Source organism: Enterococcus sp. DIV1767 (assembly GCF_050542585.1).
GTDB classification, from domain to species: Bacteria; Bacillota; Bacilli; order Lactobacillales; family Enterococcaceae; genus Enterococcus_D; species Enterococcus_D innesii.
In genome coordinates, this window is sequence record NZ_CP172936.1 from 1553546 (window position 1) to 1611216 (window position 57671).

Annotated in this window: 52 protein-coding genes, 3 rRNA genes, 1 pseudogene and 1 riboswitch (2 of these 57 running past the window's edge); of the genes and pseudogenes, 48 read left to right on the forward strand and 8 right to left on the reverse strand. The window is 41.0% G+C overall.

Features of this window, described 5'->3' with window-relative positions; genetic code table 11:
• On the forward strand, window positions 1-1980 hold the 3' portion of the coding sequence (locus IGI78_RS07460) for a DNA internalization-related competence protein ComEC/Rec2 (RefSeq protein ID WP_140966293.1). Its footprint begins 264 nt before the window's first position; the window shows 1980 of its 2244 coding nt (coding positions 265-2244); its start codon lies beyond the left edge, outside the window; the stop codon is at window positions 1978-1980.
• Window positions 1981-2011: 31 nt separating this feature from the next.
• Entirely contained in the window at window positions 2012-3031 is a 1020-nt protein-coding gene (gene holA, locus IGI78_RS07465; protein WP_288362188.1) for a DNA polymerase III subunit delta, read from the forward strand.
• 52 nt (window positions 3032-3083) lie between these two features.
• Here the strand turns inward: holA and rpsT are convergent, their stop codons facing one another.
• Entirely contained in the window at window positions 3084-3338 is a 255-nt protein-coding gene (rpsT, locus tag IGI78_RS07470) for a 30S ribosomal protein S20 (RefSeq protein ID WP_005230162.1), read from the reverse strand.
• Window positions 3339-3575: 237 nt separating this feature from the next.
• On the opposite strand from rpsT, the gene IGI78_RS07475 reads away from it, so the two are divergent.
• Together IGI78_RS07475 and IGI78_RS07480 are read left to right on the forward strand one after the other, a co-directional pair.
• On the forward strand, window positions 3576-4631 hold the full coding sequence (locus IGI78_RS07475) for an inorganic phosphate transporter (RefSeq protein ID WP_081118972.1): 1056 nt from the start codon (window positions 3576-3578) through the stop codon (window positions 4629-4631).
• 12 nt (window positions 4632-4643) lie between these two features.
• Window positions 4644-5267: a DUF47 domain-containing protein gene (locus IGI78_RS07480; protein WP_077453729.1), complete on the forward strand. Its 624-nt coding sequence runs from the start codon at window positions 4644-4646 to the stop codon at window positions 5265-5267.
• Between the two features lie 75 nt (window positions 5268-5342).
• Here IGI78_RS07480 and IGI78_RS07485 read toward each other — a convergent pair whose 3' ends face one another.
• The 3 genes from IGI78_RS07485 to IGI78_RS07495 all read right to left on the reverse strand — a co-directional run bounded on the left by IGI78_RS07485 (window position 5343) and on the right by IGI78_RS07495 (window position 7684).
• On the reverse strand, window positions 5343-6176 hold the full coding sequence (locus IGI78_RS07485) for an undecaprenyl-diphosphate phosphatase (RefSeq protein ID WP_005236259.1): 834 nt from the start codon (window positions 6174-6176) through the stop codon (window positions 5343-5345).
• A 149-nt stretch (window positions 6177-6325) separates the two neighbouring features.
• Window positions 6326-7030, reverse strand: coding sequence for a histidine phosphatase family protein (locus IGI78_RS07490; RefSeq protein ID WP_077453728.1), 705 nt, complete (start codon window positions 7028-7030; stop codon window positions 6326-6328).
• 33 nt (window positions 7031-7063) lie between these two features.
• Window positions 7064-7684, reverse strand: coding sequence for an MBL fold metallo-hydrolase (locus tag IGI78_RS07495; protein ID WP_140966566.1), 621 nt, complete (start codon window positions 7682-7684; stop codon window positions 7064-7066).
• A 98-nt stretch (window positions 7685-7782) separates the two neighbouring features.
• On the opposite strand from IGI78_RS07495, the gene IGI78_RS07500 reads away from it, so the two are divergent.
• The 3 genes from IGI78_RS07500 to IGI78_RS07510 all read left to right on the forward strand — a co-directional run bounded on the left by IGI78_RS07500 (window position 7783) and on the right by IGI78_RS07510 (window position 11753).
• Entirely contained in the window at window positions 7783-8196 is a 414-nt protein-coding gene (locus IGI78_RS07500) for a GNAT family N-acetyltransferase (RefSeq protein WP_140966567.1), read from the forward strand.
• Between the two features lie 279 nt (window positions 8197-8475).
• The gene (locus IGI78_RS07505; protein ID WP_077453725.1) at window positions 8476-9012 is read left to right on the forward strand and encodes a hypothetical protein; all 537 of its coding nucleotides are present in this window, start codon (window positions 8476-8478) and stop codon (window positions 9010-9012) included.
• A 254-nt stretch (window positions 9013-9266) separates the two neighbouring features.
• Window positions 9267-11753, forward strand: coding sequence for an ATP-dependent DNA helicase (locus tag IGI78_RS07510; protein ID WP_140966568.1), 2487 nt, complete (start codon window positions 9267-9269; stop codon window positions 11751-11753).
• Between the two features lie 91 nt (window positions 11754-11844).
• Here IGI78_RS07510 and IGI78_RS07515 read toward each other — a convergent pair whose 3' ends face one another.
• Window positions 11845-12336, reverse strand: a complete 492-nt coding sequence (locus tag IGI78_RS07515) for a YajQ family cyclic di-GMP-binding protein (RefSeq protein ID WP_005230187.1) — start codon at window positions 12334-12336, stop codon at window positions 11845-11847.
• Window positions 12337-12489: 153 nt separating this feature from the next.
• Here IGI78_RS07515 and IGI78_RS07520 point away from each other — a divergent pair, with 153 nt between their 5' ends.
• From IGI78_RS07520 to IGI78_RS07615, 20 genes and pseudogenes are all read left to right on the forward strand, one after another.
• The gene (locus IGI78_RS07520) at window positions 12490-13425 is read left to right on the forward strand and encodes a YitT family protein (RefSeq protein ID WP_005230189.1); all 936 of its coding nucleotides are present in this window, start codon (window positions 12490-12492) and stop codon (window positions 13423-13425) included.
• Between the two features lie 74 nt (window positions 13426-13499).
• On the forward strand, window positions 13500-13829 hold the full coding sequence (locus IGI78_RS07525; RefSeq protein ID WP_005231940.1) for a metal-sulfur cluster assembly factor: 330 nt from the start codon (window positions 13500-13502) through the stop codon (window positions 13827-13829).
• Window positions 13830-14585: 756 nt separating this feature from the next.
• The gene (locus IGI78_RS07530) at window positions 14586-14903 is read left to right on the forward strand and encodes a DUF2500 domain-containing protein (protein WP_015509816.1); all 318 of its coding nucleotides are present in this window, start codon (window positions 14586-14588) and stop codon (window positions 14901-14903) included.
• 538 nt (window positions 14904-15441) lie between these two features.
• A complete protein-coding gene (locus IGI78_RS07535; protein ID WP_223273137.1) occupies window positions 15442-16515 on the forward strand; it encodes an alcohol dehydrogenase catalytic domain-containing protein in 1074 nt (357 codons plus the stop codon).
• A gap of 24 nt (window positions 16516-16539) precedes the next feature.
• Window positions 16540-16842: a PTS sugar transporter subunit IIB gene (locus IGI78_RS07540; RefSeq protein WP_005236235.1), complete on the forward strand. Its 303-nt coding sequence runs from the start codon at window positions 16540-16542 to the stop codon at window positions 16840-16842.
• 2 nt (window positions 16843-16844) lie between these two features.
• Window positions 16845-18101, forward strand: coding sequence for a PTS transporter subunit IIC (locus IGI78_RS07545; protein ID WP_195265900.1), 1257 nt, complete (start codon window positions 16845-16847; stop codon window positions 18099-18101).
• Window positions 18102-18163: 62 nt separating this feature from the next.
• Window positions 18164-18604: a PTS sugar transporter subunit IIA gene (locus IGI78_RS07550; protein WP_008381342.1), complete on the forward strand. Its 441-nt coding sequence runs from the start codon at window positions 18164-18166 to the stop codon at window positions 18602-18604.
• A 335-nt stretch (window positions 18605-18939) separates the two neighbouring features.
• A complete protein-coding gene (locus tag IGI78_RS07555; protein ID WP_428272611.1) occupies window positions 18940-20538 on the forward strand; it encodes a PTS sugar transporter subunit IIA in 1599 nt (532 codons plus the stop codon).
• A complete protein-coding gene (locus IGI78_RS07560; protein ID WP_086292453.1) occupies window positions 20504-21163 on the forward strand; it encodes a class II aldolase/adducin family protein in 660 nt (219 codons plus the stop codon). Before IGI78_RS07555 ends, IGI78_RS07560 begins: the two co-directional genes overlap by 35 nt.
• Window positions 21164-21180: 17 nt before the next feature.
• Window positions 21181-22220 (forward strand): annotated as a pseudogene (locus tag IGI78_RS07565) (galactitol-1-phosphate 5-dehydrogenase).
• Window positions 22221-22426: 206 nt separating this feature from the next.
• Entirely contained in the window at window positions 22427-23365 is a 939-nt protein-coding gene (locus tag IGI78_RS07570; protein WP_086292451.1) for a dihydroorotate oxidase, read from the forward strand.
• Window positions 23366-23421: 56 nt separating this feature from the next.
• The gene (locus IGI78_RS07575; RefSeq protein WP_077453722.1) at window positions 23422-23943 is read left to right on the forward strand and encodes a GNAT family N-acetyltransferase; all 522 of its coding nucleotides are present in this window, start codon (window positions 23422-23424) and stop codon (window positions 23941-23943) included.
• Between the two features lie 138 nt (window positions 23944-24081).
• Complete coding sequence (locus tag IGI78_RS07580; protein ID WP_005236216.1) at window positions 24082-24267, forward strand: hypothetical protein; 186 nt, start codon at window positions 24082-24084, stop codon at window positions 24265-24267.
• Between the two features lie 542 nt (window positions 24268-24809).
• Window positions 24810-26368, forward strand: a 16S ribosomal RNA gene (locus tag IGI78_RS07585).
• A gap of 227 nt (window positions 26369-26595) precedes the next feature.
• Window positions 26596-29510 (forward strand): 23S ribosomal RNA (locus tag IGI78_RS07590).
• A 79-nt stretch (window positions 29511-29589) separates the two neighbouring features.
• Window positions 29590-29705: ribosomal RNA gene (gene rrf, locus IGI78_RS07595) — 5S ribosomal RNA — on the forward strand.
• The 16S, 23S and 5S rRNA genes sit together here, the layout of an rRNA operon.
• A 139-nt stretch (window positions 29706-29844) precedes the next feature.
• Window positions 29845-30756 carry a hypothetical protein gene (locus IGI78_RS07600; protein WP_081118738.1) on the forward strand — a complete coding sequence of 304 codons (912 nt, stop codon included), beginning with the start codon at window positions 29845-29847 and terminating at the stop codon, window positions 30754-30756.
• Window positions 30728-31789 (forward strand): hypothetical protein, encoded by a 1062-nt coding sequence (locus tag IGI78_RS07605; protein WP_086292449.1) that lies wholly within the window; start codon window positions 30728-30730, stop codon window positions 31787-31789. Before IGI78_RS07600 ends, IGI78_RS07605 begins: the two co-directional genes overlap by 29 nt.
• A 71-nt stretch (window positions 31790-31860) precedes the next feature.
• A complete protein-coding gene (locus IGI78_RS07610; RefSeq protein WP_081118736.1) occupies window positions 31861-32868 on the forward strand; it encodes a zinc-binding alcohol dehydrogenase family protein in 1008 nt (335 codons plus the stop codon).
• Window positions 32869-33585 carry a class I SAM-dependent methyltransferase gene (locus IGI78_RS07615; RefSeq protein WP_140965559.1) on the forward strand — a complete coding sequence of 239 codons (717 nt, stop codon included), beginning with the start codon at window positions 32869-32871 and terminating at the stop codon, window positions 33583-33585.
• A 130-nt stretch (window positions 33586-33715) separates the two neighbouring features.
• Here IGI78_RS07615 and IGI78_RS07620 read toward each other — a convergent pair whose 3' ends face one another.
• Entirely contained in the window at window positions 33716-34819 is a 1104-nt protein-coding gene (locus tag IGI78_RS07620) for an SLC13 family permease (protein WP_140965561.1), read from the reverse strand.
• A gap of 162 nt (window positions 34820-34981) precedes the next feature.
• On the opposite strand from IGI78_RS07620, the gene IGI78_RS07625 reads away from it, so the two are divergent.
• The 20 genes from IGI78_RS07625 (at window position 34982) to dat (ending at window position 56453) form a co-directional block, all read left to right on the forward strand.
• Window positions 34982-36451, forward strand: a complete 1470-nt coding sequence (locus IGI78_RS07625; protein ID WP_195265169.1) for a helix-turn-helix domain-containing protein — start codon at window positions 34982-34984, stop codon at window positions 36449-36451.
• A complete protein-coding gene (locus tag IGI78_RS07630; protein WP_140965565.1) occupies window positions 36448-37812 on the forward strand; it encodes an FAD-dependent oxidoreductase in 1365 nt (454 codons plus the stop codon). Before IGI78_RS07625 ends, IGI78_RS07630 begins: the two co-directional genes overlap by 4 nt.
• Window positions 37813-38455: 643 nt before the next feature.
• Window positions 38456-39406 carry an ABC transporter permease gene (locus IGI78_RS07635; RefSeq protein ID WP_077453473.1) on the forward strand — a complete coding sequence of 317 codons (951 nt, stop codon included), beginning with the start codon at window positions 38456-38458 and terminating at the stop codon, window positions 39404-39406.
• The gene (locus IGI78_RS07640) at window positions 39403-40347 is read left to right on the forward strand and encodes an iron chelate uptake ABC transporter family permease subunit (RefSeq protein WP_140965567.1); all 945 of its coding nucleotides are present in this window, start codon (window positions 39403-39405) and stop codon (window positions 40345-40347) included. Before IGI78_RS07635 ends, IGI78_RS07640 begins: the two co-directional genes overlap by 4 nt.
• Entirely contained in the window at window positions 40344-41102 is a 759-nt protein-coding gene (locus tag IGI78_RS07645) for an ABC transporter ATP-binding protein (protein WP_430618566.1), read from the forward strand. The genes IGI78_RS07640 and IGI78_RS07645 overlap by 4 nt, the downstream gene beginning before the upstream one ends.
• 24 nt (window positions 41103-41126) lie before the next feature.
• On the forward strand, window positions 41127-42098 hold the full coding sequence (locus IGI78_RS07650; RefSeq protein ID WP_081118729.1) for a siderophore ABC transporter substrate-binding protein: 972 nt from the start codon (window positions 41127-41129) through the stop codon (window positions 42096-42098).
• Window positions 42099-42280: 182 nt separating this feature from the next.
• Window positions 42281-42613, forward strand: a complete 333-nt coding sequence (locus IGI78_RS07655; RefSeq protein WP_077453470.1) for a PadR family transcriptional regulator — start codon at window positions 42281-42283, stop codon at window positions 42611-42613.
• On the forward strand, window positions 42610-43566 hold the full coding sequence (locus tag IGI78_RS07660; protein WP_077453469.1) for a permease prefix domain 1-containing protein: 957 nt from the start codon (window positions 42610-42612) through the stop codon (window positions 43564-43566). The genes IGI78_RS07655 and IGI78_RS07660 overlap by 4 nt, the downstream gene beginning before the upstream one ends.
• Window positions 43567-43719: 153 nt before the next feature.
• Window positions 43720-43923: a hypothetical protein gene (locus IGI78_RS07665; RefSeq protein WP_034871989.1), complete on the forward strand. Its 204-nt coding sequence runs from the start codon at window positions 43720-43722 to the stop codon at window positions 43921-43923.
• 308 nt (window positions 43924-44231) lie between these two features.
• Window positions 44232-44795 carry an alkyl hydroperoxide reductase subunit C gene (gene ahpC, locus IGI78_RS07670; RefSeq protein ID WP_005226227.1) on the forward strand — a complete coding sequence of 188 codons (564 nt, stop codon included), beginning with the start codon at window positions 44232-44234 and terminating at the stop codon, window positions 44793-44795.
• A 9-nt stretch (window positions 44796-44804) separates the two neighbouring features.
• Window positions 44805-46334, forward strand: a complete 1530-nt coding sequence (ahpF, locus tag IGI78_RS07675) for an alkyl hydroperoxide reductase subunit F (RefSeq protein ID WP_086292445.1) — start codon at window positions 44805-44807, stop codon at window positions 46332-46334.
• Between the two features lie 356 nt (window positions 46335-46690).
• Entirely contained in the window at window positions 46691-48586 is a 1896-nt protein-coding gene (locus IGI78_RS07680) for an endonuclease MutS2 (protein WP_140965569.1), read from the forward strand.
• Window positions 48587-48875: 289 nt separating this feature from the next.
• Window positions 48876-49051: riboswitch (M-box (ykoK) riboswitch) on the forward strand.
• Window positions 49052-49176: 125 nt separating this feature from the next.
• The gene (locus IGI78_RS07685; RefSeq protein ID WP_430618567.1) at window positions 49177-50331 is read left to right on the forward strand and encodes an FtsW/RodA/SpoVE family cell cycle protein; all 1155 of its coding nucleotides are present in this window, start codon (window positions 49177-49179) and stop codon (window positions 50329-50331) included.
• Window positions 50309-51502: an FtsW/RodA/SpoVE family cell cycle protein gene (locus tag IGI78_RS07690; protein WP_140965571.1), complete on the forward strand. Its 1194-nt coding sequence runs from the start codon at window positions 50309-50311 to the stop codon at window positions 51500-51502. The genes IGI78_RS07685 and IGI78_RS07690 overlap by 23 nt, the downstream gene beginning before the upstream one ends.
• The gene (locus IGI78_RS07695) at window positions 51499-52152 is read left to right on the forward strand and encodes a phosphatase PAP2 family protein (RefSeq protein ID WP_142963029.1); all 654 of its coding nucleotides are present in this window, start codon (window positions 51499-51501) and stop codon (window positions 52150-52152) included. The genes IGI78_RS07690 and IGI78_RS07695 overlap by 4 nt, the downstream gene beginning before the upstream one ends.
• Before the next feature lies 1 nt (window position 52153).
• The gene (locus IGI78_RS07700) at window positions 52154-53077 is read left to right on the forward strand and encodes an LCP family protein (RefSeq protein WP_140965575.1); all 924 of its coding nucleotides are present in this window, start codon (window positions 52154-52156) and stop codon (window positions 53075-53077) included.
• A 205-nt stretch (window positions 53078-53282) separates the two neighbouring features.
• Window positions 53283-53699: a GNAT family N-acetyltransferase gene (locus IGI78_RS07705; RefSeq protein WP_140965576.1), complete on the forward strand. Its 417-nt coding sequence runs from the start codon at window positions 53283-53285 to the stop codon at window positions 53697-53699.
• A 78-nt stretch (window positions 53700-53777) separates the two neighbouring features.
• Entirely contained in the window at window positions 53778-54206 is a 429-nt protein-coding gene (locus tag IGI78_RS07710; RefSeq protein ID WP_189372261.1) for a hypothetical protein, read from the forward strand.
• A gap of 162 nt (window positions 54207-54368) precedes the next feature.
• Window positions 54369-55466: an AI-2E family transporter gene (locus tag IGI78_RS07715; RefSeq protein WP_195265167.1), complete on the forward strand. Its 1098-nt coding sequence runs from the start codon at window positions 54369-54371 to the stop codon at window positions 55464-55466.
• A gap of 132 nt (window positions 55467-55598) precedes the next feature.
• Complete coding sequence (dat, locus tag IGI78_RS07720) at window positions 55599-56453, forward strand: D-amino-acid transaminase (RefSeq protein WP_140965578.1); 855 nt, start codon at window positions 55599-55601, stop codon at window positions 56451-56453.
• A gap of 98 nt (window positions 56454-56551) precedes the next feature.
• Here the strand turns inward: dat and IGI78_RS07725 are convergent, their stop codons facing one another.
• Window positions 56552-56725 (reverse strand): hypothetical protein, encoded by a 174-nt coding sequence (locus IGI78_RS07725; protein ID WP_005236169.1) that lies wholly within the window; start codon window positions 56723-56725, stop codon window positions 56552-56554.
• Window positions 56725-57390 (reverse strand): NAD(P)H-dependent oxidoreductase, encoded by a 666-nt coding sequence (locus tag IGI78_RS07730; RefSeq protein WP_140965579.1) that lies wholly within the window; start codon window positions 57388-57390, stop codon window positions 56725-56727. The genes IGI78_RS07725 and IGI78_RS07730 overlap by 1 nt, the downstream gene beginning before the upstream one ends.
• Window positions 57391-57554: 164 nt before the next feature.
• On the opposite strand from IGI78_RS07730, the gene IGI78_RS07735 reads away from it, so the two are divergent.
• A protein-coding gene (locus tag IGI78_RS07735; RefSeq protein WP_077453460.1) for a hypothetical protein crosses the window boundary here: on the forward strand, window positions 57555-57671 show its 5' portion. Its footprint extends 66 nt past the window's final position; the window shows 117 of its 183 coding nt (coding positions 1-117); it begins with the start codon at window positions 57555-57557; its stop codon lies beyond the right edge, outside the window.

Sequence of the window (57671 nt, forward strand, 5' to 3'; positions counted from 1 at the left end):
GACACGATCAAAATCAATGGTGATCTGCTTACGTTTGAAGCAAAATCCTCCGCAGGTAAAGTGATTGGCCATTACACGATTTCTTCAGAGACTGAAAAACAGCAATGGCAGGATCGATCCGATTGGGGAAGAAAGCTGCTGGTGAAAGGATTTTTTTCTCTTCCTGAAAGACCACGAAACCGCCACGGGTTTGACTATTCTGCCTATCTGTCCAGTCGATCAATTATTGGCTCAGTCCATATCGAGCAAATTGTAGGAATGGAAGCAGCAGACTCAGGCTTTTCGCTTGCAAAAGTTCGAGCGGATGTTATTTCTTCTGTTCAACGAATTTTTCCTGAACGATCCGCTACCTATATCAATGCATTGCTCTTTGGTTTTAAAGATCACGCGTTTCAAGAGGTGCGACAAATTTACAGTGCAAGTGGCTTGTTGCATTTTTTTACGATTTCAGGAATGCATATCGTCTTATTTTTCAAATGGTTTCGCGAGATCTTATGCCGATTGGGTTTCACGCAAAAAGAAATGTTGTTACCTTTGGTGGTCTTTTTCTTAGGGGCGATCGGTCTGTGTGGGGGTGGCATTAGTGTATGGCGCGCCGTCTTGGCATTGGCTGTTAATCAAGTGAACGCCCTTTTTCCTCAACGCCTATCGGGGAGTGATCGCTATGGGATTGTCCTGACAGCACTTTTATTCGTTGACCCCAAAGTATTGCTTCAAACATCGGGGCAACTAAGCCTTTTGATGACATTTTTGCTACTGATGCAACGACCAGTTGGATGGTCATGGTTTTGGTGTTGCCAATTCTTACCTGTACTTGCAGCACCCATCATTGTCGCAGTTTTTTATGAATTTCCGCTCTTTGGCGGCTTATTGACGTTTTTCTTTCTGCCGTTTTTTCAAGTAATTTTGCTACCAGCGTGTCTTTTATTGTTTATGGTCAGTACACTTTTCCCACCCATCAGGGGGCTGATTGTCGTTTTCGAAGGACTTTTGCTGCTTATGGAAATAATTATAGGCGCTGTTGGGGGCATTTCCCTGACAATTGGTGCTATACCTGTGGGATTGGCTGGCATCTGTTGTCTGCTTGGCCTGTTTTTTTATCAAAAGAAACGGTGGTTGCTGGTGATCTGTTTCTCACTCGTTATACCAACGGTCTACCAAAAAAACAGCGTTGTACCGACGATTAGCTATGTCGATGTTGGGCAAGGAGACAGCATCGTTTTGCAGGCAGAAAAGAATCGCGAAGTTTATGTGATCGATACTGGAGGTTCTTTGTCTTTTCCGAAAGAAAACTGGCAAGAGCGTAAACGACAAGCTGCCGCGGAATCTACATTGATTCCTTTTTTGAAGGGGGAGGGAGTCAGGAAGATTACTGGTTTGTTTCTAACTCATGGGGACACGGACCATATGGGGGACGCACTAGCATTAATGAAGGCGATCCCCGTTGAAACGTTATATCTTGTACCAGGAAGTGAACAAGATCACCGGATTGCCAAGCTATTAAAAGAGCTCCCTAAGCAGACAAGCGTTGTTTGGACGACGGTTGGCCAAGTGGTGGGTGATTTCCTTCAGTTGCAAGTATTGGCACCAGAATCAGGTGCAGGACAAAACGAAGATTCGATGGTGATTAAAACCAAGGTAGGGGATAAAACATTTTTGTTTACTGGTGATCTCGAACAAGCTGGGGAAAAAAAGTTGATTTATGATTATCCGAATCTTAAAGCTGATGTTTTGAAACTAGGGCATCATGGCAGTCGAACCTCTACGGCACCTGAGTTTGTTACGGCAATCGATCCCCAATTCGGGATCGTTTCAAGTGGACGGAAAAATCGGTACGGGCATCCTCATGAAGAGGTGCTGGAAACGTTGGCAAATCAGACCGTTTTGCGAACCGATCAGCAAGGCATGATCCAATTTATTTGGTCTGAAAAACAACAATCATTTTTGATAAAAACGCTGCTAGACTATCCGATTGACTAATGGTAGGATAAGAATGAAAGCGGGGGGAACGATGGAATTACAAAAAGCGTTGCATGCAATTCGAACCAAGGAGTTGCAATCGATTTATCTGGTCATCGGCAGTGAAATGTTTTTACAAGAGCAAGTTCGCACGGCATTTTTGGAGCGTTTTTCCGTTGGGAAAGATGATCTGAATTTTGCTTCCTTTGACATGGAGAAAGATCCCCTTGATATGGTGATCCAAGAAGCCCAATCGTTGCCTTTTTTTGGCGATCAGCGCTTACTTTTCGTCGAGCGGCCATTTTTCTTAACGGCTGAAAAAAAGAGCAATGCACCTGAGCATGACCTAGATGATTTCTTGAATTATATCAAAGACCCATTGGAATCATCGGTAATGGTGATTTTTGCAGATGTCGATAAATTAGATGAACGGAAAAAAATTACTAAGCAGCTGAAGAAAGCCGCAGTTGTGATTGATGTCGCACCTATGAAAGAAGCCGACGTGCGTCAGTATCTCCAACAGTCGTTGGCCAATGACGGCATCGAGATGAGCCGAGAGGCGTTTGATTTGTTTTTACGGTTAACGGATCTGCAACTTTCAAAAGCGATGCAGGAGTTACAGAAACTACGGTTGTATGCTGGAAATGGCAATAAAATCACGAAGGAGATCGTCTTGCAGTTGATCCCTAAGACGTTGGAACACAATGTCTTTGAATTAACCAGCGATGTCTTAAAGGGGAACGTATCGGATGCGTTGCGCTTGTATGACGATCTATTATTGCAAGGGGAAGAGACGATCAAGATCAATGCTATCTTGATCAGCCAAGTCCGTCTGCTGTTACAGGCGGCGATTTTGATGAAAATTGGCTACCAGCAAGCCAATATCGCAGAAACGTTGGGGATTCATCCGTACCGAGTGAAGTTAGCGATGCAGCAAGCTCGTGGGTTTGGAGAAAAGCAATTAGCAGCACTATATAGTGAATTGATCGAAAATGATTACTTAGTAAAAAGTGGTCAGATGGACAAAGAGTATTTGTTCCAGCTATTTGTTTTAAAACATGGCAAACAGTAAGTCAAAAAGAAAGGCGCAGCAATCATCGATTGCTGCGCCTTTCTTAATTTGCTTATTTTGCAATTTTTTTACTTAAACGAGATTTGTCGCGACTAGCTTTGTTCTTGTGGATCAATCCTTTAGTCTCAGCCATATCGATTGCTTTAACAGCATCTTTATATAACGCATCTACGTTATCAGCACCAGCTTCAACAGCTTGATCAAATTTTTTGATTGCTGTACGCATTGTGCTTACTTGAGATGAATTCTTAGCATTAGCCGCTTCGCTTGTGCGAACACGTTTGATTGCAGATTCAATGTTTGGCATGTATTTCACCTCCGAAAAAAAAGTTCAATTACGTTTAGAAAACGTATAAATCAACACTAGTCATTATACCTAATGCCAAGAGTGATTGCAATAAAAGTTGTAAAGAAATTTTACTTAACACAAAAAAATGATTTTTCGGTCACGCTATTTTTTACTTTATGGAATTTAAAAATACTTCTTTACACATTTTTTACAGAATAGTTATAAAAAGTTTACACAGAAAGAGCTTTCTATGCTATGATTACTTCGGAATTTTTAAATGGGGGAATCTATGTGAATATCGCTTTGTTTCTAACGATTGTCTTGTCATTAGGGGTGATTTTCGTCAACGGCTGGACGGATGCGCCTAATGCTATTGCAACCGCGGTCTCAACAAGAGTCTTACGTCCAAATATCGCCATTGGCATGGCGGTCGTCATGAATTTCTTAGGTGTACTGGTGATGACGTATTTTAATGCGCAAGTAGCAGAAACGATCAGCAACATTGTGACATTTGACTCAGGTGGAAGCTTTCGAGTCTCGCAGATTGCTTTAGCCGCTGCCTTATTCTCGATTGTCGTCTGGACGGTCGCTGCTTGGTACTTTGGGATCCCAACCAGTGAATCTCACGCATTGATCGCGGGATTGACAGGAGCTGCCATGGCTCTGGGTGGTTTACATGCAGTCAACGGTGAAGAATGGCTGAAAGTCTTGATCGGACTCGTTGTGTCTACGTTAATGGGGTTTATTGGTGGATTTTTGATCACAAAACTGATCGTTTGGCTCTTTCGTGATACGCAACGGCGAAAAGCCAACAAAATTTTTACGGTTGGGCAAGCCATTGCGGCTGGTGCCAATGCCTTCTTGCATGGTGCCCAAGATGGCCAAAAATTCATGGGTGTGTTCATGTTAGGCCTTTTTTACAACAATCTTGCTGAAAAGACTGGTAATGGCTTTGCGATCCCACTGTGGGTGATGGTTCTTTGCTCATTGACCATGGGGATCGGTACATCGGTCGGTGGGATGAAGATCATCAAATCAGTGGGAATGGATATGGTAAAGCTGGAAAAATACCAAGGCTTTTCTGCAGATGTTACTGCAGCAATCTGTTTGTTCTTGTCTTCTGTATTTGGTATCCCAGTTTCAACAACGCACACGAAAACGACCGCTATCATGGGCGTTGGAGCGTCTCGGCGTTTTTCTAGCGTTGATTGGCGCATTGTAAAAGAAATGATCTATGCTTGGATTTTAACCTTTCCTGGCTGTGGATTGATTGCGTTTCTAATGGTCAAATTTTTATTGCTAATTTTGTAAGGAGAGAAAGAAATGGCACGAAAAAAAGGATTCGATTATTTTGCAGCAATGGAGCAGTTGGCAACAAATGGTCATCTAGCTGCGAAACGTTTTTCGCTGTTGATCAATGATTACTCTGAAACAGCGTTAAGTGAAGCAGCAGCCGAGATTCATGGATTAGAAAAAGAAGGGGATAAAGTGATCGCTGAGCTAACGAATGAGTTGTACGACTCATTTATCACACCGATCGATCGCGAAGACATCTTGGTCATCTCTGAGCGCTTAGATGATATTTTGGATGGCATTATGGGACTGACTTATTTATTTGAGAATTTGGTCATTACAAAGATCCGCCCCGAGACGAACTTATTTGCTGAAATGATCGTTCAAGCGACACAAGGCGTTGAAACGGCCTTAAAAGAATTTCCTAAGTTCAAAAATTCAAAAACGTTGCGTCAAATGATCAATGATGTGAATACGATTGAATCAGAAGCAGATCTTTTGTATTCAAAAATGAAGAAAGCGTTGTTTACAGACGAAACGGATGTGCTGGAAATCATTAAATGGAAAGATATTTATGATCGTTTTGAATCCATCATCAACGACACCGAAAGTGCGGTTGATATTATTGACGGTATGGTAATCAAAAACACGTGATGGAATAAGAATTCTATTTAACGAAAAAAGAGCAACTATTGCAGCATTGAAATGCCCAATAGTTGCTCTTTTTGCTTATAATTGGATCAGCCAATAGCCAATCAAAATAATTCCTAAAACGATACGGTACCATCCGAAAACGGTAAAGTCATTCCGTTTGATGTAATTCATCAAGAAGCGGATCGCAATGATCGAAACGATGAATGATACGATGGTTCCTGTCAGTAAGATGACGGTTCCTTGAAAGTCAAAGGCATTGCCATCTTTCAAAAATTTGAAAATTTTTAATGCGCTGGCACCAAACATGGTTGGAATACCTAAGAAAAATGAAAATTCAGCAGCCACATAGCGAGAAGCGCCAATCATGATAGCACCTAAAATGGTGGCACCAGAACGAGATGTTCCTGGGATCAATGCCAATACTTGGAACATGCCGACGATCAAAGCCGCTTTGTAGGTGAATTTGTTCAAATCGGTGCATTTTGGTGCTTTATTTTTGTTTCGTTTTTCAACTACAATAAAGCCGATCCCATAAACGATCAAAACGATCGAAACCGAAAAGAAATTGTAGAAATGCGCATCTAACCAATCATCTAACGGCAATCCGATAATAACTGATGGTAAGACCGCAACAATAACTTTAAACCATAACGTCCACGTATCTTTTTTCTCTATCTCATTTTTTTGCGGCGAAAAAGGGTTTAGTTTATGGAAATATAAGTAGACGACTGCTAAAATCGCGCCCAATTGAATGACAACATTGAACATCGTCATAAATTCGGGGGTAACATTCAAACCGATAAATTCGTCGGCAAGAATCAAGTGACCGGTGCTGCTAATTGGCAGCCATTCCGTGATCCCTTCGATGATCCCAAATAAAATCGCTTTTATAAAATTTGTAAAAAACATTGGTCCAGTCCTTTCTATGACAAAATACAACTCTTAGTATACCGTTTCCTGATTCGAATACCAATCTTTTTCCTAAAAAAAGAGGGCAGTTTTTAAATCAAAAACTGCTCCTTTATTAAAGAAATTGATTTGTTGTTCAACGTTCTTCTTTAGGATAAAAGCTCTTGAGAGAGCGCCAAGCCTTTTTTGATGTATTCTGTGTTACCAACTTCGGCGATCGTAAAGCTGCCATCTTCGTAGATCAGTCGAGTGACCGAACCATTTTCAATATCCATACGAACATTGTTCTCATCATTGATCAAATGCAAAAGAAAAGCGATCGTTAAGCCATGAGAAACAACTAACGCATTCCCGCCGCCTTTTTTCTCAACGCGATAGGCGATATCTTCAAAACCGGTTTTCACACGTTCGGTCAAAACGTCGAAGGTTTCTGCCCAGTTGGCTGTATCGGCGTGGTAAATCGCATTGGCGATCGCCTCAAACGAGACATGATTGGCAATCATCTCATCGTAATCAGGAAAATCAAGGATTCTTGGTAGAACGCCCCACATCTCTGCATCGTAGGCCCCTTCAAGGGAGCCAAAGCACCATTCACGAATCCGTTTGTCGATATGGTAAGGGATTTCCGGTCCGCGGACATGTTCACCTAAGATCAAACGCATAGTCTCAATCGCTCGGCCGCTGTCACTGGATACTGCTTCCACAAAATCCACATCCCGTAATCCAAGTCCTAAATAGTGGATGCCTTGTTCACCGGTTCGAGTTAATGGTGTGTCACACCAGCCTTGCACCCGCTGCAATGTGTTGAACATTGTTTTCCCGTGACGCACGACATACAATTCCGTTTTTGCCATAACTAGTTATTCCTCCTTTGATTCGTCATATGTTTAAGCGTTAAAAAACGGATTGGTCCGTTTCTCAATCTCGATTGTCGTTGGTTCCCCGTGGCCAGGATAGACCGCCATTTGATTCGGTAATACAAAGAGTTGCGTTTGGATGCTGGTCAGCAATTGTTCAAAATTTCCGGTTGGCAGGTCTGTCCGCCCAATGCTGCCTTTGAATAAGGCGTCTCCGGAAACGACAAACTTGTCAAAAATAAAACTGACGCTGCCGATAGAATGACCCGGCGTTGCAACCACTTTAAAGAACATTCCAGCTATCTCATACTCTTTCAGTTCAAGCTCAATTTCTGCTGGACGTGCGGTGATGAGACCTAATTCAGGATGGCGTCCAGAAAGATTTTTCATAGGATCACTCAGCCACTCTTGCTCGAGCGGACTCACGTAAACGGGGATCTGATAATAATCCCGCAAATGGTCAACTGCGCCAATATGGTCATAATGAGTGTGGGTCAATAAAATCGCTGCTGGTTTTGCGCCGGTTTTTTCGATCTCAGCGATCAATCTCGCTGCTTCTGCTCCAGGATCAACAATCAACAAAAAATCTTCTTTCCAAATAAGGTAACAATTTTCTTGAACGGGCCCTGTCACTAAACCAATGATTTTCATGCTAAAACCTCCTAGGATCACAAATGCTTGTGTCTAACTATAAGTATAGCTTAAAGTATTAGAGGAAACAAAGAAAGGTTTTTAGGAGTGAAAAATTAATGATAAAAACGATAAATGTAGAAGACAATCGTCAGGCAGTCTGTCAATGGCTCAATCATTCATCTAAAAAAACGGAGGCAGTGAGTGCCTTTTCCGATCAAGAACAGCTCTCTTTGGCTTTTTTTGACAATCAGGATCAACTCGGTGGATTGATTGGGAAACGTACAGGCAATACGATCCATATTCAATTATTGGCAGTCAATCCAGACCATCAAAATCAAGGAATAGGGAAACAATTGATTCAAGCCCTCTTTGATTATGGGAAAAAAGTAGGATGTCGCTCTGTGACAGTCACCACCCAAGACTACCAAGCGCCGCATTTCTATCAAGCAGCAGGCTTCGAAACATTTGGTGTGCTTTCTGATACACCAGTGCTTGGCACAGATAAACTTTATTTTGTGAAGATGCTGTGACAGATCCTTCTGAGGCAAGTGGTCAGATAAAAAATAGTTTAATGAGAGAAAAGCTTAGAATTATTGTGGGAATTCGAAAATTTTTCTAAGAAACCGCACTAGCAAAAAACTGCTGTTATACTAATTAAAATAAGAAAGCGTGTGATTCGTTTGAAACTGGTTTAGTTTTTGACGGAACTATGAACATTCTTCGTGACCAACTACGAGGAAAATGTCTCATCTCTATCTTGCGTTAGTTTTGATTGGTATACATCAACTTTTTTGTAAGAAGGTGTTTTTATGAAAAAATCGCTGCAATTTTTGTTGACTCTATGCTTCGCCGCATTCGTTTTAGCGAGCTGTGGTCAGGAGGAGTTAGCCATCGACGATTCAAAAGAAGTTTCTGAAACCGTTACTTCCGCCTCGAAAGCGGTTGAAAATGGCGGCCTTGATTTAATGCTGATCCAAGATGAGAGTGTCATCTTTCCGCAAAGCCAAGGGGTTTATGATTTTCATGAAAATGAATTGACAATCGTTAAGCAGTATTTGCCGATGGCGGATTTAGAGGATAGTTCTGCCAGTGCCAGTGATGTTACCCTGTATGAAGGCCAAATCGAAAGTGATTTTCAGCGACATTTTTCCCATTCAGAGGTTCAGCTGTCGAATGATCCCTATCAAATCTATGAGATCACCTACCAAGATGCATCCTACACGGTTGAAGGGAAGCATTTGACGATCAAAGCAGATGGACGGACCTTTGAGTTCACCTTAGATTTAGACAATCAACAAGCTTATGACCAAAATGGTGTCAGTTATGATATTCAGGTGGATCAATAATTTTCCTTAAAAAATATTCCTGCTTTACTTGCTTAGGTGAGTAGAGTAGGTTTTTTTATAAACTTTCGACAAACCCATTTCTGGAAGTGGGAATGGTGTTGATTATTTGATGAGTAGGCATTTTGCCACAAGTGTTTTTTTTAGGGATAAAACCTGTTTGGAGAAAATACCATTCGCAGAGGACGAAAAGCTGTTTCTGTTCGCTTTTCCAAAAGCAAACTATCCGCTATAATGGCAAACAAGAAGGTGAACACGTGTATAAAGGAAAAGTTGCGGTTAGAAAAATCGTAGAATTTATTTTGCGCCGAGGCGATATTGATAGCCGCAAAGTCAGTAATCATACCGCGCAAGAAGGCGCCCGGATCCATCGCCAACTACAAAAAGAGGCCGGGGATGGGTATCAAAAAGAAGTCTTCTTCAAACGAGAAAGCCAAATTGAGAAAGATGCCATCACTGTCGAAGGACGTGCCGATGGTCTCTTTTTTGATGCTTCCGTTGATTCTTGGGTGATTGATGAGATCAAAACTTCAGAACCAGCTTTCGAAGATATTCCTGATGATCAAATCGACTTGTTTTTTGCCCAGGGAATGGTTTATGCTTATTTGTTTTTACTACAAGAAAATGAACAAGCAGCGCTTAGTGAGAGTGAAGATCAGGAGAAAAAAGAAGCCGTTTCTGCTGATCAAGAAGAAGCGAAGAAGCCAATCGATCGGATTGCCGTACAATTGACTTATTATCAAACGACTGAAAAGCAGATTACTCGTACGAGAAGAACGTTTCAGTTTTCAGAACTGGCAGTTTTTTATAAAGACTTACTTCAGGAGTATCATAAGTGGCTAGTCTTTCAAGAGAATTGGCGTCGTGTCCGAAATACATCTTTGCAGCTGCTATCTTTTCCTTTTGAAACCTTTCGCAAAGGGCAGCGAGAGTTAGCAGCAGCGGCGTATAAAACACTAAAAAATGGCAAGCGACTTTTTGCGGAAGCGCCCACTGGAACTGGAAAAACCATGTCAACATTGTTTCCCGCATTAAAAGTTCTCGGGGAAGAAGGGGCTGATCGGGTCTTCTATCTGACGGCGAAGACGATCACCAGACAAGTGGCTGAAGATGCATTGAGCAAGTTAGCAGACAACGGTAGTGAAACTAAGAGTGTCACGATCACTGCCAAAGACAAAATTTGCTTTTTGGATGAACGAAATTGTACGCCTGAGCATTGTCCTTATGCACAAGGCTATTACAATCGAATCAACGAAGCTTTGTGGGATCTGTTGCATCACGAAAACCAAATAACCCGAGAAGTGATCGAGACTTATGGAATGAAACATACGGTTTGTCCCTTCGAGCTTTCACTAGATGTCAGTGTCTTTTGCGATGTCATTATAGGTGATTATAATTATTTGTTTGATCCAACCGTTTATTTACGTAGATTTTTTGAAGAGCCAGAAGAAGAGTATCTCTTTTTAGTAGATGAAGCCCATAACTTAGTTAACCGTTCAAAAGAAATGTATTCCGCAACAATCTCGCGACAGCCATTTAAGGAATTAAAGAAGAAGCTGCCGAAAGATCAACAGAAATTAAAACGAGCACTAAACAAAGTTGATAAAGAATTTGTGACTATAGCCCAATTAGCAAAAGAGGAAGGATGGGAGTACCATCATCAAGCGGCTCCTCATGATACAATGGTCAACCAGCTTTACAAATTAGCTGAATTGATGAAGGAATGGTTGCCGGCAAATCCTGAGCATGAATTGCAAGAAGAAGTGTTGCAAGTGTATTTTGAAGCTAACCATTATTTGAAGATCAGTGAATTTTATGATGATCACTACGAAACGACGGTGGAGATCGACCGCTATGATATCAAACTAAGGCAATTTTGCATCGAACCAGCGCCGTTTCTCGAATCTGTGTTAGATAAGGGCAAGGCCAGTCTTTTGTTTTCTGCAAGTTTTACCCCCTTGTCTTATTATCAGGAGGTCCTAGGTGGTGGTGATGAAGCATTGCGCTATCGCTTGCCAAGTCCTTTTGATCCGAAAAATCAAGGAATTTTTATTGCGGACTATATCCAAACGACGTATCGCCAACGTGAAGCCAGCATTCCTGCAATCGTTGATGCGATCCAGCAAATGACCGCGGCGAAAGTGGGAAACTATATGGTCTTTTTCCCCTCTTATCGTTACTTGGATGATGTGGCGGCAGCATTTTCTCAACAGGCGCCAGAGGTGGAGGTCTTGATTCAGGGGACAGCTATGAATGAAGCTGAACGTGAAGCATTTCTTGCAAAGTTTCAATCCGTGAATCAGCAAGAATCATCCGTGCTAGAAACAATTCAAGATAAACAAGAGAGTCAACCAAAAACATTGGTGGCATTTTGTGTCCTTGGAGGAATTTTTTCTGAAGGGATCGACCTAAAAGGCGATCGCTTGATCGGTGCCGCAGTAGTAGGTGTCGGACTGCCGCAAATCAATCACGAACAAGAATTGATTCGGGAATATTACGATGAAAAAAAGGCAGCTGGCTTTGCGTATGCCTATCAGCTGCCCGGGATGAATAAAGTCCTGCAAGCAGCCGGTCGAGTGATCCGGGATGTCAGCGATCGCGGCGTGGTGTTATTGCTGGATCAGCGCTTTCGGACACCGCGTTACCAAGAACTTTTCCCACTGCATTGGCAGCATGCCTTGCAGATTCGTCGACCGCAAGAGTTATCAAAAGCATTGACTCATTTTTGGCAAGAAAAAAACTAGAAGCAGAGCTTTCAGGAGCGGTTGCGCAAAATCAGTAGATAAAGCTGATTTCGCCTAACCCTCACGTTAGACTCTGTTCTAGTTTTTTTGATTAGCGATAATTTGTAAACTGTAAGTCGATCGTCAAAGGCAGTTTACGCAACAATTGGATCACCTCTTGCAGATCGTCACGACTTTTGCCTGTTACCCGAATTTGATTGTCTTGAATTTGGGTTTTAACTTTTAGCTTGGCGTTTTTGATCGCTGTCGTTATTTTTTTGGCGTTTTCTTTATCGATCCCATTGATCAATTCTGCTGTTTGACGAGCTTTTGCCCCCAAGGCATGCTCCGTTTCGCCAAATTGTATATTTTTCGTTGGTACATTCCGTTTGATCAGCTTCGCAAAGAGCACATCTTTGATTTGCTCCAGCTTAAATTCGTCATCCCCAACAATCGTCAATTTGCCCTCAGTCATCTTGATTTCTACCGTGGAGCCTTTAAAATCAAATCGGTTTTTCAATTCTTTTTCCGCCTGTTGAATGGCGTTTTTCACTTCTTCTGTGTTGATCTCAGATACGACATCAAAACTTGCTTCTTTTGCCAAAATCAATCACTCCTCTCATCTCTTACTTATGATTTTAACATGGAGGCGAACGATGCGGGAATGAAAAGTAAATTTTTGCAAATAATTGTTTCATTTTTTCACACAAACTGCTATTCTTTGGAAGGAGATTTTTAGTGAAGGAGCTAGATCATTGTGAGTAAGTTATTAACGAAGCACGAACAATCAGAACGATTGAAAAAAATAGGGGTTATTTTGCTGTCAGGTATCACCGCAGCCATTGCTTTAAATTTCTTTTTGATTCCCGCAAACGTTCTTTCTGCTGGGATGAACGGGGTCGCCCAATTGATCGTGGCACTTGCCTTGGAACATTTTGGCGTTCACCTTAGTACAGGGCTGTTTATTTTCCTCTTAAACTTGCCTATTTTTGTTCTCGGGTTCATCAAACTCGGGAAATCATCGACACTATTGAGCTTTATCAATGTCGTTGTCGTTTCTGTCTTAACGATGATCCTTCCGCAAGGAGCGATCACTGACAATATTTTGGTTAACGCTTTGCTCGGTGGCGTACTGTTAGGCGTCGGCGTTGCGTTTTCACTGAAAATGGGTTTTACCACCGGCGGAATGGATATCCTTTCGTTGATATTATCAAAAACGACTGGAAAAACGGTCGGTAAATATATGTTTATTTTAAACGGCATCATTGTAATGGTCTCAGGTTTCGTCTTTTCTTGGGAAAGTGCCTTGTACACGATCATTTCGATTTTCGCGATGAGCTACGTGGTGGACATGCTGCACACAAGTCATCAAAAGGTAACGGCGATGATTATTACGACCAATGCGGAAGCTGTTGGGAAAAATATTTCTAAGCATGTGTTTCGCGGCATGACTTTGTTCCCCTCAGTCGGAGGGTATTCAGGCGTACCTGGCAATATGATCATGATGGTCGTGACGCGCTACGAGATCTACGATTTAGAACAAGCCGTTTTAGAAGCTGACGGCAATGCGTTTATTAATTTTGTGCCGACCCAATCGATTACAGGCCGTTTTGCGACAGATGATGAACAACGGACCTTTAAAACGACAGGAGTCTTCCCAGAACTGAAAATACACAAGAAAAGCCGTCCATAATCAAGGATCGTCCATTTACAAATCTTGCAAAAGAAGGTATTATTTGAAACAAGAATTAAAGGAGGTCTTCAACCGTGGCATATACTGAAGTAGAAGCAGAAGCAATCAAAGAGCGTGTCTTGGCTGCCTTGGAAACCGTGATTGACCCTGAGTTGGGGATTGATATAGTGAATCTAGGCTTAGTTTATGAAGTCGAATTTGATGCAGAAACAGGCAATACCGTAATCAAAATGACCTTAACAACAATGGGCTGTCCCTTAGCCGACGTATTGACTGAATCGATACACGAAGCATTAAGCGATATTCCAGAAGTCAAAAATCCAGAGGTAAAATTAGTTTGGTATCCCGCATGGACGACTGATAAAATGAGTCGTTATGCACGGATTGCTTTGGGGATTCGTTAAGGATTTTCAATCATACAATGGTGTTTCATATTTGTTAACTAGTTGGAATAAGCTGTTTTCTTAGGTGGTGGACAGTTGGCAAAATGAGGATATAAACACAGAACTCTTTTATTAACTTTGAAAAAGTTGGTAGAAGAGTTTTTTTATAGAATACTTTCTTAAATAAACAGTTACTTGGTGAAAAAGTTATGCTTTTTTACTAAAAGCATTAAAGAAAATCATATATTTTTAACCTGAAAGTTCAAAGTATTTTCCATTCATATGACAACTCAAAGTGAGTTAGTATTTAACTTTGCCGAAATAGTAATACTTTCTATAAACCTTCGATCATTTTGACAAAAAGAGAGCACAGATTAAATTCTTATTCATCCACATTGATAACCTTAAGGTGCATCCCAGAAAACATGTCTAAATAAACGTTACTGAATTTAGTCAGAGGCTTTGGGATACGATGAATTTTCCTTAAGGAGTCAATGTAGAATGAAGAAGGATGATTCTAGGAATGCTTTTTCAAAGGTCATGTGATTTTATCCTATCAACTGACTCTTGGTTAACAAATATACAAATGTGTTCTATGCAACCATACATATAGGAAAACGATAGCCAAACTACAGTTTCGGTCAATCATTTAGCAAGTAACATATTTTTATTAGAGGTTCGAGATTAATTAATTGAATTAATGTATAATTATATTTAAGTTGTAAAAATGATTTGCTTGATTTCCTTGATCATAAAAAACAAAAAGGAGTGTATTTTGTGGATTTTCTGTTTACTTTATTTGCTTTTATTTTCGTCGCAGTTATCTTATATCATATTGTCGAATTCTTAAAGGATCAATCTACGCCAGAAGTGGCAGTACTTGCCACGCTAGTAGACAAACGAATGACTAGTAGCACGAATATTGCTGCAAACGGCTTTACGAATCAATCCATTACCTATTATCTTTTATTTGAAATCGCAAGTGGCGAAAGATTAGAATTTAAAGTAGGGTATGGAAAATACAAATTATACGTCATCGGAGATACTGGAGTGTTGAGGTATCAAAGAAAAAGGTTTAATTCACTTGATAGGTAAAAAATTTGTATGTATATAGTATGTGTTTATTCGTTTTCAATTTAAAAAAAAGTTGAAAAGTCAATTAAAAAACTCCTATTCAAGTGTCTTATCATTTGAAATGATTTGAATTGTACGCTTTCGATGGAAAACGCAAGTATCATCGAGTAACACTTGAGAATTTCTCCTTACTGAGGTCGCATATTGAAACCAAGACCGAGGAAAGTTTCCTACGAGGATCGGCTCAATTTAGTTCATTCATCCGTTCGAATGGAAGAAGTGATGAGCTACCTATAGTTTTAAATACTCATAAATAGAATAGTTTGCTTCACCAAAACCTCTTGGCTCATTGTTAAGAGGCTTTTTTGTTTTTACCTGGCTTCAAAATAGTTCCAAGAAGGAAAAATCGTTCTTGGTTTTTCACAAACATTTTCTCATTCAAGTAACAAATATAGAACTTGAAATGCAAAAAGTGTTACTTGTGAGGTACATCCGACGCACCTTACAATGAACATGTAAAACAAGAAAGAATGAATGGAGTTGAACATTTGTGAAAAAAATGAAGGCTGCGTTGATGTATGGACCAGGAGATATTCGCTATGAACAAGTAGAGCGACCCTGCTGTCCAGAGGGAGGTTTTCTATTGAAGGTTAAGGCAGTTGGTCTGTGCGGCTCTGATATTCGCAATTTGCTGACCGATTCAAAAGCGGGGCGCTACCCTCATATTTATGGACACGAAATCGTTGGTGAGATCGTCGAAATTGATGAAAATGTGACGAAGTATCAAAGAGGGCAGATGGTTTATGTATACCCTATGGCTCATTGCCTACGTTGCGAAAATTGTCGTAATGGGAAGCACGAATGTTGTACGGAAGCTGAAAGTTATACCGATCTTCAAGGCGGTTTTGCAGAGTATATAGCATATAGTGCAACAAGAGTAGAACGAGGAGCGATTTTTGAAGTGCCAGAAGGACGAGAGCCTATCGCGGCAACATTAGCTGAACCCTTATCCTCCACTTATGCATGCATGGAGAATATTCAGGTTTCGTTAGGCGATTCGGTCGTCATTATTGGTGCAGGTCCAATTGGGGTCTTTTTAGCGATTCTAGCAAGGATTCGCGGAGCAAGCAAGGTAATCGTGATTGATAAAAATGCTGACAGACTAGCTCTTATGGAAGCGTTTAATGTAGATCATAGGATCGATTCTTCCAAAGAAGATCCTGTAGAAAAGGTGAAAGAGTATACGAATGGACATGGCGCACATAAAGTGATTTCAGCTAATCCATCAATAGAAGCACAGCAACAAAGTATTTTTATGGCTAGAAAATGTGGAATTGTCGTCTTTTTTGGTGGTGTAGCAAAGAATCAATTAACGCCTATAGATACGAATGCAGTTCATTATAACAATCTCTGGATTTATGGTCATTATGGTGCAAATAGTATTCAAGTCGAAAAATCTTTCCATTTATCCTTATCTGATCAGTTTCCAGCTGAAAAAATTATTTCTCATGTTTTGCCTTTAGCTGACATCAATCAGGCCATCGAATTGACGAGAGAAGGGAAGGCGTTAAAAGTCGTTTTACTACCAGAAGAAGAGTATAAAATTCATTCTTTATTGAAATCTCAAAAATAGAGTAAGGAAAGGAGGAGAGAGAAAATGAATAAAAAAATTGAGATCTATATTGCTTGTGGTAGTGGGATCGCCACGTCCACGGTTGTTCAAGAGAAAGTCAAACAAATCTTAGCTCAGAGCAACATTCAGGCTTCCATCACCAAAGGGAATATTAATCAAATTCCCTCAAAAGCAGAAACAGTGGATTTAATCTTGGTGACTACTCGATATGTCAAGCCAGTAAAAGTACCGATTCTTCCTGTTTTCAGTTTGATATCGGGAATCAACGAAGAGCAGACCGCGCAGAAAATCGTTGAAGAGTGCCATCGAATTATAAAAGGGGGATAAAAATGGAAGCTGTATTATCAGTTATTCAAAACATCATGGATATGGGGGCATCGGTTATGCTACCCGTTGTCATTTTTATTTTAAGCTGTGTCTTTAGGATGAAAATTGGCAAAGCACTTAAAACTGGGCTTTTAGTCGGCATCGGCTTTCAAGGGTTGGGGCTTGTTGTAGGACTCCTGGGTACTTCCTTGCAACCAGCCATCGATTATTATCAGGAAATGGGATCAGGATATACCACGATGGATGTTGGCTGGGCTGCTGTGGGAGCGGCTTCGTGGTCAGTACCTTTTGCAGCGATTGCTATTTTGATGATCGTGGGATTAAATGTATTGTTTATTCTTTTGAAATGGACAACGGTCATGAATGTCGACATTTGGAACTATATTCATTTTTTGATTCCTGGAGCATTAGCGTATGCCTTGTTTGATAGTTTTTGGCTAGGTTTGACTGTTACGGTTGGCTTATCAATTGTCACTTTATTCGTGGCTCAGTGGTTTGCTCCAAGATGGGAGGCGTATTACGGACTGGAAGGCACGACTTGTACGACATTTTCATTTATTACTTTCGCTTATCCTTTTGGACTATTAGTAAATAAATTGATTGATCTGATTCCTGGTCTTAACAAAATCGATATCAGTTTGGAAAAAGTCGAAAGTAAAATTGGTTTTTTTGGAGATCCAGCAGTTATCGGTTTGTTGGTCGGAACTTTTCTAGGCGTATTGACACGCCAAGAATTTACGGTAGCGATTTCTATGGGGGTTGGAGTTTCAGCAGTACTAGTACTGATACCCAAAATGGTTTCTGTTATGATGGAAGGCTTGACTGCGATCGGGGAAGCTGCCAAAGAATTTATGAAGAAACATATTGGCGAAGGGAAAAAATTATATATCGGCATGGACATTGCTCTTGGTCTTGGAGATCCGACAGCGATCACAACGACAGTGATTCTGATTCCGATAGCAATATTCTTAGCATTTATTATCCCTGGTATGCATTATTTTCCAGTTGGTGTTTTAACAGTAATCGTATATATGATTCCACTACTAGCAGTAGCATCAAATGGCAATCTTTTTCGAACGCTTGTCACTGGCTTTTTCTTCTTAGTTATCGTTCTAATTGGAACAAACACCTTTGCACCTGAAGCAACCGAAATGATGAATGCGACCGGTGTACCTGTGGAAGGGGTTGTGACAGATAGTTTCTGGGGCTACAATTTAGCAAATATTATAATCAGCTTATTTCATCGAATCGTTGGGTAATTGACCAAATGAATAAACGAATTGTTGATAAAATAAATGGCTTAGTGGGAGAGAAATAGTGTATGAAATTTAAAGCAATCGAATTGAATGAGCGCTCCAATATAGAAGTGATTAAACAATGCGGACTTGAACTGCTTAACGAAGGGCTCGTCGGGAATAGTTTTATCGAGTCTTGTATCGAACGCGAACATCATTTTCCTACTGGTCTGCCAGTTGACCCGCCAGTTGCGATTCCGCATACCTTTGATCTCTCTGTGAAAGAATCTTCTGTCTGTTACGCAAGACTAAAAAAGCCTGTGACTTTTAAACAGATGGATACGCAAGTAGATGACTTAGCAGTCGAACATGTATTTTGCATGGCACTAAAAGATGAGCATACCTATATTGAATTTCTTCAAAAATTGATTTTAAGCATCCAATCTCGAAATTTTATTGTTCAATTAAGCAAGTGTGAACCTGAAAAACTTGTTGATTTTCTAAGAGAGAATTTGTCTATTCATTAAGGAGGAGTGCTGTGAGGAAAATTACTGCTGAAATCATCTATCTCCTACTATATAACAAAATAACGAAAATTAGATTGGAGCAACTTTATAAAAACTTGAATCTCTCGCCAAAGAAATTCACGAGTGAAATCAAAGTCTTGAACTCGTTTCTAAATACTCACGATATGCCGCAAGTGAAAATTGAAAGCGGATACTTACAGGTTCCTGATGAACTTGATTTGTCAGAAGCTTATCAGCTTGTTTTAGAATTGTCCCCTTACGACTATTCCTTGAATCCTGATGAAAGACGCACATTACTTCTGATCAATTTATTGATAACAGAAGATGTTCTTACGATGGATCATTTTGCTGATTTGTTTTACGTCAGTCGATTAACAATCATCCGCGATATCAATACGTTGAAAAAGCAAGAAGTGATCATGAGTAAATATATCGAAACGCTTAGGGGCGAAGGGGTTATCCTTAAGATGAATCAATCGGAGAAAAGAGAGTATTTGTTTACATTGTTTTTAGAAAATATAGACGCAAAAGGATACATCAATTATGTCGGGATGCAAATCCTTCGGTCATTTGACGGGTCAATGGAGTGTTTAGACTTTCTGGGATTCATTTTTAACGAGTTAAAGTATGCAGAAAAGTATCAGCAGTTTGATCTTTTCGTCTATATTTTTATCGTTATCAATATGCCCCGCAAAGAACAAGGTGAATCTCCCAAATTTGTCGTTATGTCGGAAAACCTGAGCATACTCATCGATCAAATTGAAAAAAGATTTGATCGAACGATCTCTTTCGAAGACAAACAGGCAATAGCAGAATTTTGTCATTTGAAAAAGCGAAAAAATGTGAAGGATGCTGAATTGTATAATTTGGTCATCTATTTTCTGAATAAAATTGATGAAGATTTAGGGACGACTCTAAAGTACGAATTTGACTTAATTTCTGATCTATACAATCACTTACAAATTATTGAAGAAGAGAACATTATTTTGGATATTGAAAATATCGGTCTTTTGCGGCATCAGTTTATGGATATTATCGTAGCTGTAAGGGCTAATAGTGGTGTCATTGAAAACTACCTGTCCCGATCCTTCAATGAATCATTTATTACTACGATCGCTATTCATATCGCAACTGCCTTAACCCGACAAGAATATAAGATGAGCAAAATCGATATCTGGATCGTGTGTGAAAATTTATCGATAGCGAAAATGATTGCTATGAAAATAAGTCGATACAAGCAGTTCAAAATTATGAATGTGCTAACACTTGCTACTTATCGTAAGATGTGCTTCCGTCAAAAAGCCAATCGTTTAATCTTAACTGCTGATCCTTTGCCTTTTTTGGAAGAGGATGTTTTAAGGATAACACCTTTTGTGACTCAAGAAGATATCCAAAAAATAGTAAAGACGGTTGACCGTTTGTTTACGATTAATGAAGAAGAGACTGAAGAAAAATTTGATCAATTTGTCCAACAACCACAAAGAAAATTGCATGATTACTTGTTAAATTCGCATGTTATCAGAATCGACCAAAAATGTTCTTGGGAGCATTCTTTACGCTTAGCAGGGAAAGTGTTGACACAAAACGAGTGTATTGAGCAGAGCTATGTAGAAGAAGTCGTTGAAAATGTGAAACAAAATGGACCTTATATCGTAATAAGTGAAGGTGTTGCTTTAGCTCATGCGAACAATCGGGGAAATGTCCACCGTAGCACGATTAGCCTCTTGACGAATAAACAAAAAATCTCTTACGGATCTGAGGATTATTTTCAAGTGACTTTTGTTTTCTTCGTTGCTCTTGTAAGAAGTGAAGAATATTTAGAAATTGTTGAAGATATTATGTTTCTTGGGAAATATGGATTGATTGAAAAATATTTACGTTTTAGACAGGAGGAACCCGATGGATTATTTAGAAGAAAGGAAATTCATATGTAAGATTGCCAAATCTTTATTTGACAGGAAGCTAACGGATGCTGCTGGTGGCAATATTTCTATAAAAGTTTCAGAAGATCATTTCTTGATGACACCTACTTTGGCATCTGTTCAGTATCTGTGGGAATTAGAGGCAGCGCAAATTCTTTTGGTAGATAAGAAACTATCCCTCATCGAAGGTACTGGTCACTTGACCAGGGAAATCAATATGCATATGAGTTTTTATCACTCAGATCCACGGATCAAAGCAGTGATTCATGCTCATCCATTAAATTTGATGGTTTACAGTTGTATAGGGACTGACATGCCCATCGTCTGTGAAAACCTTCGTTTCGGACCGGCTACGATCCGTTGTTTGGATTATGCACCTGCAACAACTGAAAAGTTAGCACACTTGGTTGGTGACTACTCTCAAAACATGGTGACAAATGAAGCAAAACTACCTTATGGAATGTTATTGCGAGAACATGGGGTAATTGTTGGAGCCACTAATTTGGCTTTTGCAAATGATTATCTGGAAAGACTAGAAACAAATGCTTATGTGCATTTACATTCGCAAGCGCTTCTCCAGCAGGGCTATGAATATTATACTGACAAAACAAACGTTACCTATGAATCCCATGAATGAAGATTGGAGGAGAGTAGATGAGGGCTGGTTTCTTAATTGGACTGAATGAATTTGAGATTCGAGAAATGGATGTCCCACAATGCCATCAGAATGAAGTGATTGTAAAAGTTGAAGCTTCAGGAATCTGTGGATCAGATATCCACAAAATGAGTAAAGGCTGGAAATATCAGTTACCCATGATCATGGGGCACGAGATGGCTGGGACTATTGTAAAAGTTGGTCGTTCTGTTCATCATTTAAAAAAAGACGATCGGGTCGCTGTTGTCCCGTTTATTCCTTGTCGTAGCTGTGCATACTGTGCTATCGGGAAGTATCAATTATGTACGGACTATATCATGATGGGATCACAACGGTTTGGGGGATTTGCAGAGTACGTATCCGTGCCAGCGAGCAATATCGTGAAAATAGGGACTAAGTTGTCGTTTGAAGAAGCGGCCATGATTGAGCCTCTTGCTGTCTCAGCGCATGGTGTTTATGGAATCGAACCTAAAGTGGGCGATGTCGTTGCAGTTTTTGGGTTAGGAACGATTGGATTGCTGACGATCCAATGGTTAAAAATTGCGGGTGTGAAAACGATCATTGGCATTGATATTCAATCAGAGAAACTGGAACAAGCAATAGATTTAGGTGTCACCGATACGATTAATCCTAGTCTTCAAGATCTTGAAACTGAGATCTCCCGAATGACGGATGGTTTAGGCGTGGATATTGCAATGGAATGTGCAGGTACTAAAATAACCGAAGAACAATGTCTCTTAGTGACAAAAAAAGGCGGGAAAATTGGATTTCAAGGGATCGCTTATTCTGATGTTTTGATTAGACAACGAGCATTTGAAAAAATCTTTCGCAGTGAATTAACCATTAAGGGTTTTTGAATAGTTATTCTGCACCTTTCCCAGGTAAAGAATGGTTTGATTCAATCACCTTTTTAGAAAGCGGACGCTTGAGTGTCAGTCATATGATTTCCCATCGCTTTCCATTAGAGGATCTTCAAAGAGCATTTGATTTAGCGGTAAATAGAAGTGAAAGCTTTAATAAAATCATGATCATGCTCTAAAAAAACATTTGAGTACAATATAAACAGATTGTTTTCAAAACCATATTTATTCAGTAAGTTTTAACAAGCTGTATGGATATGGTTTTTTTGATTTGCTACTCTGATTACAGAGGTTGCTCCTTCTAAAACCTGTCCCACTCAAAGACATCGTTGCATTTTCAGAAATGAAACGGTAAACTAGTTGAAAAGATTGGAGGAATGAATCAATGTTAGCTACGAATTTTGGGAAATTTACATATAAAAATCCGTTTATGAATGCCTCAGGAGTCCATTGTATGACGATCGAGGAATTAGATGAATTAGCAGCGTCAGCAGCTGGGGCATTTGTCACGAAGAGTGCAACACTAGAAGCGCGTGCCGGAAATCCAGAACCACGTTATACCGATTTACCGTTAGGAAGCATCAATTCGATGGGATTACCAAATCTAGGGGTGGACTACTACTTAGACTATGCCATCAAAAAACAGCAGGAAATGACCCAGCAAGCGCCCTTCTTTTTCTCTGTCGCTGGTATGAGCGTGGCTGAAAACATTGAGTTGTTGAAGAAAATCCAAGAAAGTGATTTTGACGGAATCACAGAGTTAAATCTTTCTTGTCCAAACGTGCCAGGAAAACCCCAAGTTGCCTATGATTTTCCTTTGACCGATCAAATTCTGGAAACAGTCTTTGGTTTTTTCACAAAACCTTTAGGTGTCAAATTGCCGCCATACTTTGATTTGGCTCACTTTGATGAGATGGCTAAGATATTAAACAAGTATCCGTTAACCTACATCAATTCAATCAACAGTATTGGGAATGCTTTATTCATCGATCCTGCTACTGACTCGGTAGTCATCAAACCAAAAGATGGGTTTGGTGGTCTAGGAGGAGAATATGTGAAACCGACGGCATTAGCCAATGTGCGGGCTTTCTATACACGCCTCAAGCCAGAAATCAAAATTATTGGTACTGGTGGGATTCGTAATGGTCAAGATGCGTATGAGCATTTATTGTGTGGCGCCTCTATGTTGCAGATCGGCACAGAGTTGCAAAAAGAAGGGCCGGCGATTTTTGAACGATTGACGAAAGAATTAGCAGCGATCATGAAAGAAAAAGGCTATCAATCAATCAGTGAGTTTCATGGGAAATTAAAAACGATTGATTAAGAACGATTTTGAATGCTTTACTGTTCGCTTCTTTTTATAGAAGAAAGGAGTTTTTAATGGAGAAGTTTCGTAAAACAACGGAGGAAGATCTGGTTGAGTTGATGGTGCTTTTTGAAGAAGGCATTGCTTTCTTAAAAGCACAAGGATCTCCGCAATGGCAAGATGGGTACGGTCCTAAAGAAAATCAAATCAAAGCAGATATTGCCAACGGTGAAAGCTATGTGTTGGTGAAAGATGGAAAAATCGCAGCGTCTGCCGCGTTGGTTTCTGGTGATGATCCTGTCTACAATGCAATTACCGGCGCAGGGTGGGAAGGAAACGGTCCATATCTATCCATCCATCGCGTCGTTGTCAGTTCTCATTTTAAAGGGCAAAAGTTAAGCGCCAAATTGCTGCAAGCTCTTGAAGTGGTTGCATTAGAGCAAGGAATCGTTGATTTACGTATAGATACGTATAAAGCCAATATTGGTATGCAAAAGAATATCCAAGCAGCTGGCTATCAATACAAAGGAGAGGTAACATTCCCTTTTCCGAACGGAGAGCGATTGGCTTTTCAAAAACGTTTGACCGCAAGCTAAACATTCTATTCCGTGAGTGTCACTTGGCAGAATTAATGGAATAGTTGTGTCAAAGTGAATTTTTGGTATGAAAATGCGGATAATGGTTGTCAGAATCCTTTCGGCTTGCTAAGATAAGCACGTAAAGGACGGTGCCAAATGAAGAAAAGAATCAAAAAGAAAAAAGCTTATAAAAAATATATCCATGATATTTTTGCGGGTTATGAAGAAATGCTTGAGAATCCAGCGATCAATGAGAAGAAGTTTTCTTATCTGAAAGAAGAAACAACCTTAAAACGAGACGATCAAAATCAGATCCGTTTTCGTACGATCGATATTGATTAAACTACCTATTTTGGGTAGTTTTTTTGTTTATCTCGACTTAGTTGAAAATATTTCAGAAAAAAGCTTGCTCTTTCATTCTTAGAATGATAAAGTATTTAACGTTGGCAATTGAGCCAGCGGGTCAAAAAAGCTTTTGAAAAAACTTCAAAAAAGACTTGACCAAAAATGAAACAGATGATATTATAACGAAGTCGCAATTTTAAAATAGTTAATCGAGGTTGATACACCAACAAAATTAATTGAAAAAAGTTGTTGACAAATAACAAATCATTTGTTATTCTAATAAAGTCGCTGAGACAGCCGCTACGAAGTTGAAAAACAACGAGCGAAAAAACTTTTAAAAAAAGAGTTGACAATCGAACGTCACTCTGATATGATATAAAAGTTGCTAACACAGCACGGTAGACCTTTGAAAACTGAACAAAGCAAGCAAACGAACCAATGTGTAGGACGTTTCAATTTATTGAAACAAATACATGCAAGCAATAGCTAGCAAAGTTAATTTTTATGAGCTTAATGACCATCTGGTCATTCAAACAAATCATTATGAGAGTTTGATCCTGGCTCAGGACGAACGCTGGCGGCGTGCCTAATACATGCAAGTCGAACGCTTTTTCTTTCACCGGAGCTTGCTCCACCGAAAGAAAAAGAGTGGCGAACGGGTGAGTAACACGTGGGTAACCTGCCCATCAGAAGGGGATAACACTTGGAAACAGGTGCTAATACCGTATAACACTATTTTCCGCATGGAAGAAAGTTGAAAGGCGCTTTTGCGTCACTGATGGATGGACCCGCGGTGCATTAGCTAGTTGGTGAGGTAACGGCTCACCAAGGCAACGATGCATAGCCGACCTGAGAGGGTGATCGGCCACACTGGGACTGAGACACGGCCCAGACTCCTACGGGAGGCAGCAGTAGGGAATCTTCGGCAATGGACGAAAGTCTGACCGAGCAACGCCGCGTGAGTGAAGAAGGTTTTCGGATCGTAAAACTCTGTTGTTAGAGAAGAACAAGGATGAGAGTAAAATGTTCATCCCTTGACGGTATCTAACCAGAAAGCCACGGCTAACTACGTGCCAGCAGCCGCGGTAATACGTAGGTGGCAAGCGTTGTCCGGATTTATTGGGCGTAAAGCGAGCGCAGGCGGTTTCTTAAGTCTGATGTGAAAGCCCCCGGCTCAACCGGGGAGGGTCATTGGAAACTGGGAGACTTGAGTGCAGAAGAGGAGAGTGGAATTCCATGTGTAGCGGTGAAATGCGTAGATATATGGAGGAACACCAGTGGCGAAGGCGGCTCTCTGGTCTGTAACTGACGCTGAGGCTCGAAAGCGTGGGGAGCGAACAGGATTAGATACCCTGGTAGTCCACGCCGTAAACGATGAGTGCTAAGTGTTGGAGGGTTTCCGCCCTTCAGTGCTGCAGCAAACGCATTAAGCACTCCGCCTGGGGAGTACGACCGCAAGGTTGAAACTCAAAGGAATTGACGGGGGCCCGCACAAGCGGTGGAGCATGTGGTTTAATTCGAAGCAACGCGAAGAACCTTACCAGGTCTTGACATCCTTTGACCACTCTAGAGATAGAGCTTCCCCTTCGGGGGCAAAGTGACAGGTGGTGCATGGTTGTCGTCAGCTCGTGTCGTGAGATGTTGGGTTAAGTCCCGCAACGAGCGCAACCCTTATTGTTAGTTGCCATCATTTAGTTGGGCACTCTAGCGAGACTGCCGGTGACAAACCGGAGGAAGGTGGGGATGACGTCAAATCATCATGCCCCTTATGACCTGGGCTACACACGTGCTACAATGGGAAGTACAACGAGTTGCGAAGTCGCGAGGCTAAGCTAATCTCTTAAAGCTTCTCTCAGTTCGGATTGTAGGCTGCAACTCGCCTACATGAAGCCGGAATCGCTAGTAATCGCGGATCAGCACGCCGCGGTGAATACGTTCCCGGGCCTTGTACACACCGCCCGTCACACCACGAGAGTTTGTAACACCCGAAGTCGGTGAGGTAACCTTTTGGAGCCAGCCGCCTAAGGTGGGATAGATGATTGGGGTGAAGTCGTAACAAGGTAGCCGTATCGGAAGGTGCGGCTGGATCACCTCCTTTCTAAGGAATATTTCGGAAGACTACACATCGTTTGCCTTTGTTCAGTTTTGAGAGGTTTACTCTCAAACAAATTTGTTCATTGAAAACTGGATATCGAAGAAAAAACAAAACAAGTAACACACACCGAGTTGAAATGTTAAAAGAGTTTTTTAATAAGTTCAACGCTTATTTTCTTGAGCAACCTTCTATCGCTAGAAGAAGTACTCAAAACCGACCGTAAGGTCAAAGGTTAAGTGAATAAGGGCGCACGGTGGATGCCTTGGCACTAGGAGCCGATGAAGGACGGGACTAACACCGATATGCTTTGGGGAGCTGTAAGTAAGCTATGATCCAGAGATTTCCGAATGGGGGAACCCAGCATCTTTTATAGGATGTTACGTCTGCGTGAATACATAGCGCAGTCGAGGTAGACGCAGAGAACTGAAACATCTAAGTACCTGCAGGAAGAGAAAGAAAATTCGATTCCCTGAGTAGCGGCGAGCGAAACGGGAAAAGCCCAAACCAACAAGCTTGCTTGTTGGGGTTGTAGGACTCCGATATGGTAGTCTATTCAGATAGTCGAAATACTTGGAAAAGTATGTCAAAGAGGGTAAAAACCCCGTAGGCGAAATTTGGATAACACCTAGGAGGATCCTGAGTACGGCGGAACACGAGGAATTCCGTCGGAATCCGGGAGGACCATCTCCCAAGGCTAAATACTCCCTAGTGACCGATAGTGAACCAGTACCGTGAGGGAAAGGTGAAAAGCACCCCGGAAGGGGAGTGAAATAGATCCTGAAACCGTGTGCCTACAACAAGTTAGAGCCCGTTAATGGGTGATAGCGTGCCTTTTGTAGAATGAACCGGCGAGTTACGATAGCATGCGAGGTTAAGTTGAAGAGACGGAGCCGCAGCGAAAGCGAGTCTGAATAGGGCGAATGAGTATGTTGTCGTAGACCCGAAACCATGTGATCTACCCATGTCCAGGTTGAAGGTGCGGTAAAACGCACTGGAGGACCGAACCCACGTACGTTGAAAAGTGCGGGGATGAGGTGTGGGTAGCGGAGAAATTCCAAACGAACTTGGAGATAGCTGGTTCTCTCCGAAATAGCTTTAGGGCTAGCCTCGGAATTGAGAATGATGGAGGTAGAGCACTGTTTGGACTAGGGGCCCATCTCGGGTTACCGAATTCAGATAAACTCCGAATGCCATTCATTCATATCCGGGAGTCAGACTGTGAGTGATAAGATCCATAGTCGAAAGGGAAACAGCCCAGACCACCAGCTAAGGTCCCCAAATAACTATTAAGTGGAAAAGGATGTGGGGTTGCACAGACAACTAGGATGTTGGCTTAGAAGCAGCCACCATTTAAAGAGTGCGTAATAGCTCACTAGTCGAGTGACCCTGCGCCGAAAATGTACCGGGGCTAAATAGTTTACCGAAGCTGTGGAGTGCACCATAAGGTGCATTGGTAGGAGAGCGTTCTAAGGGCGTTGAAGGCAGATCGTGAGGACTGCTGGAGCGCTTAGAAGTGAGAATGCCGGTATGAGTAGCGAAAGACAGGTGAGAATCCTGTCCACCGAATGACTAAGGTTTCCTGGGGAAGGCTCGTCCGCCCAGGGTTAGTCGGGACCTAAGCCGAGGCCGACAGGCGTAGGCGATGGACAACAGGTTGATATTCCTGTACCCGTTGTTTTTGTTTGAGCAATGGAGGGACGCAGGAGGCTAAGAAGTGCAGACTGATGGATATGTCTGTTCAAGCAGTAAGTCTTGGTAGGAGTCAAATGCTTCTACCTATACGGATAAGCTGTGATGAGGAGGGAAATAATAGTACCGAAGCTTCTGATGTCACACTGCCAAGAAAAGCTTCTAGTGAGAAAACAACGGCCCGTACCGCAAACCGACACAGGTAGTCGAGGAGAGAATCCTAAGGTGAGCGAGAGAACTCTCGTTAAGGAACTCGGCAAAATGACCCCGTAACTTCGGGAGAAGGGGTGCTGCTCTAACGAGCAGCCGCAGTGAATAGGCCCAAGCGACTGTTTATCAAAAACACAGGTCTCTGCAAAATCGAAAGATGACGTATAGGGGCTGACGCCTGCCCGGTGCTGGAAGGTTAAGAGGAGTGCTTAGCGTAAGCGAAGGTACGAATTGAAGCCCCAGTAAACGGCGGCCGTAACTATAACGGTCCTAAGGTAGCGAAATTCCTTGTCGGGTAAGTTCCGACCCGCACGAAAGGCGTAACGATTTGGGCACTGTCTCAACGAGAGACTCGGTGAAATTTTAGTACCTGTGAAGATGCAGGTTACCCGCGACAGGACGGAAAGACCCCATGGAGCTTTACTGTAGTTTGATATTGAGTGTCTGTACCGCATGTACAGGATAGGTAGGAGCCGTAGAGATCGGGACGCCAGTTTCGATGGAGGCAATGGTGGGATACTACCCTTGCGTTATGGCCACTCTAACCCGCAGCCCTTATCGGGCTGGGAGACAGTGTCAGATGGGCAGTTTGACTGGGGCGGTCGCCTCCTAAAAGGTAACGGAGGCGCCCAAAGGTTCCCTCAGAATGGTTGGAAATCATTCGAAGAGTGTAAAGGCAGAAGGGAGCTTGACTGCGAGAGCTACAACTCGAGCAGGGACGAAAGTCGGGCTTAGTGATCCGGTGGTTCCGCATGGAAGGGCCATCGCTCAACGGATAAAAGCTACCCTGGGGATAACAGGCTTATCTCCCCCAAGAGTCCACATCGACGGGGAGGTTTGGCACCTCGATGTCGGCTCGTCGCATCCTGGGGCTGTAGTCGGTCCCAAGGGTTGGGCTGTTCGCCCATTAAAGCGGCACGCGAGCTGGGTTCAGAACGTCGTGAGACAGTTCGGTCCCTATCCGTCGCGGGCGTTGGAAATTTGAGAGGAGCTGTCCTTAGTACGAGAGGACCGGGATGGACTTACCGCTGGTGTACCAGTTGTCTCGCCAGAGGCATCGCTGGGTAGCTATGTAGGGAAGGGATAAACGCTGAAAGCATCTAAGTGTGAAGCCCACCTCAAGATGAGATTTCCCATTTCTTTAAGAAAGTAAGATCCCTGAGAGATGATCAGGTAGATAGGTCAGAAGTGGAAGGCCAGTGATGGTTGGAGCGGACTGATACTAATCGATCGAGGACTTAACCAAAAAGAAAAAGCACGTAAACTCGTAGAGTTTTGATTCTTCGATCCAGTTTTGAGTGAGCAAAACTTACTCAATTGAATAGTGTGGTGGCGATAGCAAGAAGGATACACCTGTAACCATGCCGAACACAGAAGTTAAGCTTCTTAGCGCCGATTGTAGTGAAGGGTTTCCCTTTGTGAGAGTAGGACGTCGCCACGCAGCCAAACACATGTCTTAATTGACATGTGTTTTTTTGTTATTACAACGATGTATCATTTTTCTAAAAACAATCACTTAAAATAACTTTTTATGGAAAAAAATGATACACTAGTAGTGAAGTATTTTTAGGAGGGATCATATGACTGACGATGCCAAAAAAGAACAAAATGTTGTTCAAGATCAAGACGTTGTTTCAGTTTCAGCGAATGAAGAAATATCCTTTGGCGATATCAAACAAGTAGCCTCAAAAAATATCGGTCAAATGCTGCAAGACCTGCAAGATTTTGAAGTAGCGATCGAAAAAGAGGATATTCCTGAAATTTATCGTATATATAATGGTCGATTGCACAAACAGTTAAAAGAAACATCAAATCAAAATCATGAGATTGATGAATTGTTATCAAGGAAGTTCCACGATAACTTCACCCAAGCTTTCCCATTTATGATGCATTGTGCCAAAATATCTCCTACGGTGCATTACTATAAGTTAGGAACCTATTATCATGAGCGAGCGACGATTGGTATCGATGCGAGTATTCCCGAAATTTTTGTTATCCCTGAGATAGATGAAGAGTGGGAAAAGTTCCAACGAGGTAATCGTGAGATGCTGACAGCAATCGAACAGCAGATGGACAAACTAGAAGCCAAACGGATCACAGCGTTATCTGAGGTAAAGGAAATCCAAAATCAGATCGATCAACTTACGGAAGCCGAAAATGAATTAACTGAATCAAAGGGTTTTTTCAATCGGACAAAAATCGATGAAGAACTAGAACATTTAACTTCTGAGCGAAAAGCATTAGAAGCCAAACGTAGAGAATGGGAAAGATATTCAAATAATAATGAAGAGGTTTTTGCTGAAAAAGAACGCCTACAGCAGCAATATCAAACATTGCGCTTAAAGAAAGCGATCGTAGAAAAAGAATTTCGTCAAATTGATACTTTTTTTGGTTCTTTTGATGAATTTACGACAAAAATAATGGCTTTCTTAGCTCACTATACGGGAAAGGAGCTGACTGATATTGACGAAAGAAACGCAGACAAATCCTGATGAATCACAGCTGCTGGAGCAGGAACCGACGCTAGAGATTCAAACAGAAGGCGCTAATGAAGTTGAGGAAAACGTACCAACAAATGCGACGGACTTAGTGAATGACGGTCCTTTAGTAGAAGATAGTAGAAATGTAGCGGATGATTCTTTTGATTCAGCGGAAGAAGAATCTGACTACGAAGATGATTATTACGCTGTAAAAGCGCAAGATCACCAACGAATCGAATCGCTTATTGAGCAAGCCGAAAACGAACTAGCTGATTTAAAATTGCGAAAATCAATCATGGAAGCTGATTTTTCTGGATTGCTTGCTCATTACCGTCAGTTGATTTTAACAGATCAAGATATTTCGGTGATCGCCAAAAAGACATTGCTTGAATACTATGCCTATGAATTCTTGAAACCATTAAAAACGATTCATTTAACTGCTACCGATAACTATGATACATGGAAGACAAAGCATTTCAATGTCCGTTTTCGTTTAACAGAAACAAAGGAGCTCGAGTTTAGTTTTAAACTAAATCCAGTCAATTCTACGTATCAATCCAGTTATTTGCCATTGTTGACTATCAATTCAAACTCCCAGTCGGTGGTTGTCAATGATGAACAGATTTTGCATTTAATCAGTCAATGGCATGCGGAGAATATTTTCTCGGTCAATCAGCTTTCGCTTTTTAATTATGATGTCAACTTGGTATTGGCGCATTTAAAAGAATTAGGCTTTACGGTTTCACCAAGCTTGATCGACAATACCCAAACCTTAGCTGTCGATATGGAAACAGATTTTCCTGTTGCAGCAGAAGTTCTCGATCAAATTTTTATTATCACGATGGAGAATCAGCTATATGATTTTATCACAGAAAACAAAGGTGAAATTCTTATTTTACTTGATAAAAATCAACGATTGACGATCCATTTGTATACAGAGTCCACTTTACTAACGATTGACTCGGATCAATGGAAGCGATCCTTACTAGATTTCTTCACAAGCTATCCGTTTTTAGTTCCACTTGTGGTAAAAGGTGAAGAATAAATGTTCTAAATTGGTTAAGAGTGCTAGAATGGTTTTTATAACTATTCAGCACTTTTTTTGGAAGGAGCAGTATGATGAAAAATAAAGCACTAGGTTTTTATGAAGGACGATCTTTAGATGATCTAGAAGTATTTACTGAAAAGGAAATTCCTATACCGATTTGCCAAACACATGATTTACTGGTGGAAGTACAAGCAGTTTCGGTCAATCCAATCGATACGAAACGTCGGCAAATGACTGTTTTAAGTGAAGATTTCCAGATCCAAGGGTATGATGCCGTTGGGATCGTTAAAGAAATCGGCTCAGCAGTTAGTGGCTTTGCCGTTGGTGATCGGGTATTCTATGCCGGAACCACACAACGACCTGGTGCGAATCAAAGGTTTCAAGCTGTTGATTCTCGAATCGCAGCAAAGGCACCAGCCGGCTTTTCTGACGGTGATCTTGCAGCTTTACCATTAACGAGTTTAACCGCATGGGAATTGCTATTTGAAAAATTTGGATATATTCCTGAAGAAAACGCCAATCAAGGATCGATTTTGTTGATCAATGCCAGCGGCGGTGTGGGTTCGATCGCTGCACAATTAGCAAAATGGGCAGGTTTAACCGTTTATGGCACTGCTAGTCCTAGAAACAACGAGTGGCTAAAAAACAATCAAGTGGATCATGTTCTTAATCACCGTTTACCTTTAGCCGAACAAATAAACAAACCTTTTTCAGCCATTGCCATTTTTTATGATGCCTCCACCTATTTGCCACAATTAACAAAAGCAATCGTCCCATTTGGTAAAGTCGGAATGATCGTCAATACGAAAGAAGCGCTCGATTTAAATCCATTTAAAAACCTTAGCATCGATTTTTATTGGGAGTACATGTTTGCCAAAACAGATGCTCAACTGATGTTTGAAACCCAAGGAGCGATCTTAAAACGAATCGCTTCGCTGTTAGTTGAGGGCAAAATTCACACCACTGCGGTCCAAACGATTGATGGAGGAATCACGATTGAAAACTTAAAACTCGGTACCGAAGCGGTTGAGCGGGGAAATAAAGGCAAGACTGTGATTACAGGGGGCGTCTTATAGATGGAAGAAGAGGAAGCAATCCTGTTTTGGGATGAGTTTGCTCAAGATTATGCACAAATCCAGCAGGAGTCTTCATTGCAGATTGCGAAAGAGGTAGTTGCTTACTTATTGGATCAGCAAGTGTTCCCCATATCTATTTTTGTTGACTTTGCTGCTGGTGCGGGTCGCTATATCCCCGCATTTTATCCTTATGTAAATGAGTATTATGCGATTGATTTTTCAAAGGAAATGCTTAGAATAATTGAAGAAACGATTGATGATCCACAGAATAAACTACATCTGATCCAACAGAGCCAAAGCGACTTTTTAACGACGGACCAGCACTGGCCCTGTATTTTCATGGCCATGAATCCAGCACTAAGAGACAAAAAGACATTGCTGCAGTTGCGAAAGAAAACCGATCAATTGATTATTCTTAGAACAATCGCTGAAGTAGAAAATGTGTTTCAGCCCTTTGAAGAAGACCCCGTAGCTGAAAAAGAGTTACAGCTTAATACCTACTACAAGAAGTGGTTATCAGAAGAGGCAATTGAATGGCGGAGCTGCCAGTTTGAGTATATGGTGAAAGAAGAGATCGATCGGGATCTCTTTCATCTTTATTTTGAGGATGAGTATTCATTGGAACAGAGGAAACAAATGGTTCAACGTATCTTTGGTGAATCGCTGACTGTTGAAAGCCATACGAAAATAACCTTTGAACTTCTTTTATCTCGATAGTAATCCCTCAAAGAGATCAAAAAAAATGAGATTCTGACATAAGAGCGAAAAACAGAAACAGTAGTTATGCCTCTTTTGACTACTGGCTGCAAATGTCCTTATGCTGGAATCTCGTTTTGTATCGCTTTTGTTATAAGAAAAGATAGACAGTCGTTCCTAAGATCAGTAAGAAAAGAAGATTGACGATTAAGAACCATTTTTGAAATGCTTTGGCTTCTTTGGCTCGAGCTTGTTTCAGTAACTTATAGCCAATCAAATTGGCTAGTGAAGCAATCAATGTACCCAATCCGCCGACATTGACCCCTAAAAGAACGGCTTTTTCCAAGTCGGTGAAGGGAGCGATCAAAATCGCTGCTGGAACGTTAGAGATTCCTTGAGAGAGTAAAATACTGCCTAAAAAAGCGCGATGTGTCTCTTGAAAATACGGTTGAATGCGATTGGTGATCCACGTTTGGTCTTGAATATTGCCAACGATCAAGAAGAAGCAAATGAAGGTAAGCAATAAACGATAATCAACTTTGGTAAATAACCGTTTATTGCTGAACCAAACCACGGCTACGACGATAAGAACGGCTATCGAGAGGGGTAGAACACTAAAAATACCCAAAATCATGATAACAAACAAGCCTGCATGGCGCATCGCTGTTTTTTTTTCATAGGCGTCTTCTTGAATAGTGATTTCTAGAGGCGATTTTGAAATAAGCTGGACCGAAACAAGCAGTAATAGTAAGGAAAGCCCCACGAAAGTACCGGTTGTCCACATGAACTGTCCTAGTGAGATGTGATAATAAGAAAATAAAAATAAGTTTTGCGGGTTTCCAAAGGGAAAAAGGCTACTTCCTAAATTGGCTGCTACGATTAAATAGACGGCGCCTAATATGACACTAGTTCGCTGTTGTTCTTGTCTCGTTAAAAGCAGATAGATGGGCAATAAGGTTAAAATAGCTACATCGTTCGTTAAGAACATCGAACTAAAAAAGCTTAGAAGAACGACTACACGAATCAAATCCCGCAAACTACGGCTCTTTTCCACCAATTTTTGACCAAATGCCCGTAATAAGCCAGCTTCTTCTAACCCATTGATCACTAGCATTAATCCAAACAGCGACAAGATCACTTTGAAGTCAATAAACGACCAACGGAAGGTGCCAAAAAAACATGCAATGAGTGCTAGTAGCAGGGAAATCGAAAATAATCGATCGGTTCGAAAAAATGCTAACATTCGTTTTCCCATAGTTCACCACCTTTCTTCTCAAGAATTTTACCATTCCTACGCTTTAGGAACAATAAATAACGCTTTATCCGACTAATTCAAAGTCATTCAGGCAATTTTTATAGTTGACAAATGAGTCATTAATTGGGAAATTAGTATGTGAAAGGTGAAGGAGGTTCAAAAATGAATGTTATGCAGCTGCTTGAAAAAAATCAGCAGGTTCATTTTCAAATTTTAGCTGTTTTTTTTCAGAATGGCTCAGAGATCTCTTATAAGAAACTTGCAAAAACATTATCCATTTCCGCCCCCACTTTGCAAAAAGAGCTTCAAAATCTTCATCAGAATTTAGTCGCTTTCCATGAGGATGCGACATTGACTTATTTAGAAAATGATCAAGTACAGTTAACACTTCCGCTTGATTTCTCACTAAAAAAATTCTTTTATTCGTATCTGTCAGAGGCGATCGATTTTCAGATTTTGTCTTATTTGTTTTTTCATCGAGATGAGTCAACGACGAAAATGATTTTAGAACTCATGTTGAGTGAAGCATCTTTGTTTCGTCGATTCAAAGCCATCAATCAATTATTAAAAGAGTTCGATATCCAATTAAAAAATAAAAAATTAATTGGGGATGAAAAGCAAATTCGTTTTTTCTATTATCAATTTTTTTCACAAAGTTATCCCAATGAAGAATTGATTACCCGCTTGAATGCTCCAGCCATCAATAATTTGATTCGAGTTATTGAAAAACAGTTACAGACAACGTTTAGTCAAGCTGAGCGTTGGAAAGTTGGGTTATGGCTAGGCATTATGGAAGCTCGTTTTGATTATCGTGGCTCACAGCAGCATGAAGCATCGTATCACCTATTAAAGTCTCTAGAAAATGAAGCCATGTTCCAGATTCTGCGGAATATCTTAGGACGCTACCTCAGTCGTTTTGCGGTTTCCTGGAGCGATTATGAAACGGTTTATTTCTATTTGTTTTTACTAGCAGAAGGCTTGATTGGTCCTTCTGAGGAGGGATTAAGCCAGAAGTCACTTTTCTTCCGAGAAATCGAAGCATTAAATGAAGAGTTGTTGCAGGCGATCGGTGATAGTGAAAGAAAGTCCGCAGAAACTTCAGTGGAGTTGGGTGTCTTCTTAACCAGCGTAACGATCCAAGCGCTATACATTCATGGCGGCATTATTGCTTTTGCTGAATTTCAGCCGCAAAGTGTTGCGAATGAAAGCTTGATTGTAGTGGCACAACAAGCAATCGAACAGTTGGAGAAAAACGTAAACCAGTCTTTTTCTCTTGAGAAAAAGCAGCATTTAACCAATGAATTGTTTTTGATCCGTCAATGGATTCAAGTAAAACAGGAAAAAGCATTTACCGTAGGCATTTTGTTGACTCAATCACGATTACGCAGTGGCTTTTTGCGACGTTTTTTGATCAAAGAATTGGCTGGCTATCCGAATATTCACTTCGATGGGACGAAGGAGAAGGACTATGATTTATTGATTGTTGATCATTCTGAGATCTCGGAAGGCTATCGTTATAAGAAGCGATTGATTTTAACAGGTGGTGCAACCCCATTTGAAGAAGAGCGACTTCATCAAATCGTGGATGAAATACGCAATGAGAACCTTGAAAGTGAGTTGGAAAAGATATGAGAATAGTGATTATTGGAGGCTCTCATGCAGGAATTGCTGCTGCCCGTCATTTAAAAAAAGTTGACCCCAAAGTCGATGTGATTATTATAGAAAAATCAGGTGTCCTTGGTTACGTTGCCAGCAGCTTGAATTTAGTTTTAGAAGGATATATCTCGCGTCTGGAAGACTCACGGACCACAACTGCTAGCGAACTTCTTTCAGAAGGAATCAATGTGATGCTGAACAGTGAAGTCATAAACATTTTTCCGCAAGAAAAACTGGTTCAATTTGTGACGTCAACGGAATCATATCGACAAGAAGATGAAGTGAGTTATGATGGCTTAATTTTAGCGATGGGATCGAGTACTTTCCGCTCGGAGTTCGCCTCAGATGTTGAAGCACATATAACGACCTACAAAACGATTGGTCAATCAAAGCAAGCACTAGAAAAAATCGAAAAGGCGCAAACCGTGGCGATCGTCGGCGCTGGTCTGATTGGGTTTGAATTGGCGGAATCGTTAAGTGGACAGCAAAAAGCGATTCACTTAATCGATCGAATGGATACGCTGTTGTTCCGTTATTTTGATCATGAAGTTGCAGAAATTTTGATGGAACGTTTTCCAGAGAACTTACAAATCTATCTTAACAGCAACGTTGCCCATACGATCAAAGACGAGAAGGGCGAATATCAAGGTATTGAGCTTTCAAATGGAACCCAGATTCAAGCTGATGTAGTCGTTTATGCTGTAAATCCACGACCGAATGTCGCCTTAGTAGAAGACTTTTTAAAACTAAATCTCGATGGCACGGTATTTACAAATGAATACTTGCAAACGTCTGATCCATCCATCTATGCGATCGGCGACCTCGTTTCGATTCCTTTCAATCATTCGGATAGCTCTTTGTATATCCCTTTAGTGACTAATGCTTATCGGACGGGGATCGTAGCTGCTACCAATTTATTGGCTAATGAACAGGGAACGACGAAAATTCCTTTTCCCAAAATGCAGCGCACGGTTGTTAGTAAATTGTTTGGCTATTTTGTCAGCAGTTCAGGTATCAATGAGACTGAGGCACCGTATTACGGCTTTGAAGTAGATTCAGTGACGCAGACATTTCATTCTCGGACATTTTTCGCGACAGATGAGGATTTTGAAGTAACCTTAAAACTGATTTTTGATCAGCAAACGAAAGTAATCATGGGAGGGCAAATCATCACGAGTGATCGTGGAAGTTTAGAGATCATCAACACGATTTCAACGTTAATCAATAGCAAAACGTCCTTGCACCAATTAGCAACAATGGATTACTTTTTTAATCCTACCATTTCTTTTCCGTTGCATTTTTTGAATCAATTGGCCCTGGATGGCTTGTTAAAGTAAATTATGTAACCTTGGTAAACCTACGATCATCGTAGGTTTATTTTTTTTTGCACGTAACGATAATCAAGGAAGACTATCGCTTTCCTTCAGTGACTGGTTTCGGGAATTATAAATCCGGTGGGCTGCTGTTGGAGGTCGATGTCAACTACTATCATGATTTTTTTTGATGAAGAATCTCGAAACGAAAACGATAAAGCTTGTTCCATGACTGAACTGCTTTTGCTCATAGATTTTTATTGATAGACCATGATTGTTTAGGCGGAGGAGACACACGTCATTTGCTTTTTACTGATAAAATACATCAGCTTGGGTCAGTAAATGGTGATTTTACATGGTTTTCAATAGATGAAAACAAGTGTAAATCTAAGTGATCTGTTATTGAATAATATTCAGAAAGTGAACGTATCATTCGTAAGTATTTTTATAATCCGAAGGATAAAATAGACATCCTTGAGATAAGAATACGCTTATCGGCAGGTTTATAAGAGAAAAACATCACATAATTTCCTTTCCTCGCATACTCATTTTCCAAAAATTGCGATGGGAAAGGGATTTTTTTAAAAAACTTCTTGTGATTTTAAGTGAAATACGTTACCCTATTAAAGAGAGTGAGAATCATTCTCAATAACGAGGGGGGCGGGGCGTGTTGAAAAAAATCGGATTACTGCTGATCTTTATTCTTCTAGTGGGTTGCTCTTTGTTGGCAGGTACCCATGAATTGTCTTTAACAGGTTTACAGCAGGGTGATCCGAATCATTGGCTTGTTTTGGTAAAAGTTAGGCTCCCACGGACGATCAGTTTGATCATTGCAGGTGGGATCATTAGTATCTGTGGGAAAATCATGCAGCACATGATGCAAAATAAATTTGTGGCCTCTGAGTCGATTGGGCTGACGGATAGCGCTCGCTTAGGAATTTTGCTGGTTATGCTCTTTCTGCCAAATGCCTCAAATTTGATTCGTACGACTGCAGCATTTGTGTTTGCTTATGCAGGGGTGTTGTTCTTTTTATTTTTAAGCCAATTTCTACCAAAGAAAGATCCAATGATGCTGCCTTTAACAGGGGTGATGTTCGGTAATATCATCGGTGCTATTAGTAGCTTCTTAGCCTATCGCTTCCAATTGGTTCAAAACGTTTCTTCTTGGCTACAAGGAAATTTTGCCACCATTATGGTTGGACAGTATGAACTTTTGTATTTGACGATTCCTGTTTTCGGTTTGCTGTATTTCTTAGCTTATGAGATCACGATCGCCGGTTTAGGTGAAAGTGCGGCTAAGAGTCTGGGGATCAATTACTTGTTCTTGCGTTTTGCTGTATTTGCTCTGGTGGCGTTTGCTAGCAGTGTCGTTTTACTGACCGTTGGACAAATCCCTTTTTTAGGGATCGTTATCCCAAATATGATCGGCATGGTCTTCGGGGATCATTTGAAAAATAATCTGGTCTTGATCAGCTTTGCCGGAAGCGCGTTCTTGTTATTGTGTGATGTATTGGCGAGAGTCGTCATCGCGCCGTATGAAATGCCGGTCAGTGTTGTCGCCGGCGTACTGGGTGGGTGCTGTTTCTTGATTTTGCTTCTGGGGAGGAAATTTCGATGAAGAAAAAACTCTTTCTCTTGTTGTTTCTAATCCTTTGTGCATGTATGGCCTATCTAACCTATAACACCTATGGTAACTGGTCCTTTGCCTTTGCATTACGAGGGCGTCGTATCATGGCTTTTGCTTTAGTTGCCATTGCAATCTCCTTTAGTACAATCACGCTACAGACACTGACGAGCAATCGCTATCTAACCCCTGGGATTTTAGGCTTAGATCAATTGTATGTACTTGTTCAAACCCTTTGTTTCTTTTTTATCGGTGGGATTCAGATGTTAAGCCAAGAAACAGCAGCGATGTTTTTGTTCTCTGTCGGTTTAACTGCCGTTCTAGGAAGTTTCTTGATTGGCTTTTTCTATCAAAAAGCAGTCGCCGGACTATTTTTGTTATTGATGGCAGGTATGGTCTGTGGCACGATGTTCGGTAGTCTCAGCACCTTTTTACAAGTATTGATGGATCCAAATGAATATGATTTGCTGCAAGGCCGCTTATTCGCCAGTTTTGGCAATATCAACACCCAACATCTTTTGATTGCTGCCGCGATCATTTTGGTAGGGAGTATCTGTCTGGTTCTGCTGATTCCAGAATTAAATTTGCTCCATTTAGGAAGCGGACAGGCCAAAAGTTTAGGTGTTTCTGTTCAATGGCTTCATAGAGGTGTTTTATTTTTGATTGCTTTACTGACAGGCACTGCCACTGCTTTAGTTGGTCCAGCAGTTTTTCTAGGATTTGTGGTGGCAACGATCACCTATCAGCTTTTCCCAACTTATCGTCACGGTTGGCTGTTTGCCGGTGGTAGTTTGATTGGCTTTCTCCTGTTGGTAGGAGGTCAATTCCTAGTGGAACAGGTCTTTCAATGGCAAACGACCATCGGCACCGTGATCCAATTATTAGGTGGTATCTTCTTTATAAGCAAATTGCTGCTGGAAAGGAAAAAATCATGATCGAAACAAAAAATGTATCCAAGAATTATGCAAAAACACAAGTTTTGACGAAATGTTCCTTAGCGTTGCCGGAGCAGAAAATGATTGCTTTCATTGGGCCCAATGGTGCCGGAAAAAGTACCTTGCTTTCTTTAGTCAGTCGGATGTTGGATCAGCGCACCGGTGATATTTATCTGGATGGAACGGAGATTCGTCAATGGAAATCCAAAGAGCTAGCAAAAAAAATGGCTTTTTTGCAGCAAAGCAATCGCTATGCTGTCAATCTGACCGTAAGAGAACTAGTGGCATTTGGTCGTTATCCATATAACCGGGGACGACAATCGGCAGCAGATGATGTGATTATTGATGATTCTTTGTCTAAGTTATCTCTCACCGAATATGCTGGTCAATCGATCCATGAACTTTCAGGTGGGCAACTGCAAAGAGTTTACTTGGCGATGATCTTAGCCCAAGATACCGATTATTTATTATTGGACGAACCGTTAAACAATCTAGATTTGAAACATGCCAACCAGCTGATGAAATTATTGACTACATTGGTGGAAGAGTATCAGAAAACCGTTGTGATCGTTTTGCACGACATTAATTTTGCAGCACGATATGCCGATCACATCGTCGCTATGAAAGATGGTCAGATTTTTAAAGCAGCTGGCACAGAGGCAGTGATTCGAGAAGAGGTATTAGAAGCACTATATGAAATTCCAATCAAACTGGTACAAGTGGATGGGCGGCAATTTTGCTACATCTTCCAATAAAATTTTGTTTCTAAGGAGGAAAAAATGAAAAAAATAGTAGTAAGTTTTATGAGTATTTTCGTACTAGCGGGGTTGACCGCTTGCGGATCAAATAATACAGGGACAACAGATTCAACGGGGACAGCTCAAACCCAAGTAGAAGAAAGTGCACAAACGCCGACAGAGGTCGAGATTACGGACAGCAATGGGACTGTCACTGTTCCTTATGCGCCGGAAAAAGTTGTTGTCTTTGACAACAGTGCATTAGACACAATGGATGCCCTTGGTCTTGGAGACCGAGTCGTTGCTGCAGCAACCAGCAATCTGCCAGATTATTTATCAGCGTATGCAGATGTTGAATCAGCAGGGGGAATCAAAGAACCGGATCTAGAGAAAATCAATCAATTACAGCCGGATCTAATCATTATTTCAGGTCGGCAACGTGATTTTCAAGAAGAATTATCTGCCATTGCGCCAACCGTTTTCTTAAGCGTCGACAATAGTAATACGTGGGGATCGATCGAAGCTAATATTACGGCTATCGGACAAATCTTCGGTGTGGAAGAAGAAGCGAAAGAACAGCTGAATTCGTTGCAAACACAGATCAACACCTTGAAAGAGCAAGCACAAAGCGCTGGCGAAAAAGCTTTGGTAGTTATGGTGAATGAAGGCAATCTTTCCGCTTTCGGTCCAGGATCTCGTTACAGTATCCTATACGATACGTTTGGTTTTCCAGCAGTTGATGAAGAGCTAGAGGCGTCAACTCATGGACAAAGTATTTCTTATGAGTACTTGCTTGAAAAAAATCCTGACGTCATCTTCGTGATTGATCGGACAAAAGCGATCGGTGGTAATGAAAGCGAAAGTGAATTTGTTGCAAACGAAATCGTACAAGAAACAAATGCTGGGCAAAACGATCAAGTGATTGAATTGGATGCTGCAGTTTGGTATTTAGCTGGTTCCGGATTGGAGTCGATCCAATTAATGATGGATGATGTCAAACCAGCCGTTGAATAAGTATGTGAGAACAAAAATCAAGTAACAAGGGGCACGCGTATCAGTTTACTGAGAATGCGTGTCTTTTTTCATTTTCTAGGACCTACGACTGATTTTTGAGAACTTTACCAGCTTTACTTTACCTGTCGTAGTAATTGTTTTATAATTAGTACGACAGATGAAGTAATTTAGGAGGCGATTGCGTGATCTCGAGTGACGGAATTCGCGGCTATAACGACGCAATCATTTTATCCATTCTTTCAAAAGAAGATTCTTATGGATATGAAATATCCAAGCGTATTCGCGAAGGAACGGATGCCGTATATGTGATCAAAGAAACGACGTTGTATTCCGCTTTTACTCGGCTAGAAAAACAAGGATTGATTCGTTCCTATCCTGGAGAAGTGACGCATGGCAAAAAGCGGACGTATTACCAGATAACTGCAGACGGAAAAGCGAGCCTTACACAGAAACGATTGGAGTGGCAACAGACAAAGATCGTCGTTGACCAGTTCTTACAAGGAGGAGAAAAATGAAAACCATTCATGACTATCTAGACAGCTTATTTTTATCAGTACCCATCACACCGGAAACGAAGAGGGCAAAAGAAGACCTCTTAGCCATTATGGAAGACCACTACTTGGAATTAATCCATCAAGGGAAAAGTGAACACGAAGCCATCGGTGCGGTGATCAGTGAGTTTGGTTCGGTGGATGAATTGCTGCAAGAATTAAATGTTTCTAAAGAAGAACCAATTGATGATTGGTCCGATGCTATCACAGAAGATGATGCATTTGATTATTGGGGAACTGTGCGCCACTTTGCTTTCTCGTTGTCTTTGGGAATCGGCTTTTGTATCGCAGCTTTTGCAGCCTTGATGCTTTTTGTTAGTTTCTATGCGGAATTATTTGGTGTAATGGTGATGATCCTTTTTATCGCCATCGGGGTTGGTTTTATCATCTCTAGCAGTTTGCACTTTTCCGGTGCTCGTAAACAGTTGGATGATCGTCCAATCAAAAGGGATGCTAAACGAGAAGCCGCTCAGCAACTCGCAAATTATGAAAAAAGTTTTCGAATTGGTCTCGTTTTAGGAATTGGCGCCTGCATTTTTTCGATTGCGCCTGTACTGTTAAGCGAGCTGATTTATTACTCTGTCGAATTCGGTATTGCGCTATTTTTCTTGACGGTTGCAGTAGGTGTGTTCTTTATTATTTATGTAAGTATTATTCGGGCAGGGTTTGCGAAATTGGCTTCGGAAACGTATTTTATTCGCGATGAAGATCATCCCGGTGATCGAGCAACACGTCATAAATATGGCGAATCCGCTGGTAGAGTTACCTTTTTTCGAACAGTCTATTGGCCAGTGATTTTGGTCGTTTACATGCTTTGGTCCTTCATGTTTCATGCCTGGGCTTACTCTTGGGTCATTTTTGTTATCGGTGGTGTCTTAGAGGACTACTTTATTGGTCAGACAAAAGCCAAAAAATAAGAGACGTTTCAACCGAGAGTGCTTTCTTTACTTTTAAAAAAAGGAAGACTATAATACGCCTTGTAACTGAATTAAGTAAAAAAGAACGGCGAGAAGTGAGATGTTCTCATTGCTTTTTTAAAAGTTCAGAATACAAGAAAAGAGGCAATGGATATGTTAGAAATTCATTATCTGAAAAATGGCAGCAAAGAAGTAACAACAGTTGAATCCCCGGAGCGCTTTCTTGCGAGCCAATACTTGGAAGTCCCACCTTTTCAAGACCATTACCCAGTCGAAGAAGTTTTTCTAGACGGCAAGCGGATCACGTTGAGGGAGCGAACGATCGGTGGATTGTTCAATTATTTCAATACTAAATAAAAAAATTGTCTTTTTCTATGACTCACTTTACTTTGTGAGGAATCATAGGAAGAGGCAATCTTTTTTTGTTTAATTGAGAATAGGAGATGTAATTGAGAATCTAACAGGTAGGAACTTTGCTTAGATATGATTAATCAAACTTATTACTATACTCCATTTGCTTTGAATAGAAAATAAATATGCTCATTTATGAGGAGGATAACATTTTTTTTGACTATTTCTGAATAAACTATTGCATTTTGTAGTTAGATATACTAATAATTAATAGAGATTATTCTCAAATAATTATTCTAATTGGAGGAAATGATATGTCATTAATTGGAAAAGAGATTGGTTCATTCGAAGCGAAAGCTTATCACAATGGAAAATTTATCGATGTTTCATCAGAAGATTTTAAAGGAAAATGGAACGTTGTTTGTTTTTATCCTGCAGATTTCTCATTTGTTTGTCCGACAGAACTTGAAGATTTGCAAGACCAATATGCATCATTAAAAGAATTAGGCGCAGAAGTTTATTCTGTATCAACGGATACCCACTACACACATAAAGCGTGGCATGATCATTCTGATGCCATCAATAAAATCGAATATATCATGATTGCAGATCCTTCTCATGTGATCTCAGAAATCTTTGATGTCTTAGACGAAGCATCAGGTTTGTCTCAACGTGGTACATTTATCATCGATCCAGATGGTGTGGTACAAACGGTTGAAATCAATGCGGATGGTATCGGTCGTGATGCTAGTGGCTTGATTGATAAAATCCGTGCAGCACAATATGTTCGTACTCATCCAGGTGAAGTATGTCCTGCAAAATGGAAAGAAGGCGAAGAAACATTAACGCCAAGCTTAGACCTTGTAGGCAAGATTTAGGAGGCTCTCATGGCATTAGATAAGGCAATCAAAGACCAACTGACCCAGTATTTAGCGATGCTGGAATCAGAGGTTGTTTTTGCAGCAAGTTTAGGTGAGGATGATTCTTCAACAAAAGTACGTGAATTCTTAGAAGAAATCGCAGAAATGTCGCCAAAAATCACGATTCAAGCTGTAGCAAGCGAACGAACACCAAGCTTTTCGATCAATCGTCCCGGTGAAGAAAGCGGCATTGCTTTTGCTGGTTTACCGTTAGGACATGAGTTCACTTCATTTATTTTAGCGTTGCTTCAAGTAAGCGGTCGTCCGCCGAAAATTGATGAAGCACTACAAAAGCGCATCAAAGCGATCGATAAGCCATTACATTTTGAAACCTATGTCAGTTTGACCTGCCATAACTGTCCGGATGTTGTTCAAGCGTTAAACATTATGGCAGTGCTAAATCCTTCCATCAGTCACACCATGATCGAAGGTGGGATGTTCAAAGAAGAAATTGACAAGAAAAAAATTATGGCTGTGCCAACAGTCTTTCTAGATGGCGAAGAATTTGCAAGCGGCCGTCAAACGATCGAACAATTATTGGAAAAAGCAGCTGGTCCAACGAGTAAAGATGACTTTGCTGAAAAAGAGCTTTTCGATGTTTTGGTCGTCGGTGGCGGACCTGCAGGTGGAAGTGCAGCGATTTATGCGGCGCGTAAAGGTATCAATACCGGGATGGTCGTAGAAACGATGGGTGGCCAAGTGATGGAAACCCTTGGTATCGAAAACATGATCGGTACTCCTTATACCGAAGGACCAAAATTAATGCGTCAGGTAGAAGAGCACATCAACGAATACAAAGTCGATGTCATGAAAGGGCAGCGTGCCAAGGATATTCGTCGCAATGATGTCATCGAAGTTGAATTAGAAAATGGCGCAGTATTAAAAACCAAAACGGCTATTTTAGCAACCGGTGCTCGCTGGCGCAACATCAATGTTCCGGGAGAAAAAGAATTCAAAAATAAAGGTGTTGCCTATTGTCCACATTGTGACGGCCCGTTATTTGCTGGGAAAGAGGTTGCTGTCATTGGCGGCGGAAACTCTGGGATCGAAGCAGCGATCGATTTAGCTGGCATGGCAAAACATGTCTACGTTCTTGAATTTTTACCAGAACTAAAAGCGGACCTTGTGCTACAAAACCGTTTGAACACGTTAGAAAATGTGACTGTTATTACGAATGCCGCAACGAAGGAAATTGCTGGATCCGATCATGTCGAACAATTGACCTACGTTGATCGCGAAACGAATGGCGAATTCACATTAGCTGTGGAGGGTGTCTTCATTTTGATTGGCTTAATGCCGAATACTGAATGGTTAAAAGACCGCATCGTTTTAAACGAGCGTAATGAGATCGTGGTAGACAAACATGGCGCAACCAACATTGAAGGCGTCTTTGCAGCGGGAGATTGTACCGATAGTGTATACAAACAGATCATCACTTCAATGGGGTCAGGTGCTACTGCTGCGTTAGGTGCGTTTGATCATCTGATTCGCTCGTAAGCAGTCAACAGCTACTCATATATGATTAAAACAGAAACGTCTCAGGAGCTTCTAGGAGCTCCTGAGCGTTTTTTTGGGAGATGAGGGAATTTTAAGGCTGTTGACAGCAGGACAGTTTCTATATTACAATGAAAAAAACTCGTTCAAAAAAGAAAGAGGTATATTGATGAGTGTCGTAGGTATCTAACCAGCCAATTAAAACAAATAAGCAAAAACAGACTGTTTATTTGTTGTGCCTGTAGATACCGATAAGAATCGTTATTGATGAATCAGGTGATGGGAGACTGTCGCTTTTTTTGTACACTTTTTTGGACGGGGATATTACCGGGATCCTCAGGCACAAGAAAGGATCACACATGAATATACCAAAAGCAACTGAATTTGAACAAATCAAAGAACAAGTAAGTAAAAAAATAATCAGCGATTACGGCAAAGCGCGCTTTGTGAATGAAAAACCAGCAGCTACGATCCACTCTGCACAAAAACGAGTGACAGAGACCACTGAAGCGATGGCGCTATTAGCCGCCGGTCGTCAAGTGCCTTTTATGGGGCTGCAGCATGTCTTACACCATACGGAGAAAATTGAAAAAGGGTTTGTTTTAGAACCACAGGAGCTTATCGAATATGGAGACTTTTTACGGTCTTTTCGAATCATCCGTCAATTGTTCGAAAAGAATCAATCGATCGCCCCAAAATTGCATCAATATGCGCAAGGTTTAGAAGACTTTTCTGAAATCGCCGAAATGATTTTCCAAAAGATTCGCAATGGTCAGGTTGATAGTAATGCCAGCCGAGAATTGCGGAAAATTCGCGGTACGATCGAAAAATATGAAGCTGATCTGAAAAAAGTTTTTGCAAAGTTTTTTAAAGAAAGTCGTTATTTACAAGAAAATCGTGTCATCAAAAAGAATGACCGATACACGTTACCCGTGCGTGCTGAATTCCAACAGCAATTTAAGGGAACGATCATCGAACGTTCCAATAAGCGTGCGACTGTCTTTATTGAACCGGAAGCAGCTGCCCGTCTGAATGATCGATTGATCTTGGCACAGGCGGAAGAAACGGCCGCTCAATACCAAGTTTTATCAGAATTGACCGGGGCGATCGCCGAACAAATGAATGCAGTATTTGCCTGTCTTGATATTTTAGTGGTACTAGATATTATTTTTGCTCGCGGAAAGTATTGTCGGGAAATCAATGGGCAACCGATAGCGATCACTGAAGAAGAAGTTTTGCTTCTTGATCATGTCCGGCATCCTTTACTGGGCACTGATGCTGTTCCTCTATCTTTAAAACTAGGAGAAGAGAACCGCTGTATGGTCATCACAGGGCCGAATGCTGGTGGTAAAACGGTTGTCTTAAAAACCGTCGGACTCGTTTGTGCGATGGCACATTACGGATTATTTCCAGCGCATAATGGCAACAGCAGCGTGCCGTTTTTAAAAAGTCTTTGGATGGATATTGGGGATCAGCAAAGTCTAGAAAATTCTTTAAGTACCTTTTCTGGACACATGTCGAATATTGCACAGATCATGACGAATGCCGGCCGGAACAGTATCGTTTTGTTGGATGAAATTGGCAGCGGGACTGAACCAAATGAAGGGGCGGCTTTAGCAATCGCCATTATGGAATCGATCTATCGTTCAGGGGCATTAATGATCGCCACGACTCATTATGGTGAAATCAAGCAATTTGCCCTTGACCATCAAGACTTTGAAACGGCGGCGATGGCGTTTGATGCCAAAACACTGACGCCCAAATACCGCTTGTTGACCAATGCGGTTGGCGATAGCAATGCGTTTTGGATCGCCGAAAAAATGGCGATTCCAGCTGAGGTCGTGCAAACAGCTAAAGAGTATTTAAAGGATAAATCCTATTCTTTTGAAAAGCAGGCTTTTGTGTCGACCAGAAAACGAACCGATCCGCAGGAAGTAAAGCCTGAGCACATTTTCCAAAAGGGAGACCAAGTTTTTTCAGCAGAACATGAAAAACGGGGACTCTTTTATGAATATTTAGAACAGGGGCAAGCGAAAATTTCGATTGAGAAACAATTTTTCGTTGTTGCTGCTCGACGATTGCAACTTCTCACAAAACGAGAAGCACTCTATCCAGCCGGCTATGATCTAGATCAATTATTTTTCGATTTTGCCCAACGTAAATTTACCCGAGATATTGAACGTGGGTCTAAAAAAGCGCAAAAGCAGTTAAGAAAAGCAGCACAAGAGCGTCAAGCCAAACGATCATTTGATTGATCGGCACGGATATATTTATTCAGACAGTGCAAATCAAGAAAGCAGTTCTTTTTCAATCTTTAGAAAAAGAACTGTCTTTTTTTTTGGAATGACCGTTTTTTAATAACGTATATTATCGAAGGGGATCCGGTGTTGATCGAATGATTCTCATTGGTTTTTCTTTAAAGGTCGGAAAATATTCGAAATATCTAATTTCTTTAAGAAAAGTTAAAGAAAAATAAAAATAACAAAGAATAGGTTGTATCTTTATTCGAGGAAGGGTACCATTCATATTGGATTGAAAAATAACATATAACCTTGTTAGGTGAGGCTCCTATACAAACATAAGCTATTGCGCAGAAACGTCGAAAGACGCCAATGTGTAGAACAGGAATTGTCGGATTAAGGCTTTTCATAAAATAGCTAAGAAAGGAAAGAACTTTCTTTACGTTGTATAGTGCTAAAACTCGGACGATGAGATTGCTGCGAAAGTCTGACGTCCTAAGAGAAGTGAGACTTTTTTGCTTTTCTTTTGATGGATGAATGAGCTCAAAAGGCAAAATAACTGGTACCGTCTGAACACCTACTCCAAGGCAAGAGGAGTGGAAGCAATGATAGAAAAAAAGAAGATCGATTGGCTGCTGATCATAGCTTATTTGCTATTGAGCCTTATCGGTCTTTTAATGATTTATAGTGCAAGTTCTTACCGTTTATTAACGAGGGATCAGCCACCAGCGAGTTTATTCTTGCGTCAGCTTGTTTTTCTACTACTTAGCTGGGTGCTCCTTTTCATTATTCAAAGAACACGTCGAGAAATACTGCTTAGTAAGTACTTAGCGATCGGTTTGCTGGCATTTGGGATCTTTACATTGCTCTTAGCACGTGTGCCTTTTTTCGGCGTCTCTGTTAATGGTGCCCAACGCTGGGTCTCAATCGTAGGGATTCAATTTCAACCTTCAGAAATCGTGAATGTCGGTATGGTTTTGTATCTGGCTCATTACTTTCAAACAGCAAAAACCACCCTGCAGGAAATGAAGCGTCCCCTTTTGGTTTTGTTTTTGTGCTGTGTGTTGATCTTGATTCAACCAAAAGTAGCTGGGGTAATGATTTTACTTTTTTTAGCATTTGTCATGATTACTACGGTACAAGTGCCCGTGAAACTAACAGCTCTTTTATTTGGTGGCTTATTGATCAGTCTGTTCTTGATTGCCATGCTGATTATTTTTTTAGGAAAAAATGATTTACTGCCCCACATGTTTATGCACGTTTATAACCGCATACGGTTAGTGGGGGATCCATTTTCCGATCCGTATAATCAGGGGTTTCAAATGATCCATTCCTACTACGCTTTGTTTAATGGTGGTCTTACTGGTCTTGGCTTAGGAAACAGCATCACTAAAAAAGGCTTTTTACCAGTAGCAGAAACAGATTTTATTTTCTCAGTTTTAGTAGAAGAACTAGGCTTGATTTTTGGTATTTTTGTTATCGGCTTATTATTCGTGATCATCTTGCGTTTATTTATGCGATCTGCTGCAATTGAAAACCCTCAAATAGGCTTGATTTTATTAGGGACGAGTACGTTGCTTTTGTTGCAAACAAGTATTAATATTGCCAGTATTTTAGGTTTGATGCCGATGACGGGGGTGCCGCTACCATTCATTAGTTATGGTGGTTCTAGTTACTTTATTCTTTCATTTGCCTTTAGTTTATGCCTGAAACTAGAACGAGAGGAGGGCATCCTTAATGAAGTTCCTCAAACGTCATGAAGCAAACTATGCTTTGCTGCTGCCGGTTTTCCTGCTGTTTTTGTTAAGTATCTGGGTACAACATCAAGCATCTGTGATGGATGGCAATGATCCTTCAAGGATTGTTTTGCGGCAGATCCTCTTTTGTATTCTTTCGGCGATTGCTCTTTTTGTGACGAGTTTGATTCCTACGAATTTACTCCTCCGCTTTTCTGGTCTTTTGTACTTACTATCCCTTGGTTTGATGGCTTCTCTTCATTGGTTTTATGATCAAACGATGTTCGAACAAACGAACACCAAACGGTGGATCAGATTTGGTGCGTTCACGATTCAGCCTTCCGAGTTTATGAAAGTGGCCTTTATGCTCTTTATGGTCTATCTCACCTTAGTTTATGAAAAACGAAAAGCCGAACGAACGATCAAATCCGATTTGATCTATGTCACTAAGATCCTGCTATACAGCTTGCCCACGTTTTTATTGATGTTTATGCAGCGGGACTTTGGAACGAGCTTGGTGTTTATCGTGATGTTAGGTGCCTTATTCATCATTTCTGGTGTTCATTGGAAAATACTGACTGTCGTGATCGGGTTGATTGCCACTCTTGGTGCTATTTTGTTGCTGCTCGTATTCACGGAATGGGGCAATCGTGTGTTGTTTCGACTGCACTTCTCACAATACCAATTGGATCGTGTAAGAGCTTGGGCAGATCCTTTCGCTTATCAAGATTCCATCGCTTTTCAACAAGTCCGCAGTATGTGGGCGATCGGTTCCGGAGGCTTATTGGGGGCGCCAGCTACCCATACAACGGTGTATGTGCCGGTTCGTGAGTCAGATATGATCTTTACAGTCATTGGAGAAACGTATGGTTTTTTAGGAAGTACTTTAGTCATCTTCCTTTATTTTTATCTGATCTATCAAATCATTTTTGCTGCTTTAAAAACAAATAACAAAGCATCGGTCTATATTGCGATCACTTATGTGTTTGGTTTAGTTTTTCAAATTTTTGAAAATATCGGAGCGGCGATCGGTTTGCTGCCTTTAACCGGTATTCCTTTACCATTCTTAAGTCAAGGAGGCACCTCACTGATTGCGATCAGCATTGCTATGGGAATTATCTTTGGGTTAGATAAATTTCCGACAAAAGCCAAAAATAGGTCGTATACATTAAAAGAAAGTAGGAGCTTAACATGAGTAAAACAGCAAAAAAAGGAGTGATAGGTGGAGTACTCTTCAGCTGTTTTGCATGGCTGTTTTTCCTTGTTGCATTAGAACCACACTGGTTCCAAAGCATCGACAACCTGTTTTCCCAATTGCCTCAATGGCGGACACCTGCTGTGGAATCGATTTTTCTCCCGCTTGCCAGTACGGCCACGATCATTCCCGTAGCGGCCATTCATTTTCTCTTAGCAAGTATTTTATTTATGCGCAAGCAGCATTTAGAAAGTTTATGGTTGATGGGGAACATGATTGTGATCAGTGGGGTCGGTCAAGTGATCAAGAAAGTAGTTGATCGCCCGAGACCGGATTTTGCTGACAGCATGGAGCGGGCATCAGCAAGTTTTCCAAGTGGACATACATTATTAGCGACCACTTTGATTATTTCTCTCCTCTTTTTCTTAGGGCAAACAGTTCCCGCTAAAAGAGGCAAGCGTCACTTTATCCAAAACCTGGCACTATTTCTTGGAATGATCTATTTGTTGCTGATCATGATGAGTCGGTTGCTATTCGGGGTTCATTATCCCAGTGACTTGCTAGCAAGTATTTTATTGGCAAGTGGGATCAGTTACATCACCTATGCTTTCGTCTTTTCAATCAAAAAACGTGTACTTAGGGGGAAATAAAATGAGTACAGCAAAAAAACTAATAATCATTTTCCTAGTATTGCTGACGGGAATTATTTCAGCAGGAACCGTCTATGCCATTAGGGTGTATTTTCAAGTAGAGGATGTTGCTCACTCGATCCATCGTCCGATCGAAGGACGAGAAGAGGCGGAGGTCATCGAAAATGCTGAACCTTTGAGCCTTCTTTTGTTGGGGATCGCCAATGATTCCCGGCGCAAAACCGATTTTCGTGCAAACACCATCATGGTGGCAACGTTGAATCCTGCCACGCGAAAAACCACCCTCACGAGTATTCCTAGAGATGCCTATGTGGAGATCGTGGGACAAGGATACCATGATAAAATCAATCATGCTCATTCTTTCGGTGGAGCAAAAATGATGATTGAAACCGTTGAACAATACCTTGATATACCGATCCATCATTATTTCTCCTTAAACATGGATGGGATGGCAGATCTTGTCGATGCAATTGGTGGCATCACGGTTGAAAATGAATTTGCTTTTACTGCCGAGAAGATCGATTACCCAGAGGGTACTCTTGAGTTAGATGGCTGGGAGGCACTCCAGTATACCCGTATGCGAAAAGATGATCCAGAAGGCGACTATGGACGTCAGCGCCGTCAAAGAGAAGTGACTGAAATTTTGGCCAATGAGTTAGTTTCACTTTCAAGCGTGATGCGGATTCAGGATCTGCTAACGATTATTGGAGATAATGGCGAAACGGATTTAACTTTTTCACAAATGAGTCGCCTATTCACTCAATATCAATCCGCATTAGGGACCGTCGAGTCTTACCAAATGGCTGGCAGTGGGTTCACGGGTGATGGCTTTAGAGGAGAATATGGGATTTCTTATCAAGAAGTAACGCCTGAAGAACAACAGACGACGAGCCAACGTTTAAAAAATGAGTTGTTGAGTGATTAAGCTTTTGGTTTAGAAACAGAGCTAGTGTATTTTTGTTCATCCAGTAAGTTAGTAATTAGAGTTGACAGCCGCTTTTCCTCAGGATACTCTTTAGTCAAGCAAAGCATTACGGCTTGGCGGATAGCAAGAGTTTGTTTGGAAAAGAGCTGTCAGCTCTATTTCTATTGTGCCACCTTTTCGCTATGCTGTCACAAGGAGGAGAAGTATGAAAATCGTTTTTCAAGACCACTTACCATCTGATTCAAATCAAGTACTCGCCTTGTACGAAGGGGTTGGTTGGAGCGCCTACACCAAAGAACCTGAGCGTCTTCTAAAAGGGCTAGCTCAATCACAGGTGATAACGGCCTATGTTGAAGAGCAGCTAGTGGGGCTGATCCGTTGTATAACCGATGGACAAACCATTCTTTATATTCAAGATCTATTAGTTGCACCCGAGTTCCAACGTCAAAAAATCGGTCAGCGATTACTCAAAAAAATGTTGGCGAATCATCCATCGATACGGCAAAAGGTTCTGATTACGGACAACACAGAAAAAACGCGTCGTTTTTATGAAGCGTGTGGTTTTTCTTCTGTGGAAGAGCAACAAATTGCCGCATTTATCTATTTACCAACAAGCGAATAAGGAACAAGAAAATCAATGTGTCACTGAGAATGGCTTTATTTTTAGTTGGTTTTGGGTTTGAAGAAGGAGTGGAGAAAAATGAAGATGCGCTTTGCGTTGCTTTTTTTGTGCCTCTTTATCGGTGTTGGCGCCTGTGGGGGAAGTCTGTTGGCGTTTAAAAGCATTGAGCCGTTAAGTCAAGGACAGACATATGCTGGTTTGGAGGCGGCCATGCTGCAAGGAACCCCCTTCACGACCTTCTTAATTCCCGGCTTGTTTTTGTTGGTTATCTTAGGCTTGGGGAATCTGATTGTCGCTATCCTGTTGTGGCTTAACAAAGGATACTACGGGGCAATGCTTTTAGGCATGAGTTTAGTAGTCTGGATCATCGTGCAAGTCATCTTATTACGAGGATGGAATGTCTTGCATCTGATTTTCTTTTTATTAGGTTTATTCCAGTTTGCTTCAGCAGTCTACTTTGTCAGAAGCATGCATCTCCCGTTGCCGTTTTCAGCTCATCAAAATTGATTAGACTTGTGAAATAAAGATGAAAAAAATTAAATTAATTGAAAGTTTGCTATGGAAAACGTGGATTTTTGAAAAAAATCTTCTTGAAATCATCCTTCGTTTTTAAAATTATGCTAAACTGAAAGAAGTTGAATTATTTTCTAGAATCAGGAGGATTTATTATTGGAGTTTCTTAAAAAATCAAAAATTTTTGCAGGTCTAGTGATTGTCTGTCTCTTAGGGATCGCGGTCTGGATCTATTCAAATATACTGTTTGTCTTTCGACCACTGGAAGCCATCTTCTCTAGTGTCTTTTTACCAGTATTGATCTCGATTTTTATTTTTTACATCTTTTTACCTTTCTTTAATTGGGTAAAAAGAAGGACGAAAAAGAAAAGCATTGCGCTGTATGCGACACTGTTGTTGATCGTTTTTGCAGCTTATTTGATCATTCAGGTGATTGGACCAGCATTAGCCTATGAGATGGGGCGTTTTATCAATCAAATTCCCATCATCATCAATTTGGTGATCGATACTATTGATCATTCTTATTTAGAAGAATTATTTGGTCCTTTTATTGATTCGATTGATATTTCCCAAGCTAGCAACTTTGCCTTACAGTTTATTACCGGGGCAACCAATAGTCTGACGAGTTTGATCTCCATCGTTTCTCATTCAGCGATCGTCTTGTTTACGATCCCACTGTTATTAGTGTATATGTTTAAAGACGGTGAGAAAGTTCCTGATTTTTTGGCAAGTAAGACACCGAAAAACTATCAAGGCTTAATGCGACAACTTTGTAGTGATTTCCATCAAGCAGCGTCAGCGTACATTGGTGGGAAATTGTTGGTTTGTTCTTACGTTGCAGTTTCTAGCTATTTGATTTTTTCTTTGCTAGGTTTGCAGAATGCGTTGCTTTTAGGCTTGATTTGTGGTGTTCTGGACATTATTCCTTATTTTGGTCCCTTTATCGGAGCGGCACCAGCCTTTTTATTTGCGTTAAGTCAAGATATTCGAACAGCTATTTTTCTGATTGTCGGAATCACGATCATTCAGTTAGGTGAATCGTATCTTGTTTCACCATTAGTAATGAAAAAAGTATTGCATATCCATCCAATCATTGCGGTGTTTTTATTATTGATCGCTGGCAACTTGCTTGGATTTGTGGGCATGATCGTGGCACTGCCAGTGTATTCGATCGTGATGGCAATGTCTGGTACATTGTTGCGCTTTTTTCAGGAGCGGAAATTAGAACGATCTGTAATTGATAAGGATTCATAATAACGAAAATGTTCTACCTTGCTGTTGGAGCGATCTCCATCAGCAGGTTTTTTTGTTTTTAAGCACTACGTAGCATGGCTTCAAGACAAATGCTATACTTATTGAAACGAGAAGGACGATAGGAGTGAGGAAATGAAGGTTTTATGGAATGATCAAATCGTTGATCGAGAAGCGGTGAAAATTGACATTGAAGATCGCGGGTATCAGTATGGTGACGGAATCTATGAAGTGATTCGAATCTATAATGGTCGCTGCTTTATGTTAGGGGAACATATGACTCGCTTAGAAAGTAGTGCGCAAAAAATTAAGCTGACGTTGCCTTATACGATTTCCCAATTAACTGAAAACCTTAAGTTACTGGTTAAAACCGAAGGAATCACAGAAGGAGAGATCTATCTTCAAATCACCAGAGGAATCACCTCTCCCCGCAATCACGAGTTTCCGTCTGCTGGAGCAGTCAAAGGAGTCGTAACCGCAAATGTGATCCCCTTTGAACGACCTCAGGAAATGCAGCATGCAGGGCTATCTGCGACTGTTCTTCCAGATGAGCGGTGGTTGCATTGTGATATCAAATCATTGAGCTTGTTAGGGAATCTGTTAGCGTTAGATCAAGCGATCGAAGCGGGGTTCGATGATGCACTCCTTCAACGAGATGGCTTTTTCACGGAAGCTTCAGCATCAAATCTCTGGTTTGTCATTGATGGTATCGTCTATACGCATCCCGATGGACGCTTAGTACTACCAGGTATCACGAAAATGAAGGTGCTACAGTTGTGTCAGCAATTAGAAATTGCTTATCGAGAAGAACCTGTCCCTGTTGATGCACTAAGCAACGTGCAAGAGTGTTTTTTGACCAATTCTGTCTGGGAAATTGTCCCTATCGTCAATGTAGATGGGAAATCAGTTGGCAATGGCACTTTGGGTTCGATCACGAAACGTTTGCAAGCAGCCTATATCGCTGCTACAAAGAGTACGTGCGAATCCTAGTTAACAAGCAAAAGAAACGATGCAAAAAACTTTGGCCCACCCAGCATGTTTTATGGCTAGGTGAACCAAAGTTTTTTTCTTGGATACAAGTGCAGATTTTACCATTCACTAGGATTCCACAATTTTCCGTCAAGTTCTCCTTGTTTCAATTCGATTCGAATTTCTTGCTGATGAAGCAACTTCTCTAGTTCTTGCAAAAATGCTTTTTCGTGATAGTCAGCTGTTTCTTTTATTGACTGCTCTATCAGTGGCTTTAGCCATTCGTGATCCATCACAGCACCTCCAATTCAGTTAAAGCATCTTCTAATTCGGTCAACGTTTCATGGTTTTCCTGCAGCAGTGATAGCAAAGGAGCAAGCTGCGGTTTTTCAGAAACCAAATGCGCCAGTTTCTCGCTAAACCATTGTTGCTTTTGATCAAATGTAAAGGGAGCCGGCATTGATAACAATTGTTGATAGGCAATGACAAAGGCTCGTTTCTCTTGCTCTGTTTTATACATCAGTTGATCGAGGACAATGATGGGGAGTACCGTCATTTGGTGTTTTTTTGCCATAAGTACCAGTGGGTGTAAAATTTCATTGAAGGTCGTATTTTCTCGGCCACCTAGCTGAAATTCTTTGGCGGCAACGCCAGTAGAAACGGCGAAACTGATTTCCTTGCCCGCCAATGCAGGAGCGCATTTTTCCCAAACCGTATCAATCCAATCTTTCATTTTTGCTGGAACGCTGTACCAATATAAGGGGAATTGTAAAACCAAACGATCGCATATTTGCAGCAGCATCCGTTCATCGGCAAGAGAAAAATCGGAAAGACCATCAAGAAAATGCATGGTGACGTTAGGAAGCTTGGCACTTTCACTAAAGAATCGTTGGGAAAGCGAATTGTGGAAATCCGGATGGCTGGCTACCACTAAAGTTTTTATCATGAGACTGATCATCCTTTCCTATTACATGTACCATATTTTACCAAAAAGAGAAACTAGTCTGCTTTTCTTTTTGTCTAAGTTCTTCTCTTTTAGTTTTGTTTAAGGTACTTCTTTTATACTTGTTATAAGAAAAAGCCAGTAGCGGCTTAAGCGTGATAGAAATGGGGGAATAGAGGATGGAATCAAATGATCCCTTGATGAAAGGTCTAGCAACTATAATAAGGATCGTTGCAAATACAGTGAACTATGTCGAAAATGGACTTGCCAGTTGCAAACAACGAATTGATGGAAAG

What these genes read in the sequence shown, in the direction of transcription:
- IGI78_RS07725 (WP_005236169.1), bottom strand. Translation starts at nt 56,725, where the DNA reads ATGGATCACGAATGGCTAAAGCCACTGATAGAGCAGTCAATAAAAGAA.
- IGI78_RS07625 (WP_195265169.1), top strand. Translation starts at nt 34,982, where the DNA reads ATGAATGTTATGCAGCTGCTTGAAAAAAATCAGCAGGTTCATTTTCAA.
- IGI78_RS07695 (WP_142963029.1), top strand. Translation starts at nt 51,499, where the DNA reads ATGAGTAAAACAGCAAAAAAAGGAGTGATAGGTGGAGTACTCTTCAGC.
- IGI78_RS07570 (WP_086292451.1), top strand. Translation starts at nt 22,427, where the DNA reads ATGTTAGCTACGAATTTTGGGAAATTTACATATAAAAATCCGTTTATG.
- IGI78_RS07480 (WP_077453729.1), top strand. Translation starts at nt 4,644, where the DNA reads ATGGCACGAAAAAAAGGATTCGATTATTTTGCAGCAATGGAGCAGTTG.
- IGI78_RS07580 (WP_005236216.1), top strand. Translation starts at nt 24,082, where the DNA reads ATGAAGAAAAGAATCAAAAAGAAAAAAGCTTATAAAAAATATATCCAT.
- IGI78_RS07645 (WP_430618566.1), top strand. Translation starts at nt 40,344, where the DNA reads ATGATCGAAACAAAAAATGTATCCAAGAATTATGCAAAAACACAAGTT.
- IGI78_RS07630 (WP_140965565.1), top strand. Translation starts at nt 36,448, where the DNA reads ATGAGAATAGTGATTATTGGAGGCTCTCATGCAGGAATTGCTGCTGCC.
- IGI78_RS07620 (WP_140965561.1), bottom strand. Translation starts at nt 34,819, where the DNA reads ATGGGAAAACGAATGTTAGCATTTTTTCGAACCGATCGATTATTTTCG.
- holA (WP_288362188.1), top strand. Translation starts at nt 2,012, where the DNA reads ATGGAATTACAAAAAGCGTTGCATGCAATTCGAACCAAGGAGTTGCAA.
- IGI78_RS07640 (WP_140965567.1), top strand. Translation starts at nt 39,403, where the DNA reads ATGAAGAAAAAACTCTTTCTCTTGTTGTTTCTAATCCTTTGTGCATGT.
- IGI78_RS07705 (WP_140965576.1), top strand. Translation starts at nt 53,283, where the DNA reads ATGAAAATCGTTTTTCAAGACCACTTACCATCTGATTCAAATCAAGTA.
- IGI78_RS07680 (WP_140965569.1), top strand. Translation starts at nt 46,691, where the DNA reads ATGAATATACCAAAAGCAACTGAATTTGAACAAATCAAAGAACAAGTA.
- IGI78_RS07690 (WP_140965571.1), top strand. Translation starts at nt 50,309, where the DNA reads ATGAAGTTCCTCAAACGTCATGAAGCAAACTATGCTTTGCTGCTGCCG.
- IGI78_RS07615 (WP_140965559.1), top strand. Translation starts at nt 32,869, where the DNA reads ATGGAAGAAGAGGAAGCAATCCTGTTTTGGGATGAGTTTGCTCAAGAT.
- IGI78_RS07540 (WP_005236235.1), top strand. Translation starts at nt 16,540, where the DNA reads ATGAATAAAAAAATTGAGATCTATATTGCTTGTGGTAGTGGGATCGCC.
- IGI78_RS07610 (WP_081118736.1), top strand. Translation starts at nt 31,861, where the DNA reads ATGATGAAAAATAAAGCACTAGGTTTTTATGAAGGACGATCTTTAGAT.
- IGI78_RS07665 (WP_034871989.1), top strand. Translation starts at nt 43,720, where the DNA reads ATGTTAGAAATTCATTATCTGAAAAATGGCAGCAAAGAAGTAACAACA.
- IGI78_RS07495 (WP_140966566.1), bottom strand. Translation starts at nt 7,684, where the DNA reads ATGAAAATCATTGGTTTAGTGACAGGGCCCGTTCAAGAAAATTGTTAC.
- IGI78_RS07505 (WP_077453725.1), top strand. Translation starts at nt 8,476, where the DNA reads ATGAAAAAATCGCTGCAATTTTTGTTGACTCTATGCTTCGCCGCATTC.
- IGI78_RS07535 (WP_223273137.1), top strand. Translation starts at nt 15,442, where the DNA reads ATGAAGGCTGCGTTGATGTATGGACCAGGAGATATTCGCTATGAACAA.
- IGI78_RS07500 (WP_140966567.1), top strand. Translation starts at nt 7,783, where the DNA reads ATGATAAAAACGATAAATGTAGAAGACAATCGTCAGGCAGTCTGTCAA.
- IGI78_RS07575 (WP_077453722.1), top strand. Translation starts at nt 23,422, where the DNA reads ATGGAGAAGTTTCGTAAAACAACGGAGGAAGATCTGGTTGAGTTGATG.
- IGI78_RS07685 (WP_430618567.1), top strand. Translation starts at nt 49,177, where the DNA reads ATGATAGAAAAAAAGAAGATCGATTGGCTGCTGATCATAGCTTATTTG.
- ahpC (WP_005226227.1), top strand. Translation starts at nt 44,232, where the DNA reads ATGTCATTAATTGGAAAAGAGATTGGTTCATTCGAAGCGAAAGCTTAT.
- IGI78_RS07600 (WP_081118738.1), top strand. Translation starts at nt 29,845, where the DNA reads ATGACTGACGATGCCAAAAAAGAACAAAATGTTGTTCAAGATCAAGAC.
- dat (WP_140965578.1), top strand. Translation starts at nt 55,599, where the DNA reads ATGAAGGTTTTATGGAATGATCAAATCGTTGATCGAGAAGCGGTGAAA.
- IGI78_RS07660 (WP_077453469.1), top strand. Translation starts at nt 42,610, where the DNA reads ATGAAAACCATTCATGACTATCTAGACAGCTTATTTTTATCAGTACCC.
- IGI78_RS07485 (WP_005236259.1), bottom strand. Translation starts at nt 6,176, where the DNA reads ATGTTTTTTACAAATTTTATAAAAGCGATTTTATTTGGGATCATCGAA.
- IGI78_RS07555 (WP_428272611.1), top strand. Translation starts at nt 18,940, where the DNA reads ATGGATCATTTTGCTGATTTGTTTTACGTCAGTCGATTAACAATCATC.
- rpsT (WP_005230162.1), bottom strand. Translation starts at nt 3,338, where the DNA reads ATGCCAAACATTGAATCTGCAATCAAACGTGTTCGCACAAGCGAAGCG.
- IGI78_RS07650 (WP_081118729.1), top strand. Translation starts at nt 41,127, where the DNA reads ATGAAAAAAATAGTAGTAAGTTTTATGAGTATTTTCGTACTAGCGGGG.
- IGI78_RS07560 (WP_086292453.1), top strand. Translation starts at nt 20,504, where the DNA reads ATGGATTATTTAGAAGAAAGGAAATTCATATGTAAGATTGCCAAATCT.
- IGI78_RS07730 (WP_140965579.1), bottom strand. Translation starts at nt 57,390, where the DNA reads ATGATCAGTCTCATGATAAAAACTTTAGTGGTAGCCAGCCATCCGGAT.
- IGI78_RS07545 (WP_195265900.1), top strand. Translation starts at nt 16,845, where the DNA reads ATGGAAGCTGTATTATCAGTTATTCAAAACATCATGGATATGGGGGCA.
- ahpF (WP_086292445.1), top strand. Translation starts at nt 44,805, where the DNA reads ATGGCATTAGATAAGGCAATCAAAGACCAACTGACCCAGTATTTAGCG.
- IGI78_RS07490 (WP_077453728.1), bottom strand. Translation starts at nt 7,030, where the DNA reads ATGGCAAAAACGGAATTGTATGTCGTGCGTCACGGGAAAACAATGTTC.
- IGI78_RS07710 (WP_189372261.1), top strand. Translation starts at nt 53,778, where the DNA reads ATGAAGATGCGCTTTGCGTTGCTTTTTTTGTGCCTCTTTATCGGTGTT.
- IGI78_RS07475 (WP_081118972.1), top strand. Translation starts at nt 3,576, where the DNA reads ATGATTACTTCGGAATTTTTAAATGGGGGAATCTATGTGAATATCGCT.
- IGI78_RS07550 (WP_008381342.1), top strand. Translation starts at nt 18,164, where the DNA reads ATGAAATTTAAAGCAATCGAATTGAATGAGCGCTCCAATATAGAAGTG.
- IGI78_RS07700 (WP_140965575.1), top strand. Translation starts at nt 52,154, where the DNA reads ATGAGTACAGCAAAAAAACTAATAATCATTTTCCTAGTATTGCTGACG.